A 56,533-nucleotide genomic window follows, 5' to 3' on the forward strand; every position below is an offset into this window, starting at 1 on the left:
AGTCGTTGAAGCCACTATTAAGAGTGGATCACTGGTCACAGCTCGTTTGGCGCTGGAGCAGGGGCGGGAGGTATTTGCTATACCGGGTGCGATTACCAACGAACTGGCAAGAGGCTGTCACCATCTCATTAAAGAGGGAGCTCAGTTGGTTGAAACGGTTTCCGAAATATTGGCGTCACTCTATCTACCGCTTACTACAGATCGTGTTGAGACGCCGCCCATTGAGTCTGAGGATCCCATAATCCGTGCACTGCATCAGCAGCCGTTAACTGCCGATCAGCTTGCAGCAAAGCTCAGTATTCCGATTGGGCAGCTTCAACGTCTGCTCGTGGAACTAGAAATCTCAGGAATTATTGGCCGAGAGGGAGCCCGTTACGTCGTTCTTCGGTAGAATAGCGTTTTTTCCAAAGTAAGATTCTGATTATGGTGAATGATTGGAGCATTAAACAGGCCGTAGAAGTGGTCCAGCAGGGTGGCGTAATTGCCTATCCTACAGAGGCGGTTTGGGGGTTAGGTTGTGACCCTTGGAACGAGCATGCCGTGAAACATCTGTTAGCGGTTAAACGCCGCCCTATGCATAAGGGCTTAATATTAGTGGCAGCCAATATTGGACAGGTTGAACCACTGCTGCAGAATCTGACAGCCGAGCAGCGTCAGGTTGTTGAGGCAAGCTGGCCTGGACCCAATACCTGGTTGATACCGGATACCGACGAGATGATCCCTGAGTGGGTTAAAGGCCAGCACAGCTCTGTTGCTGTTCGTGTCTCTGCACATCCCATCGTGCAGGCGCTCTGCAACCGTGCCGATATGCCGTTGGTATCAACCTCGGCTAACCCCTCATCTGCAGTACCTGCAAAGAGTAAGTTGAGAGTAAGTACTTACTTTGGAAATAGAATTAATTATCGTGTTCAGGGCGCATTAGGCGATTCGGATCGACCATCCGTGATTCGTGATGCACTGACTGGACAGACCCTACGAGTTTAGAGACGGAGATTGCGAATGAGCAAACCGAGCGTAGCAGAAGTAAAAGCCTTCTTAATGGATCTTCAGGATCGTATCTGTAATGAACTGGCAGCAGCCGATGGTGGCGCTGAGTTTGTTGAGGACTCTTGGGATCGACCCGAAGGCGGCGGTGGCCGAAGCCGAGTCATTACCAACGGTGCGGTGTTTGAAAAGGGCGGCGTTAACTTTTCGCATGTTCACGGTAATCAGATGCCTGCATCGGCAACTGCGCACCGTCCTGAGCTTCAAGGCCGTAACTTTGAAGCGATGGGTGTCAGCCTTGTGATGCACCCTAAAAATCCTAAAGTGCCGACCTCACATGCCAATGTTCGTTTCTTCATTGCGGAGAAAGAGGGCGAAGAGCCAGTTTGGTGGTTCGGTGGCGGATTTGATTTGACCCCTTACTACGGCAATGAAGAGGATTGTGTTTTTTGGCACCAAGTGGCTAAAGACGCTTGTGACCCTTTTGGGGACGATGTCTACCCACGCTATAAAAAGTGGTGTGATGACTACTTCTTCTTGAAGCATCGTGGTGAGCCTCGCGGTATCGGCGGCCTCTTCTTTGATGACCTGAATGAGTTGGGTTTTGATCAAAGTTTTGCGCTGATGCAGTCCATTGGTAATGCCTACACTAAAGCCTATGTACCGATTGTCGAGCGCCGTCGTGATGAGCGTTATGGTGAAGCCGAGCGTGATTTCCAATTACACCGTCGCGGCCGTTACGTTGAATTCAACCTAGTGTTTGACCGTGGCACTCTGTTTGGATTGCAGACCGGTGGCCGAACCGAATCGATTCTGATGTCGCTTCCACCGGAAGTGCGCTGGGACTACAACTGGGCGCCTGAACCCGGTACAGAAGAGGCGCGTTTGACTGATTACTACCTGCAATCTAGAGACTGGTTAGGCTTAGAAGCATGATCGATCAGTACCGAGTGACAGGCAATCCGATCAAACATAGCCTGTCACCCAGAATTCATAGCCACTTTGCTCAGACAACGGGTGAGTCTCTGAACTACACCGCTCAGCTGTTAGAGGCGGATACCTTTACGGACACGCTGAGGGTTCAACTGACCTCTGGAGAGATCAAGGGCTCTAATGTGACCCTGCCGTTTAAAGAGCTGGCTTGGCAGCTGGCACAGGAGCGCACGGCGCGCGCTGAGACAGCCGGTGCAGCCAATACTCTCTGGTTAAATGAGCAGGGCGAAATTTGTGCTGATAACACCGACGGCATTGGTCTGTTAACTGATCTAAAGAACAACTTGGGTTTGGAATTGGCGGGCAAACGCGTCTTGATACTGGGTGCAGGTGGTGCTGTGCGTGGTGTCATTCAGCCGATGTTAGAAGCTCAGGTTGCTAGCGTTGTGATAGCGAATCGCACGGTATCAAAAGCTCAGGTTATTGCCGATGTCTTTGCGGGCGCTCCCGTTTCTGCTTGCGGCTATGATGACATTACAGGGCCTGCTTTCGATCTGATCGTCAATGGCACCTCGGCCAGTATTGGTGGTGAGTTGCCCCCTGTGCCTGCTGAAGCGATCGATGCCAATAGTTGTGGTTATGACATGATGTATGGTGCTGAACAAACACCATTTTGTGCCTGGTGCGAACAGCATGGAGCACGTGCCATAGACGGTCTGGGTATGTTGGTTGAACAAGCGGCAGAGTCCTTCGCAATTTGGCGAGGGGTAAAACCCGAAACAGCCGAGATTCTTAATCAGCTCAGATCCGAACTGCAACACAAATAGCATTGACTTAGAGGGGGGAGCGCTTCAGTCTAAGGGTATCAATTCGCTGTATTGGATGCCCCGCATGGAAAAGCTAGCCCCGCTCTCAGTCGATCAACTCTACCGTACCTGCGATACCGATCTTCTCCCGTTTAAAACCACCGATAACCTAGAGGGCTTCGCCGGCTTCTTTGGTCAAGATCGTGCGCTTGAAGCGATGGAGTTTGGGGTAGGTATGAACCGCCCCGGCTACAATCTGTTTGTGATGGGTAACCCGCACACAGGGCGATTCTCTTTTGCGATGGAGAATCTGCGTGAGGCAGCCAAAAGCCAATCCAAGCCATACGATTGGTGTTACCTGAAGAACATCCAAGACACCCGTCATCCACAAGCGCTGCGCCTCCCAGCCGGTAAAGCCGTTAAGTTGCAGCACGATCTTAGTAAGCTTCTTAACCGTGTCGTCACTGAGCTGCCTGCTGCCTTTGAAAGTCCCGCCTATCAGCGTGAAAAATCTAAGATTGAACGTGACTTCAACCGTCTCTATGACAAAGCAGTAGAGACGGTCGAGAAGCAGGGGCGTGAATACTCCATCGCCGTTTATCGTGATGCGGGCACGATTGGATTTACGCCCGTAGCGGAAGGGCAAGCCATCGATGAGGCGGTCTTTTCGGCGCTTCCGGAAGAGATCCGTGACGCCTTTTCAACACACATATCCGAACTGGAAGAGCTGCTTAATGAGCAACTGACAGAGATGCCACGCTGGCGCCGTGAGGCCGCTGAAGCACTGCGTTACCTCGATCGTGACACCGCTCGTCACGCAATTAAACCCCTGTTTGAAGAGGTGCGAGGTGAATATTCAAACCTGAAGGGGGTGAACAGCTACCTTGAAGATGTAGAGCGTGATCTGATTCGTAACGCCGGTGAGATGATTGCGGAGGGGATTTTTGAGAACAAATCCGAGACGGCTCGTCGCGAATTCATGAACGAGAACTACGGTCTTAATCTGCTCGTGGATAATGAGAAGACCAAAGGTGCGCCAGTGGTCTATGAGGCGCACCCAAGTTATGAAAATCTGTTTGGGCGCATCGAGTACAACAGTGAAATGGGTGCTATGATCACCAACTACCGTCTGATTCGTCCGGGTGCACTGCATCGAGCCAATGGTGGTTACTTGATCATTGAAGCGGAAAAACTCTTTGAGCAACCCTTTGTCTATGGCGCCTTGAAGCGAGCGTTAAAAGCGCATGCGATTCGCATCGAAAACCCAGTCAGTGAGTATGCCGGTATCAGCACCGTAACGCTCTCACCTGAGGAGATCGATCTGGATGTGAAGATCGTCCTCATTGGCGCCCGTAACATCTACTACCTCTTACAAGAGCTCGATCATGACTTCGAAAAGATGTTCCGTGTTGTGGTCGATTTTGAAGAGGATGTCGAGCGCACACCGGCGACCATTCGCCAGTACGCCCGTCTAATGAGCACGCTGGCCAAAGAGGAGAAGCTAGCACCGTTAACTCGTGAAGCGGTAGCGCGACTGGTTGAGCACTCCTCTAGACTGGCGGGTGATCAAGATCTTCTATCGGCGCATATCGGTGAATTAGTCGATCTACTCTGTGAAGCGGACTACCGTCGCGCCAAATCGAATGACAAATACATCGATGCGGCACACGTCGACGCGGCACTGTCGTCCAAAGAGCGTCGAACCGGGCGCCTCTCTGAAAAGATCCAAGAGGGTATTACCAACGAGACTGTTCTGATCGACACGGATGGTGAAGCAATCGGTAAATCCAATGGTTTGACGGTACTGCAGGTTGGTGATGTTAGCTTTGGTTCGCCGGCACGCATTACCGCAACGGTTCACCCCGGTAGTCGTGGCATCGTCGATATTGAGCGTGAAGTCACGCTCGGCCAACCGATTCACTCAAAGGGTGTGTTAATTCTGTCCGGTTACTTGGGTCACCGTTACGCTAAAGAGTTCCCGTTAGCGATCTCGGCCAGCATAGCGATGGAGCAATCCTACGGTTATGTGGACGGTGATAGTGCCTCAATGGCGGAGATCTGTACCCTGATCTCAGCGTTAACGCACATACCGATCAAACAGCAGTTCGCGATGACCGGATCCATCAACCAATACGGTGAAGTTCAGGCGATTGGTGGTGTTAACGAGAAGATTGAAGGTTTCTATCACCTCTGTGAGTCTCGCGGTTTAACCGGTCGACAGGGTGTGATTATTCCCAAAGCGAACGTCCGCAACTTGATGCTGAAACAGGAAGTGGTGGATGCCGTGAAAGAGGGGCTCTTCTCAATCTACTCTGTCGCAACCGTTGATGAAGCACTCGAGCTGCTAATGGGTCGCAGCGCTGGCAAAGAGAAAGCCGACGGCGTATTCACCCAACGCTCTATTGGTGCTGAAGTTGTTAAACGCTTGCGTGAGTTGTCTAAAGCGAAGGCTTAGTCTCTGCCGTTTCTTAGAGTGGGGTCAGACCACAGGTCAGACCCCTGTTGGAGTCTTCTCGCAGAGGAGACGATGAGATATCGCCTCATTTCGCTTCGCTCAATAAAGCTCCAGCAAATTTTTAATTTGCCCAATCCTCGGCCAGATGCTCATTCTTCAGCTTCACATAGTTGGCAGCAGAGTAGCTGAAGTAGCTCATCTCTTTTTCGGTCAGGTCGCGAACTGCTTTGGCAGGGCGGCCCATGTAGAGCTTGCCACTCTCTAGACGCTTACCTGGCGGTACAAGCGCGCCGGCACCGACAACGACATCATCTTCAACGATTGCGCCATCCATTACCGTCGCTGACATACCAATCAGGACACGGTTGCCTATGGTGCAGCCGTGCAGCATCGCCATGTGACCGATGGTCACTTCATCGCCAATAATCAACGGATAGCCGTCAGGATTATAGCTGCTGGCATGAGTGATGTGCAGGATTGCCCCATCCTGAACATTGGTGCGAGCGCCGATACGAATATGGTTCATATCGCCACGGATCGCTGTCAGCGGCCAAACGGATGCGTCATCACCCAGCACCACATCCCCAATGACAACCGCACTGGGGTCAACAAAGACCTTATCACCTAGGGTTGGGGTGATACCTTTAAAAGGACGTAGTTTCATATCGCATTCCTTGAATAACTGATCCGCTCACCCCATTGTATAGTAAAGCGTATAGAGTTTTTGATCTCGGAGAGACCGATGAGTAACCCACTGTTAGAACCATCTTCACTGCCACAATTCAGTACCATCAAACCTGAGCATGTTGTTCCCGCCGTCGATGAGCTATTGCAGCGTAACCGTGAGCGTATTGCAAAGATGACTGAACAACCACTGATGGATTGGCAGAGTTTAGTGGGTGAACTGGAACAGCTAAATGATGAATTAGCTCAAGCCTGGTCTCCGGTCTCTCATCTCAACGCCGTGGCGAATACCGATGAGATGCGCGAAGCGTACAACGCCTGCCTACCTAAACTCTCTGAATACTTTACTGAGCTTGGCCAGAATAAAAAGCTCTATGAAGCGTACGAACAATTTAGTCAAAGTGCGGCCTTCTCTGAACTTTCAGATGCCCAAAAGAAAGTGATTACTAACTCACTTCGTGACTTCAGTCTAGCGGGTATTGGTCTGCCAGAAGAGAAACAAAAACGTTACGCCGAGCTGCAACTAAAACTCTCTGAGTTGACCACTAAATTCTCTGAGAACGTCTTGGATGCAACGCAGGGTTGGACCAAGCATGTTACCGATGAGACCGAGTTAGCTGGGTTGCCCGATCATGTCCTTGAAGCGGCTAAGCAGGCGGCTGAAAGTGAACAGTTAGAGGGCTGGGTGCTAACACTCGACTTCCCTGTTTATCATGCCGTGATGCTGCAGGCTGATAATCGTCAGCTGCGTGAAGAGTTCTATACGGCCTATGCGACTCGTGCTTCTGATCAGGGGCCAAAAGCGGGTGAGTGGGATAACACCGATCTCATTGAGCAGATCCTGACCCTGCGCCTTGAGTTGGCGAAGTTGCTTGGGTTTACCAATTACGCGGAATATTCACTGGCCACTAAAATGGCTCAATCTACCGATCAGGTGGTGAACTTCCTTGAGGACTTAGCAGCTAAAAGCCGTCCTCAAGCCGCTAAAGAGTTAGAAGAGCTGACCGCTTTTGCTCAATCAGAAGAGGGTATGAGCGATCTGCAAGCTTGGGATATCACCTACTATGCAGAGAAGCTGAAACAGCAACGCTTCAACATTTCCCAGCAAGAGCTGCGTCCCTACTTCCCACTCCCTAAAGTGTTGGATGGGCTGTTCGCAGTAACCGAGCGCCTCTTTGGTGTCAGCGTTACTGAACTGAAAGAGTTTGATACCTACCATGACGATGTTCGACTGTTTGAGTTGAAGCGTGATGGTCAGGTACTCGCAAACTGTTACCTAGATCCATTTGCTCGTGCCGGTAAACGTGGTGGTGCATGGATGGATGACTGTCGTGTTCGCCGTAACATCAATGGTGATATTCAACTGCCCGTGGCGTATCTAGTCTGTAACTTCACGGCGCCGTTAGAGGGCCAGCCTGCGCTACTAACCCATGATGAAGTAACGACACTGTTCCACGAGTTTGGCCACGGTCTGCATCACATGCTGACGCAAATGGAACATGCCGATATCAGTGGAATTAATGGCGTGGCCTGGGATGCTGTCGAACTGCCCAGTCAGTTCATGGAGAACTGGTGTTGGGAGCCAGAAGCTCTGGCACTGATCTCAGGCCACCATGAGACAGGTGAGCCTCTGCCAGAAGATATGCTGAATCGCATGCTCTCGGCTAAGCATTTCCAATCGGGCATGTTAATGGTGCGTCAGCTTGAGTTTTCGCTGTTCGATTTCATACTTCATCTTGATTTTGAGCCTGGTCAAACGTCAGTTCAGTCTGTTTTGAACCGTGTTCGTGAACAGGTGGCGGTATTGAATCCACCTGCATTCAACCGTTTCCAGCACAGCTTTAGCCACATCTTTGCAGGCGGCTATGCAGCCGGCTACTACAGCTATAAATGGGCTGAAGTTCTATCGGCCGACGCGTTCTCGCGTTTCGAAGAGGAGGGTATCTTTAATCAGGAGACTGGTGCATCCTTCCGAACTGAAATCCTTGAGAAGGGCGGCTCTAAAGAGCCAATGGAGCTATTTGTCGCGTTCCGTGGCCGTGAACCTGAAGTGGATGCTTTGCTTCGCCACTCAGGTATTGCCGCTTAATTAAGCGAAGGAGCTGCTATGAAACCAGTTAAACGCTTTGTCGCCGGTGTTGTCTGTCCACGCTGTGCCGCTATGGATAGTACACGAATGTATCGCGACGAAGAGCGTGAGTATCGTGAATGTGTTAAATGCGGGTTTGAAGACAGCATGCGCCTTGACGGCCGTCCAGAGCCCAAAGAGCTTGAGACCCGAGTCTCTAAAGAGGGTGTGGATCCGTTAAAGAATACGCCAGCAACGGAAGTAGAAGCTCAGCCGCTGCAGTTCTTTACTAACCCTAATTTGCAGAAAAAGGACCACTGACGTGAGCCAAGATGCTGATATCTGTGGCTGGGCACGTCAGTCTGAGATAGAGCATCGTTACCACGACCAAGAGTGGGGTTTACTGCGAACTGATGACCGAACACTGTTTGAGTTTATGGTTCTAGAGTCCGCACAAGCGGGTTTAAGCTGGCGCACCGTATTAAATAAACGGCAAGGCTACCGTCACCACTATCGTAATTTTGAACCCGAGCTCGTGGCTCAGTTTGGGGAGAAAGAGATAGAGGCGATGCTGGCTGATGCCAGAGTCATTCGTAATCGCGCCAAAATCGAAGCCTCTATTAATAATGCCAAGCAATTTTTGGCTATTTCGACGGAGTTCGGTGGTTTTGCGAAATACTTGTGGTCGTTTATGGAGAGTAAAGTGATCGTGAACAGACCCAAAACGCTAGCCGATATACCTGCAGAAACCGATCTCTCAAAGCAGATTGCGAAAGACCTTAAAAAACGCGGCATCCGTTTCTTCGGCTCAACCATCGTCTACGCCTACCTTCAGGCCACCGGCTTCGTCAACGATCACCTAGAGACCTGCCCCGCCTACCAGCGCTGCATCGACTTATGCCCCGGTGTCTGGCCTTCAGCCTGACACCACTTTATGGGTAGGTTAAACAGATATGTGAGGAAACTGCTGCTTTTGATGCAGAACTCTTAATATGTGAATACCTCGATCTGAGGTTTCATAAGCCACTATCAAAGAAAGTTCTGGCAATATCAATCGACGTCCGCGTACTCCCACTCGTTTAATACCCAATTTAGGATGATCTAAGAGGTTAGAAACCTGCTTGACGATTAAATCATCAGTTTTCTCAGCCACCTCGGGATTGTATTGGTAAAGATAGGCGAATATCTTCTCACGATCATTAAGCGATTCTTGCTCCCATAGAATCATGCTTTGTTAGCCGCACGGATTTTAGCTTTGCGCTTTTCCATCTCAATCTTGGCATCATTTCCAGTATAAAAAGTAGTACTGCCGGCATCGTATCGAGCAAAAGCTTCATTGATTTGATCGGCAAGCCAGCTTTCTTGACTAGCAACCTTTCTCTGCTCTTCAGCAAGTTGTTCGGTAAGTTCTCGGCATGCATCACTCAAAGTTCGGCCTTGGCTTGCAGCCATTTTCTGCGCAAGTTGTTTTGTCTCTTCATCAACGCGGAACTGAATTCGACTTTCCATAGAAACCTCGATATTTGTCATGACAAACGTCAGTACGAATAGGGTATCACTATTTCAGTTTGATACAACTTTTTAAAAAGAGTTCGGCCGTAGGAACGAATTGCCGCAGGCAAACAGTGACGCAGAGATAGTCGTGTCAGGCTGAAAGCCAGACACGGGGACTTTGTGGCGGGTCTTGTTGCAACGGTATCTGGCCTTCAGCCTGACACCACCTTCAAATGTTATTTAGGATTGGATTACGCCTTAAACCAAACCCCACGCTGGTTATAGCGGTGGAAAATCCAGAACCCCATCAATGCTCTGACCAAAAATGCCGCGGTGAATGATAACCATAGGCCGGTATTACCTAGATCTTGTGTTAGCCACCAGAGGGGTAAAAACGTGCCAAACACAGTGACGACCATGATCTGCAGCATCGCTTTAGATTGAGTCGTGCCGACAAGAACACCATCCTGGAAATAGCTCCATACAGCGATCAATGGAAGCACCCAGATAAAGATCAAATAGTCCTGTGCGACATCCAATACCGATTCAATGTCGGTCATCAGGCTCAGAATAGAGTGCCCACCCAACATAAACGTGAGTGTAAGCCCCAGCGCAAACAACAAGGACCAGAGAGCTGAACTCTTCATGGCGCGGTAGAAGTTGTATCGATCCTTGGCACCCGCATAGCGACCACAGATCGCCTCAGCAGCGTGGGCGAATCCATCGAGAGCGTGCGAGATCAGCATCAAGAAGTTCAACAGGAGAGCATTAGCCGACAGTATATCCGTTCCAAGTCGCGCACCTTGTGAGGTGAAGAAAGCAAACATAAAGAGCAGTGACGCGGTCCGAACAAATAGGTACTTATTCACGGTAAAAATCGCGCGATAGGCTGACAGTTGACGAAGTGAGTTTGGCAAAATTGCACCATCAATCAGGTTTAGATGGCGCTTCATCAGCAGTAACCCAAGAACCACACCGGTGTATTCAGCTATCAGTGTTGCACTGGCGACACCCTCTGCGCCCCAGCCGAAACCGAGCACAAACAGCAGATCTAACACCAGATTCGTCAGGTTGACGACGGTCATAATGATCAGGGGTGAGCGTGTATCTTGATTACCGACAAACCAGCCCACTAAGACGTAGTTGAACAGCGCCGCTGGAGCACCGTAGATTCGAATATCGGCATAGCTTCGAGCGGTGTCGTGGACATCGGAATCGGCACCCATCCACTCTAAACCCAAAGTGAGTATGGGGATTTGTGCTAGCCACATAAGGCTGCCGAGCCCCAGTGCGATGAGGGTTGCTTGCGCTAAAAAGGTCCTATTTGCATTGCCATCTTGGCGTCCCACAGCCTGTGCAATCAGCCCAGTGGTTCCCATTCGTAAGAATCCAAACGCCCAGTAGATGGTGGTAAACAGTGTGGCTCCAATTGCCACCGCCCCTAAATGCTTCGGATCATCCAAATGGCCGACAACGGCGCTATCGACAAGACCCAAAAGGGGAACAGTGATGTTGGATAGCAGCATCGGCCAGGCCAGCGCCCAAACACGCTGATGCATGCTCCAATCATTCAGTTGAATCATGCCCGTGCCCGGGGTGCGAAGAAGATCAATAAGAAGATCACCAGTGCGCAGACAACGACACTCGGGCCCGCTGGAGTGTCCGCAAACCAAGAGAGCGCAATGCCTCCAACAACCGCGATAGACCCAAGCATACTGGCAAAGATAGCCATCTGTTCAGGCGTGGCAGACATACGCCGCGCCGCTGCAGCCGGCATGATCAATAGAGAGGTAATGAGCAGCACACCAACCAGTTTCATCGCACCGGCAATCACCATGGCGATTAACAACATTAGGGCGAGTCTATAGCGAGCAACCTGTATCCCCTCTACTTGGGCCAGCTCCTCGTTAATCGTAATGGCGAGTAGTGGTTTCCAAAGCCAGTAGATCGCGGCTAAGACGGCTATGCCTCCCAACAGAATCCACTTAAGGTCTTCGGGAGTTATCGCTAATAGATCCCCAAACAGGTAGGCCTGAAGGTCTATGCGAACGTTATCCAGTAGTGATATGGCGACCAGACCCAGTGATAGCGCACTGTGCGCCATAATCCCCAACAACGTATCGGTGGCTATCCAGTGTTGGCGCTGCATTGCGACTAAACCAAGCGCCAGCGCTACACAGCAGAGCACGACGGCTAAGCTCAGGTTGATATCAAACAGAATACCCAGTGCGATGCCGAGTAGAGCTGAGTGAGCCAAGGTGTCACCGAAGTAGGCCATACGGCGCCACACAACAAATGCACCTAAAGGGCCGGCAACAATGGCGACTGCTATGCCGGCAATCAACGCATAGATGATGAAATCAAGCATGATCACCCCCACAGCAGTCACCTTCAACGACGTTACCATGCATATCGTGGCTATGGTTGTGATGGTGATTATAGAGCGCCAGCGTTGACGCGTGAGAAGCGCCAAACAACTCTATATAGGCAGGGTCTGCGCTGACGGCTTCTGGATGTCCCGAGCAGCAGACATGTTTGTTCAGACAGACGACGTGATCGGTCGATGACATAACCAGATGCAGGTCGTGTGAAATCATTAACACACCGCACTTTCGTTCTTTACGGATATCCGTGATCAGCCGATAGAGTTCGGTTTGACCATTAATATCGACACCTTGAACCGGCTCATCCAGCACCAATAGATCGGGGTTTCTTAACAGGGCCCTTGCGAGAAGAGTTCTCTGCATCTCACCGCCGGAAAGATCGTGAATCGAATAATCGATTAGGTGTTCAGCACCCACCGAAGCGAGTGCGGCCTCGATCTCATTTTGGTTATAGCCATGTGGAATCTGCAAAAAGCGTTTAACGGTTAAAGGTAGTGTCCGGTCGATCTGAATTTTTTGCGGCATATACCCGATGCGCAGGCCCGGTTTCGTCCAAACAGTGCCTTCGGTCGGTTTCACCAGTCCAAGTAACACCTTTACCAGTGATGACTTACCCGCGCCGTTGGGTCCGATCAGTGTGGTGATGCAGTCGTTATGCAGTGGCAGGTTCACATTGTTGAGCACCGATTTATTACCAAAGCGCAAACTGACCCCGTCCAATCTGGCCAGATCTGGATTACTCATGATTCACTCCCACGACAATCGCTGCAAAGACCTAACAGCTCGATATTCTCTTCCTCAAGCTGAAAGCCGTGCGTATTAGCTACTCGATTAAAGCTCTCTTGAAGCTCACTGGTCTCAATTTCGGCTGCGGTTTTACACTCTCTGCAGATCATAAATGCCGATGGATGTGGGTGTTCTGGATTTGAGCATCCAACAAAAGCGTTGAGTGATCCGATTTTGTGAATGAGCCCCAGCTGATGCAAAAAATCCAATGCCCGATAGACCGTCGGTGGCGCTGAGTTAAAGCCCGCGTCAGCCAGCGCGGGTAACAACTCATAGGCACCCAGTGGCTTATGGGAGCTCCAGACGAGTCGTAACACTAACTCGCGAATAGGAGTCAGACGCTGGCCACTCTCTTGGCAGATCGCCTTGGCGTTATCTAACGCACCACTGACGCAGTGATCGTGGTTGTGGTCTGAATTGAATGCGTCGTTGATTTCAAGCATGCTTTATCTCAATTATTGTTATATTATAACAATACATTTTCTGGTTTATAGGCATTGTACCCAATGACACACAAATTTACCGCTTCTGTTGCTACCTCTCTCTTACTAGCATCCACTCAAGCTCAAGCCGATACTGTGATGGCCAGTGTTAAACCGCTGAGCCTTATTACTGCCGAACTCTTAGTCAATGTTGCCGAGGTTGATACTCTTCTGCGAGACGGTGCCTCCCCGCATGACTTTGCCCTGCGTCCCTCCGATCGTAAGCGACTGAACAATACAGATTTATTGATTTGGGTCGGCCCTGACATAGAACCCTATCTAGAGAAAGTAATCGATGCTTCTAAGGTTGAGCATTTAGCGATGCTTGATGAGCATGCAGAGCATGGTGAAGATGATCATAGAGATCCTGATCATGAAGAGGAGCATCATCACGATGAACACGAAGGCCATGAACATGAAGAGGAACATCACGATGCTCATGATGAGCATGAAGGTCATGATCATGCCGGTCTGCACCCTTGGCTAGATATCGAGACCGTTGAGCACTTTGCGGAAGAGCTGTCGGTTGAACTTCAGCACCACTTTCCTGCTAAAGCCTCACAAATCAAAGAGAACGAGACCGCTTTCTTAGCGTCACTGAAACAGTTCGAAAGCCAAGCAAAAGAGCAATTAGAGCCCGTTCACCAAAAGGGCTTTCTGGTTTTCCATGACGCCTACGATGGCTTTGTGAATCACTTTGATCTTAACCAGGTTGGCTACTTCACAGTCAGCCCCGAACTTAAGCCAGGTGCCAAACATTTAGCCGAACTTCGTGAGACGTTGGAGCATAGTGGCGTTTCATGTGTCTTTAAAGAGCCACAGTATCGACCTGCTTTGATCGACTCGATTACACGAGGATTTGAAGTTCATGTCGGTGAACTGGACCCGTTGGCCTCCGATGTTGCTCTCGCGCAAGGAGCATACGTCAACTTCATGCAGGGCTTGGTCGATGAGTTCACGGAGTGTTTAGCTAAACGCTGATTTAATCTGCATACCCTGAACCGAATGCTTTAAAAGGCATCTTCAAACCAAGCTCAGGGACTTGCTGACCAATCCAGGCAGGAAAGGTATTACTGTTTGGGCCGGGAAAGAGAGTGTATTCGTTAGCCCAAGGGTAGCGTTTGGCTGCTTCGTCAATTTTAGGAATCAAGCGTTCTGCTTCAGCGCCGCGAATGTCCAAAATGAGCTCTGGTTTAGAGTTATACCAGTAGCGATCAGGGATATCCTGTTTGATTTGTAGGGCAGGCAATCCGCGTCCGGTGCGCCAACCGACAACGTCGTAAACGGTGTAGTGTTGTGCATTTTTCTGCTTGGTGGAGATCCATGTATGCACAGCAAAGTAGCCACGCACACCGAAAAGATCTGCTCCGTAGACCTGGATAACCGCCTCAGGGTGCTCACTGGGTAGCGGTGCGATTTCAGCACTATCGCGTTTGGCGGTTCGCCAATCTTGAGTACTACAACCGGCTAAAAAAGCCGCTATTAGAAGCGTCGCTAATGGTTTAACCATAAGTTTTAATGAGGTTTGGTCGTGTTTGGTTTTTGCATGGCCCAAGGTTTTCCATTACAGGTTTTACGGTTTGGGCAGTTAGGTAAACAGCCGCGGCAGGGAAGTGGTGCATTGTTGCTCATAAAAATCTCCTTTCAGACATCTACGCCCAACAAAGCAAATCAGGTCATTCACTATCGACTGCGCAGCCTAAAATCTGTGATTCCCAGTCATCATCAAGACGCGCTGCAATCATCTCAATGCGACTCTCGTCACACACATCGATTGGTAACTCTTTTAGGGATCCATCCGCCAAGTTGTAGCCAAATAGCCCCTCATTGGTGATAAACACCGCTTTCATCCGCTCAACCTCTAAGCCCGATAAGAAGAGATAGAGTTTGGATCGATCAAACTGGTATCGCTGATCAAATCGCCACCCAGCACTTAAGAATCCATCGCCTAGGTTTTCTGCTTTAAGAAAACCAATTTCAGGGAGAGGCTGTTCGCTTGCCAGAACTGATTGGTGCGAATGGTGATGGTGTGCATGAGCAGCCTTAGCATGGGTGCTGCCAGACAGCAGGCTAGGGTCGAGCTGACCCTGTTCGGTAAACGCGAGTGGTTTGCTTGGGGAAAAATGCTCGTCTATATACTGTGATAGACGCTCTTTATCTCCCTCATCGTAAAGATCTTGTTTATTACCAATAACGACATCGGCAATCGCAATTTGCTGATTAAAGGTCTCATGCGATGTATAGCGTTCATCTTTAAGCTGACGCGCATCAACCAGTGTGATGATTTTTTGAATCGAAAGAACATCCTGATAGTGTTCATTGGAGAGAACTTCTAGCACCTCTTTAGGGTGGCCCAAGCCAGTGGGCTCAATCAGAAGGCGATCGGGCTTCGCTTTTGCCAGTAACATGTTCAAGGCGATCTGCATCGGCAACCCTGCTGCACAGCACATACAACCGCCCGGTACTTCCCTTATGAATACTCCCTGTTCTTCTGAGTATTGGCCTTGCATCAAGCTGCCATCGATACCGATCTCGCCAAACTCATTAACTAAAATGGCCCAACGTTCATGTTTAGGTTTGTGCTGCAGCAGATGAACGATGGCAGAGGTCTTACCGGCCCCTAAAAACCCTGTAATGATATTGGTGGGGATAGCTTGAATTGCAGTATTTTCGTTTAGCATCGAGTAAATCATCTATTGATGGTGTGATTGAAGATAGTAATACCAAACCTATTGAATGTCTGTTGCGTAGAGAGGACAAACTGGGGAGATTAGAGATGTTTGGTTTATTTAAGAAAGATCCATTGAAGAAGTTAAAAAAAGAGTATGCAGAGCTAACAGAGCAGGCGATGCAGTTGCAGCGCAATGGGGATATTGCGGGTTACTCACAGTTAACGAGCAAAGCTGAGGCTACCTACAAGAAGATTCAAGAACTTGAGAGTCAGTAGTGGGTTTACCTATTGTGAAAGCTGGCTCAACTCTTCAGTTTTAAGCAGTGTTTCAAAAGCAGGCTTGGCGAATAAGAAACCTTGCTGGTAGTAGATTCCTAGTTCCTGCAATGTCTGCTTCTCTTCAACGGTTTCGACACCTTCCGCAATGATCTGAATACCAAGATCATCACACATCGTTTTCACAGACTTAATGATTGCAAAACGTGTCTTTGAGTGGTCAATTTCATGGATCAGCTGGATATCGAGCTTGATCAGATCAGGCTTAAATTCCGTCAGCATATTTAAACCTGAGTACCCAGAACCAAAATCGTCCATAGCTGTCTTAAAGTCCTGCTCCTTATAAAACTCAATCGTTCGTTTCAGGTGAGCAATATCGTCGACACGCTCAGTTTCGCTGAACTCAAAAATCAACCTTTTGGGATCAATCGAATAGACTTTTGCCGCTTCGAGTGTGGTGCGAATACACAGCTCAGGCTTATAGATAGCCCTGGGCATGAAGTTGATACTGAGGAGCGACTCATCGTCAAAACGCGACGCAATCTCAATGGCTTTAACGCGACAAGTCTGGTCAAAGCGATAGAGGTTCTGTTCATTGACCTGTTCAAAGACTGATCCGGCCCCCTCGCCGTTAAGCCCTCTTGCGAGTGCCTCTTGGGCAAAAATCGTCTGATGGCGGAGATCAACAATGGGTTGGAAGGCCATAGTGAAATCAAAGCCCAACACCTCACCATTTAGGCACTGCTTACAGCCCAATTTTGAGTAGTCGATCGGTGTTATGACCTTGTCACTTAGCATCTTGAATACCAAATCTGAGATTAGATTCAGCATAGTTCAGTCTGTTAATGCCTTCAAATAAAAACCTTATTAACCACTAATTTGTTGATAGATAGTTCGTGTATCAACAACAGCCTTGTGCTTTGCGGCCATTAGATAAAGCCCTGCCATTTTACGATGTAAAAACAGCACATCGGCCGGTGGGGTATGCCACGCATCTGGGTCTTTACTAACACTCATACCAATCTCATGGATGCGTTTAGCAATATCACTCTGAGCAAAATGATAAGGCGTTGCTGATCTGAGGGGTTCTGCGGCAATGGTAAAGATATCGATAACCGCTGCTTTGTTTGCCACATCGGTACCATTTTTGAAAAACCCAAGCACCTCCAATGCCGCTTCAAGGCCTGCTCGGTTTTGATCAATGGCCTGGTCTATGGCCTGTTTGTAACGATCGACAAACTGAGGGTTAAATGACCTTACGGCACCAAAATCGAACAGAATCAATTTGCCGGTGTCTGGGCAAACATGAAAATTAGCCGGATTGGGGTCAGTCTGCATTAAGTTCATCTGCAGGAGTTCAGTAAAGAATAGTTCCAGCATCAGCCCCATGATGCGGCTGGCATCCTCTGGGTGATCTTTTAGCCACTCTTCAATGCCCACGCCCTCTACAAAGCTCATCGTCATGATGTTAGTTTCCGAAAGCTCAGCGAAGTAAGTTGGCATTATAAGATTTTTACTGATGCTAAAATTACTGATCTTGCCGGAAAAATCAGTCAAATGCCTTGATTCTGCGTAGTAATCAGCCTCTAAGTGAAGCTGGCGCCTTGCTTCATCAACCAATTCATCTATATCCAGCCCTTTGGGCAGTAAACCGCTTAGCCTGAGCAGTGAAATGACGTTATCTATGTCGCTGTCGATGCTCTGTGCCACACCGGGGTATTGGATTTTAATTGCTAATTCATTGTTATCCAGAGTTCGTGCTTTGTGGACCTGCCCAATAGAAGCGGCGGCAATGGGGTCGAACGAAAAATAGTTAAACTGATCCATCCAATCAGTGCCCCAGCTCGACTCAAGCGTATGTATGAGCTGAGTCTTAGGCATGATGACGCCTTGCGACTGTAGCCTAGCTAGGACAGCTGCCAGCTCAGGCGGGAGTAGGGTTCCAGCATCCATCGAGAGCAGTTGACCCAATTTCATCGCTGCGCCACGCATCCGAGCCAGTTTATCGGCAACATCACCCATATTTTTAGGTGTTAAAACCAGCTCATTCAAAGAGGGTGCTTCACCTTTTATCCAGCGTTTAGAGCCCTCTGTTAAGACGTTTCCAGCAAGTTTTGTAGCTAATCCGCCCATGCTTAATAGGCGTGATGCTCTGCTTTTGGGGACGGGGGAGGCAGTGGTTAAGGTTTTCTCATTCATGAAGTGGCGTACGTGAACGATAAACCTTCAGATCGAAACCTTTAATCAGGTTTGAGTAACGGTGGCCTAGAACGGCCACCAAGATGATTTAAGACGGTCGCGACAACCTTGCAGCTGACTGCCATACATTCGCGCATTGGCATCGACCTTTTTAGCAACACCAATTAACCAGGCTTTTTTATTGAAGGTCTGTTTCTTCCAGCCGCCGTGGCCTTCGTGATATGCAAGGTATTGGTTGTAGGCGTCCCATTTAGAGATACCCAAAGTGCGTTGTGAGATGCCGGCGTACCAACCCATAAAGTCGACAGCGTCGGCATAGTTCTCTCGGCTTGCCCAGAATCGGCCCGTTTTACTTTTGTACCAATCCCAAGTGGAGTCCTTTGCTTGTGCATACCCGTAAGCTGAAGAGATCCGCCACCACATTGGCACCCCTAAAAAGGTATCTCGTGGCGGTGCTGCATCGTGCTTAAAGCTCGACTCCTGGCGCATAATCGCCAACTGAACCTGCATCGGAAGCCCCCACTTCTCTTCCGCCGCCATCGACGCTTTGTACCAGTCAGGCTTCTCATTAAAAATGTAACAGGCGTTCTCAACATTGCGCGGAGGCGAGGTTGCGCAGCCAGCTAGCAACAGCACAGAAAACAGAGCAATAAAACGTGTCATAACAACTCTTAATTTAAACATTTGACTAGGAGAGGCTAGCACATCTTGGTTTTGCTAGCAGCGGTAATGCCGTGATGCGGCCTTTCTAATCTGTAAATGGGTGACTCATTGTTTTATAGGAATTTGCGACTACGCTTAAATTATTAGCAAATTGGAGATTGTTATGATCATTCGCACAGTTTTAGCCTCGCTTCTCTCTATCTCATTATTGTCAACATCCTCGCCGGCGACTGCAGAAAAAGGGAAAGAAAAGCCTGAACACCACCAAGAGAAAGCCAAGAAAAATAAAGCACACAAAACAGGTGCCGCCAAGCAGGAGGCTGTCGATCAGCTTGTTAAGGAGTTAGGGCTAAAAAATCGTGGCCAGCTTCATAGGTTATTGGGCGGATTAAACTCAACTGATATCACCACCATCACAGCCAGTGATATCCCGACAAGCAAACTCAAACAAAGAGTCATGGATGGTGATCAATCTGAAGAGACAGTCGACCAAATTCGAAAACTAAACAGAGCTGCCAAGACCTTGCTGGGGAAAGAGCCAGCAACGCCAGAAGACATCGCTCAATCAGTGGCTGACGTTCTTGAGTTGTTGAGTGATTAGTAGCTTGGCCAACAAGAGTACTGTTATCGCTCAGAAACAAAAAAGGCCTGCAACATCTGCAAGCCTTAAAGAATGGTGCCTCGAGGCGGAATCGAACCACCGACACGAGGATTTTCAATCCTCTGCTCTACCAACTGAGCTATCGAGGCAACTCATTGGAGGCGCGTATTAAACCGAGATCTGCTTTGGGTGTCAACAGTCTGATTTAAAAAATCTTTATTTAGTGGGTACGTAGCCTTCGGCTTTCTCGAAATCTTCTCCAGCGAAGAACTTTTGCATTTCGCCTTGTAAGAATTTGCGCGATTCTGCATCCATCATGTTGAGGTGCTTTTCATTGATCAACATGGTTTGGTGATCGGTCCACTCTTGCCATGCTTTTTTAGAGATGTTGTCGAACACATCTTGGCCGATTGGGCCGGGGTAGGGTGCGCGCTCTAGGCCTTCTAGTTCTTCTTGGTACTTACGACAAAATACAGTGCGTGACATTTAACTCTCCTTGTGTGCGGCGCTGAGTGTATCAATCAGTGTCTTAACAGGCGCCGCTAAGCCAACTTCGCTAGGTTGTACGCTGTTATACCAGAGTGTGGTTCGCTCTTCCATGACGTGTTCGACTTGCAGGTAGTCTGCATTGATGACGACGGGTGTGATCTCTAGGTGGTAGTGCGAGAAGGTGTGTCTAAACGGCTCTAGGATCTCAAGTTTCTCTTGATCAATCGCCCAGTGCATCTCTATATCCCGTAGGTCTGTGACTTCTGGAAAACTCCACAGTCCACCCCATATGCCAGCCGCAGGCCGTTGCTCGAGAAGGAACTTTTCACCCTCTTTTATCAACAACATAAAGGTCTGTTTTGTGGGCTTCTCTTTTTTGGGTTTTGATCCAGGAAAATCTGTAACGCGATCTGCTTTTAGAGCTAAACAACCGTCGCTAATTGGGCAATCTGCACAACGGGGTTTGGAGCGAGTGCAGAGTGTCGCACCAAGATCCATCATCGCTTGGGTGTAGTCGGCATTGCGGCTATTCGGGGTCAATGAATCGGCATGATCCCAAAGCCGATTAGCGACTTGGGTATTGCCGGGCCAACCTTCGACAGCAAAGTATCGTGCTAAGACGCGTTTTACATTGCCATCCAGAATGGCTGCTTTGGTGCCATAAGCAATGGAACTGATCGCGGCAGCGGTTGATCGTCCTACACCTGGAAGTTGCTCGAGCAGGTGAGGGTCTTGCGGGAAGTGACCTTTAAACTCATTAACGACCATGTTGGCTGCTTTGTGCAGGTTTCTGGCGCGGGCGTAGTAACCCAGACCGGTCCAGTGATGCAAAACTTCATCAATCGGTGCTTTGGCTAAGGCTTCGACTGTGGGGAAACGCTCCATAAAGGCGTTGTAGTAAGGAATCACAGTCGCTACTTGGGTCTGCTGCAACATGATTTCAGAGATCCAAGTGTTGTATGCGCTTTTTGTCTGCTGCCAAGGGAGGTGTTTGCGACCGTGTTGATCAAACCATTTCAACACGATCGCAGAGAAGTGACTGTTATCCATTCGGTCTCTTTATTAATTACCGAACAGCCCTTTAATCAGAGATCCGGCGTCTTGGCTTTTCAGCTGTTCGCCCAATTTATCTTTAAGAGAGTCTTGTAGCTTCTCTTTGGCTTGCTGTTCGAGTGCTTCTTTTTTCTTGTCGATCTCTGCTTGCAGCTTCTCGCCAGCTACTTTCTTCAGCATGTCACCAACAAAGCGGGTATCCAGTTTGCAGAGTTTAACAGGGTCGGTGTCGAATGTGCCTCTGCAATTGACGGGGATACGGGTGCCACGCAGTGCTGGATTGATGCCACAGCTCTTCTGGAAGAGGTCCTCTTTTATGGTAAGCCCAAGGGTGTAATCCAGTGACTGTTTGGGCAGGTTAACGGTCCCGTTGGCATCTAGGTTGGCGGCATCGACACTAGCTAGAAGTTCAGGATTGGTCACAACGCCATTTTTAATAATGAAATCGCTGCTCAGGTTAGCAATCGGGGTGGTTTTGTCGACCTGGTCAGGGTTGAAGCCGAACGAAGTGATGTTCTCGATCTTTTGGCAAAGCTCTTGTGCCATATCGATCCCTTTGATTACCCCTTCGTCAGCGGTCAGTGTCATTTTGCCGTTGAGGTTTTCGATGAATGCCTTAACGGATGTCCCCTTAGTGCTCAGCGTTCCTGCTAGGTCGACTTTGGCCGAGAGTATGGGATCTTCCATAGCCAGTGCCATCAGTTGTTCAGCGGCAATGTCTTTAAACCTTGGATTGAACGTTAAGGTTGGCGCTTTGTTATCTGCTCGAATCTCGGCAGTGGCATTTAAAGAGCCACCAAAGGCTTTAGCATCTAACTGATCGACGGTCAGCACGCCCCCTTTGGTTTTGGCGCTGAGTTTTATGTCAGAAATGGTCTGCTTTTTCACGATAAGGGTATCGAGCGATAGCTGGTAAGAAGAGTTATCAGCAATGGGCAGTGATATCTCTATAGGATCTGTTGGCCAGCCTTTTTCGGCAGAGACACTATTTGCTTCAGTGTCGCTTGAAGGTAGGTAGCGATCCAAATCGATGCGGTCCCCTGCTAAATTCACTTGCATGGCAAGGCTGTTCAGGTCGACGGTCGCTGACCCTTTAAAGCGACTTTCATCAAATCGTAGATCGATGTTTGAAAGAGTCAGAATCTGCTTCTCGGTATCGAATTGCAGGGCGGTTGTCAGATCGATGGCTAGATCGAGGTTGCCTTGATCTTGATTGGGCATAGAGAGCATCAGCCCTCTGATTTGAATGCTGTCCGCTTCAATTTTGCCGCCCAACAGTGCTGAGATACTAATAACGGCTCGTGCGTTTTCGAGGGTGGCCTGTTGTTTAGAGTCGTTCGTTTGTGCAGAGATATCGCTCAGCTCCACCGCAAGCGTAGGGTAGAGCGACCAGCCGATCGGGCCATTTATTGCCAGTTCAATGCCAGCTTTTTCTTTGGCTTGCTGCTCGATTTCGGCTTTGTATTCGTTGGGATCAAACAGGTAGGCCATGTAGCCTGCCAGTGCACCAACCATTAAAACAGCCAGCAAAAGTAGAGCGACGATTATTCGAATAGCGACTTTCATAGTGTGTTCCAAATTAGGGATTTACATTCAGTGTAGTCGAAAATTAAAAAAAGCCAGTTAACCTGCCGTTTCCAGCGCGATTTCGCTATAATTGCGCTTTGCGCATGACTAGCGGAGAGAAACATGGCTGCACGCACAGCAAACGTATCACGCGATACGCTAGAAACTCAGATCAGTGTTGAGATCAATTTGGACGGTACCGGCGAGTTTAAAGCCGATACTGGCGTCCCTTTTCTTGAGCACATGATGGACCAAATTTCGCGCCACGGTTTGATTGACATCAACGTCAAAGCGAATGGTGACACACACATCGATGATCACCACACGGTCGAAGATATCGGCATTACACTGGGCCAAGCGTTTAAGCAGGCAGTTGGTGATAAAAAAGGCATTCGTCGTTACGGCCACGCCTACGTGCCACTTGATGAGGCTTTGTCACGTGTTGTAATCGACTTTTCGGGTCGTCCAGGTTTAGAGATGCACGTCGATTTCGTTCGTGGTTCTGTGGGTGGTTTTGATGTCGATCTGTTTGGCGAATTCTTCCACGGATTTGTGAATCACGCTGGCGTAACGCTGCACATTGATAACCTGCGCGGTAAGAATACTCACCACCAAGCGGAGACTGTTTTCAAAGCCTTTGGCCGTGCTCTACGTATGGCATTGGAGTTTGACGATCGTGCTGCCGGCATGATGCCTTCAACTAAAGGGTGTCTATAAGTTATGAGCACGATTGCCGTTATTGATTACGGTATGGGTAACCTGCACTCGGTTGCCAAAGCGCTTGAACTGGTTTCCAACGACGGCACTCAGGTCGTGTTGACGGCTGATCCACAGAAGGTACGCGATGCGGATCGTGTCCTTCTGCCAGGTGTTGGCGCTATTCGCGATTGTGTAGCAGAGATGCGCCGTCTTGGTGTGGATCAAGAGGTGAGCGAAGCGATCAGCTCTGGAAAGCCCTTCCTAGGTATCTGTGTGGGTTACCAAGCACTGACTAACTTCTCTGAAGAGAATGGCGGTGTGGAGTGTTTAGGCGAGTTTGAAGGCCGTGTTAACTTCTTTGGTAAAGATCTTAAAGACGACAATGGCGACAAGCTCAAAGTGCCGCACATGGGTTGGAATCAGGTTCAGCAGAGTATTGATCACCCACTTTGGCAGGGCATAGAAAACGACACACGTTTCTACTTTGTGCACAGCTACTACGTTAAGTTGGCGGAACAAGCATTGGTTGCCGGTACCGCAAATTACGGTGTCGACTTTGATGTGGCTTTGGCAAAAGACAATGTCTTTGCTACGCAGTTCCACCCAGAGAAGAGCTCGAAAGCGGGCCTTCAGCTTCTAAAGAATTTTGTAAATTGGAACGGCCAAGTTTAAGTCGTTCACCCATAGGAAAAGCTTCAATGTTAATTATCCCTGCGATTGATCTTAAAGACGGTAAATGTGTGCGCCTGCGTCAGGGCCGTATGGATGACTCAACCGTATTCTCTGACAACCCCGTTGATATGGCGGCAAAGTGGGTCGATGCGGGATGTCGACGTTTGCACCTTGTCGATTTGAATGGCGCGTTCGCAGGCGAGCCAGTCAATGGTGGTATCGTTCGTGAGATCGCTAAAGCATACCCTGATCTACCGATTCAGATCGGTGGCGGTATCCGTTCTGCAGAGACCATTGAAGCCTACCTAGATGCCGGCGTCTCTTACGTGATTATCGGTACTAAAGCGGTTAAAGAGCCTGAGTTTGTTACCGAGATGTGTAAAGCCTTCCCAGGCAAAATAATTGTGGGTCTTGATGCGCAAGATGGCCGCGTTGCGATTGATGGTTGGGCGGAAGTGACTGACGTCATGGCGGTTGATCTGGCTAAACGTTTCCGTGATGACGGTGTCTCTTCAATTGTCTACACCGATATCGCTCGTGACGGCATGATGCAGGGCGTTAACGTAGAGGCTACCGTTGATCTGGCGGTACAGGGCGGTATTCCTGTTGTCGCTTCAGGCGGTGTCACGAACATCGACGATATCCGTGCATTGGCGGAAGTGGCTGACCAAGGCATTTTGGGTGCGATTACTGGCCGAGCTATTTATGAAGGCACACTGGATGTGGCTGAAGCACAGGCTCTTAGCGATCAGCTGACGGCTAAGTAAGGATTTATAGATGGCACTAGCGAAGCGCATTATCCCTTGTCTGGACGTCGAAAACGGACGCGTCGTTAAAGGCGTTAAGTTCCTCGATATTCGTGATGCTGGTGATCCAGTTGAGGTCGCCCGTCGATACGACGAACAGGGGGCTGATGAGATCACCTTTTTGGATATCACAGCCAGCCATGAAGGCCGTGACACGATGGTGCATACGGTTGAGCGTATGGCGTCGCAAGTGTTTATCCCGTTGACCGTTGGCGGTGGTGTTCGTACCTGTGATGATATTCGTACGTTATTGAATGCTGGCGCTGATAAGGTCTCTATTAATACGGCGGCCGTATTTAACCCCGAGTTTGTCAAAGAGGCCGCGGATCGTTTTGGTAGCCAGTGTATTGTTGTGGCGATTGATGCGAAACGAGTCTCTGCTCCAGATGAAGAAGGCCGCTGGGAGATCTTTACCCACGGTGGTCGCAAGCCTACCGGCCTAGATGCTGTTGAATGGGCGCAAAAGATGGAAGAGCTTGGTGCGGGTGAGATTCTACTGACCTCCATGGACCAAGACGGTGTGAAAAGTGGTTATGACTTAGGCGTGACTCGCGCAGTGTCTGAAGCGGTGACCATTCCTGTCATCGCATCAGGTGGCGTTGGTAACCTAGATCATTTGGTTGATGGCTGTATTGAAGGCAAAGCCGACGCAGTGCTGGCCGCCTCTATTTTCCACTTTAACGAATACACAGTACCCGAAGCGAAAGCGTATATGCGCGAGCGCGGTATTGAAGTACGTCTTTAATCAATGGCAAAGGTAGGCATCGATGCTAGATCCCAATGAACTAGAAACTGAGATTCGTAACCTTGAGCACTGGCAGCAGGTTGCCTTCTCTGCTGCGCTGACCGAGCGTATGTTCAATAACTTCGCGCTGTTCTCCAAGTTGATGGAGTTTGGTGATTTAGATCGCATGCGCACAGTGCTTGATGGCGTATGGGGTGAACTGGCCCAAAACGGTAGCAAGCTAAACTACGACGTTCAGCTCGGCCATGTAGACGATAACCTGGTGGATCTCGATGAGTTTGACACCTTTGGTGCCATTCCTGCCCGCGATGCCATGCTGGCGCTCTACTCAACGCTGATGTGTAAGCTAGAGAAAGAGGCGAGCGACGCAGTTGCGGTATCAAACCTCTCTTACGAAACCGTATCGGCTTACATTGAGTTTGCTGAAGCGGACGATCAGATGTCAGATGAAGAGCTGATCCGCATGATCAACTCACACGATATGATGCTGGATGAAGATGCGTTTCAGAGCGAAGTTCTGGAACAGCTAAACGGCGCTAAACAGAATGCTGCAACCATTGCAGCACTGCGTGAACTTGGTGAAAACCAAGGCATCTCAAACATAGGGATCAGCGACGAAGAGTAATGCTTAGACTGGGTCTTATTCTTCTGATTGTTCCAAGCCTCGCACTGATGGGGGCTTACATGTACGAGCAGCACTTGATCGAGAGCTGCACGGCGACCGGTGGTTTCTACGACTATACTCTCTCAGAGTGTGATCCACAGACAGAACAACCTTTTATTCCTTTTATGGTGCGCTACCCACTGTTGGTGAACGGCGGCATGCTGCTGAGTGTGTTGGGTCTGCTGTTAACCATCGTTGGCCTCTATAAACCCAATAAGCGAGACGTTGCGTGATTAAAAAGATCATCTGGGCTCTTATTTTAATGTCAGGCATCGGCTTCTACCTCTGGGTAGAGTTTGCCGGTGATGATTGGCTCGAAGCGTTCAATTCAGAGCGACAACAGGCTGCTGCCGAGTTCTTTGCTAAGGGTGAAGAGCAGGGTAGGGTAAAAACGGACGCAGCTTGTTTTGATGATGCTATTGGTCAGATTGCTGAGTGCTTAAGCATCTCGTGTACGGTCGATGCCGGTCAGTATCTACGCGGTTGTTGGGGCGTTGCCGAACGTGCAGAGAGCTTCTGTGATGGGGTGCCTGAGTTCCAAGAAGAGAAGACTGAAGATGAGAAAGAGTGGGCTCGTTTTGCCTGCTACGATCTGAACAGTCGCGGCGATGGCTGCCGTCTTCTGATGCGTCAAAAGCAGCAGCACTGCGCAACACAATAAGGACAATTGAATGAACTACTATTTAGCAGCGATGGAGCCCTTCCTATTCTGGGGTGGCTTGGGCATCTACATCATCTCTCTGGCCATGTATGGAACTCGCAGTGGCGATTGGAAAGCGATCATTCGCTTTTGGGAGCCGCTACTCAAACTTAACCCAACCGAGTTTCGTATCAACCGCATCGGTCTGAGCGGCATGATTCTGGCGGTTGTGATTCGAGTCTACCTAAACTTCCTAGCGTAATTCACCATGCGCACGAACTCGCCTTTCTCAGGGTTGGCCTATCTAGGCCGCGGTTTCAAAATGCTGTCGGAGCCCGGTCTTCGCGCCTTTGTATTGGTACCTTTGATGATCAATACAGTCATCTTTGTTGGGGCGATCTATCTTCTGGTGACCAACTTCTCTGCTTGGGTTGATGCTCTAATCGCGCTCTGGTTACCCGATTGGGGGTGGTTGGATTATCTAATCTACTTCTTATGGCCTATCTTCGCACTGGTCTTGGTGCTGATGGTCTATTACGGCTTCTCGGTTGTTGCGAACTTTATAGCCGCGCCATTCAACGGTATCCTTTCAGAACGGGTTGAGCAGCGTCTGCGAGGCGATGCGATCAGCAATGAACTCAGCCTATTGCAGATGATTCCCGGCACCCTCGCGCGTGAGTTAGCTAAGTTGGCGTACTTTATTCCAAGGGTTTTGCTCTTGTTGATTCTAGGCTTTATACCGCTCATCAACCTAGCGACCCCAGTGCTTTGGTTCATCTTCAGTGCGTGGATGATGGCGATTCAGTACATCGACTACCCGATGGATAATAACGGTCTGACTTTCAAGCGAATGAAGGGGTTATTGAAAGAGCGCCGTTGGTCTGCGTTAAGTCTAGGCTCGGTGATTCAGCTTGGTATGTTGGTGCCGCTATTGAATCTGATTTTGATGCCGGCGGCCGTGATTGGTGCGACGATCTTTTGGGTGGAAGAGTATGAAGCTGATGGTGAGCAGGGGCGTTTAAAGTAAGCGCTGCTAAATCTTAACCACTCGACTTTCAGGGAAGGTCACACTAAATCGGCTGCCTTCACCCGGTTTACTAGTAACTCCCAACTTAGCATTGTGCCGAACCAACACGTGTTTCACTATGGCCAGTCCAAGTCCTGTACCACCACTGTCGCGGGATCGCCCTTCATCCACTCTGTAGAAGCGTTCAGTGATTCTTGGAATGTGCTCTGCTGGTATACCGACACCGGTATCGGTCACCGAAAACAGTACACTGGTGTCGACGGATTTCAGTTTTATATCAATTACTCCGTTAGCCGGAGTATATCGGACCGCATTGAACACGAGGTTGGATAGAGCGCTGCGTACCTCGCCCTCATTACCAAGAATCTCAAAGCCTTGGTCCATTTCGAGTGAGATTTGATGCTGTTTTGGCCCTGACACCTCTTTTGCTTCTTCTGTGATCCTTTCTAGCATTTCTCTAATGAAAATGGGCTTTCGGCTCTTATTTTCTGAGCTGGTTTCCAAGCGAGAAAGGGTTAGAAGGTCAGCAATCAGAGCAGCCATACGACTGCTCTGAGACTGCATAGAGTGGATCGCTTTTTGTATTGGTTTGGGCAGCTCTTGCTCTTGTAATGTCTCCAGATACCCATGAATAACTGTGATTGGAGTTCTCAGTTCGTGTGACGCATTGGCTAAGAAGGTATGACGCATAAGGCCAATTTTTTCGCTCTCAGAGATATCCCTAACAATGAGAACTTTGTCACCTTCACCAAAGGATTCTACACGGTACTCAAGCACTCTTTTCTGGTCTGCTGAGTCTGCTTTGAATGAAGCGATATGAGACGATTGAGAGTAAAATTCTAAGAAATTAGGTTCAGAAAAGACCTCCTGTACCCTTTTATGTTTCTGCTCAATGGTTATCTCTAATATCTCTTCAGCGGCATTATTCCACCACTCAATATTGTCTTGATTATCAATGATGACGATGGCGTCTTTCATGGCAGAGGTGGCTGCTTGAAACTGATCCATATCGGCATGGATCTCATCGTATTCTGCTTCCGTCTTATTCCGATAGTTGGCTATCGAGCGAACAATACGCCCCTGTTCAAAGGGTAATTTAGGATCTGGCGAGCTGAGATTTTGGTCTAGCCAAGTGACTAACTTTGCGTTCAGCAGCGAACTCAATATCGACCAAAGCAAAGAGCCAAATAATGCACCCAGTATTAGGTTGTGACTTGTAAAAAAACCGAGAACTGCACCAGCAAGAGTAAAGCTGAGAAGGCCAAGTAGTTGGCGTGCTATCGATTCGGTCACAAATCTATCCTAGAGTTTGGTTGAAAAACGGTATCCTGTACCACGAACTGTTTGGATTAAATTACCAAGGTCTGGCCCTAGTGCTTTGCGAAGACGTCGAATGTGCACATCCACTGTTCGCTCCTCCACATAGACATTCCCGCCCCAAACCATATCTAATAATTGGCCCCGGGAATAGGCTCTATCTTGATGTGTCATAAACAGATGAAGCAGTTTGAACTCTGTTGGACCTAGATTGAGCGACTGGCCGGAAGCATCCGAAACCCGATGTGAGACTGGATCTAAAATAATCCCACCGATTGAGATGGCGCCCTCATCACTCTCGGGAAGGCTTCTTCTAAGAACCGCTTTTAAGCGAGCGATCAGCTCTTTGGGTGAAAAAGGCTTAGTAATGTAATCATCTATACCCGCTTCAAGGCCCTGAATTTTATTGTCTTCATCAGCTTTCGCCGTCAGCATGATGATCGGTAGGTCTTTGGTGGTAGGGTCGCTGCGAAGGCGTTTGGCTAGCTCTATTCCGCTGGTACCAGGCATCATCCAATCGAGCAGCATCATGTCAGGCTTTTCATCAATGACCATGGCATGGGCTGTTTTTGCATCACAGGCCTCTAGTGTCTCAAAGCCGGCGAGCTCTAGTGCCATTACAATCATTTCACGAATAGCGGATTCATCATCAACGATCAGTATGCGTCTGGAACGACTCATGGTAACTCTCTCATCTGTTTCATTGACCTCATTAAATGATGCTTTCGTTACAAAAAGATGACAATGACGTTTTACAGTGCGTAATCAGCAGCTAATCCCACCAAAACAACTAGTTCAGCATAGTGATTATTTAAAAATGCTTTGAAACAGGGCATGCGTTCACGATCTTTTATCAGCCAGTGCTGGTAGATAAAGAACCCTACAGCACCTATCAGTCCAAGATAGAAATAGATTCCAAGGGATTCCAGTATTCCAATCCAAACCAGTACAGCAAGAGCAGCAATCTGTAGGCCGGCTATAGCCATGCGATCGTATTGGCCAAAAAATACAGCTGTCGATTTGATGCCTATCTTTAAATCATCATCCCGATCGACCATGGCGTACATGGTGTCATAAGCGACCGTCCATAAAATTTTAGCAAGGAAGACTAACCAGCCGACTAATGGCACTTCGCCTAAGGTTGCAGCAAAGGCCATCGGAATTCCCCAACCAAACGCCATACCCAAAACGACTTGGGGGAAGTGGGTGTAGCGCTTCATAAAGGGGTAGCTGAAGGCTAATAACAGAGCGATGGGCGATAGCAAGATCGCGGCTTTGTTCGTGAATAGCACTAAGATAAACGCGATCAGCATTAATCCGACGAACAAGCCAATGGCTTCTTTGCTAGTAATGCGGCCCGTTGGTAGCGGCCTTTCGGAGGTGCGTTTTACATGGCCATCCACTTTGCGGTCTGCAAAGTCGTTAATGACGCAGCCGGCTGAACGAGTCACCCATACCCCAAAGGTAAAGATAAACAGTAGATCCCAACTGGGTAAGCCACCTGCGGCGATCCATAAAGCCCAGAGAGTTGGCCATAACAAGAGATAGGTGCCAATCGGTTTGTCTGCTCGCATCAATTGCCATGCGGCATGGAGTTTATCTGCAGTGATCACAAGTGACTCAAGTATCTTTAAATTAAGGTGGTAGTATGAAGTGAGGGAGTGCTTAAAACAACAAAGCCACCTGAAGGTGGCTTTGTTAGAAGCAGAGTCGCAAGCTTACTCTCGAACGATCTTTTTGATCTCTTTAGTCTTCATGTGACGAACATCGGTACCGCTGACTTGGTAGATGACTTGCTCAGCCAAATTGCAGGCATGGTCACCGATTCGTTCTAGTGCACGAAGGATCCAGATTATATTTAGCACACCACTGATAGAGCGTGAGTCTTCCATCATGAAAGTGATTAAAGCTCGCATGGTCGACTGGTATTCACGATCAACATGTTTATCACTCTTGACCACTTTGTACGCTAATTCGATGTCACGATTTTCAAAAGCGATTAATACTGAGTTGAGCATGTCTGTGACCATCTCACCAATGTGGCTGACCTCATGAAGACTTTTGCTACTCGATTCATTATTTGACAGATCGATGGCCTGTTTGGCAACGCGAGAGGCTTCATCTCCGATACGCTCCAGATCAACAATGGCACGGTTGATTGACAGAACCAGCCTTAAATCAACGGCTGCTGGCTGGCGAAGCGCAATGATCTGTTCACACGCTTTATCTATCTGATTTTCGAAGCGATTGGTCTCTCGATCCAGCTCACGAGTTGATTCAGCCAGTGAGATATCTTGATTGAGCAGTGCATGCAAAGAGTCAGTGACTTGCTGCTTAACGGTTCTGCCCATCTCTAAAAATTCGGAACGAAGCCTCTCAAGCTCTTCGTTGAACTTATTTGATGTGTGTTGCGAATAGATCTCGCCACTGTCGCGCATTACAAACCCTCTTTTTAGGTCAACTAGGTCTAATTACCTTTAGTATTTCAAAAGAATGTTAGAGATTTGTGACAGTTTCGTGTCGATTTGGTTAAAGGAAAATATATCTCTAAAGGGTAGGCTTACCTTGCGATAAAACTTATGATTATCAAAGAAATAAGCTTTTTAGGCTGTTGAGATAAGCCCAATGGACACGCAATGCAGTTAATTGAAAAAGAGTTAAGTTGGTTATCGTTCAATGAACGCGTACTGCAGGAAGCTGCGGATGTAAACGTACCCATCATTGAGCGTGTCCGTTTTTTGGGTATTTACTCCAGCAATTTAGATGAGTTTTTCAGAGTTCGGGTTGCAGACTTGCACCGTCGCCTACGTCTTGAGCAACTAGGCAAGGTCGAACCCAAAGGGATGTCGGCTGAAAACCTGTTACATCTAGTGAATGAGAAGGTACAAACTCTCGCAGATCGTTTTAATGACATCCACATTGATGTCATCAAGGGACTCGCCCGTCGCAATATCTTTCTGATCAATAACGATCAGTTGAACGAGAAAGAGGGTGGCTGGTTACGGAAATACTTCCGAGATGAGGTCCTGCACCACATCACACCCATCTTAGTGAATGAGAACACCAAGCTTGCTAGCGTCATGAATGACGAAGATGCGTACCTGATGTGTGCCCTAAAAAAAGGGACTTCAGTTCAGTATGCACTTCTTGAAATTCCTTCTGATAAAACCAACCGATTTATCCAACTGCCTCGAATCAAAGGTCAGCGGCGAAAGCCAATCATCGTGCTCGATAACGCCATTCGCTATTGCGTTGACGATATCTTTGATGGTTTTATCGATTTTGACTCGACCGAAATGTTTGCCGTTAAGGTGACGCGAGATGCGGATTATGACTTAGAGCGTGATGTTGAGTTATCCCTACTAGAGAAAATGTCTCAAGGCATCAAACAGCGTGATACGAATAGGCCTGTGCGACTGGTCTATGACGAAATGATGCCTGATTACATGTTTGACTTCATGTGTGAGAATTTGGGGCTACAACCCGATGCGGAAACCACTGCGAGCGGACGTTATCGAAACTTTAAAGACTTTATTAATTTTCCAAATGTTGGTCCTCGCTATCTAGAGAACGAAAAGCTCTCGGCTCTGAATAGTCATCAATTTGATAGTGCATCGAATGTATTCGAAGCGATCTCTAAAGAGGACATTCTGCTCCACTACCCCTACTATAAATTTCGTTATTTGACTGATTTTGTGCGTGCGGCGTCGTTCGATCCCGCTGTTAAGCAGATACAGGTAACGGTTTATCGAGTAGCGAACAATAGTCAGATTCTCAAATCACTGATCGAGGCTGTTAAGAACGGTAAAAAAGTGATTGTCATTGTCGAGCTCAGTGCACGATTTGATGAAGAGGCGAATATTGAATGGGCACGTGAACTTACTGAGGCAGGGGTTGTTGTTGAGTTTGGTGTTGCCTCACTTAAGTGTCATGCAAAAATAATTCACGTCGTCCGAGAAGAGGAGGGTGAAGAGGTTGCTTATGGTTACATCAGTACCGGTAACTTGAACGAGAAAACTGCTCGAATTTACACTGATTTTGGTCTGTTTACTAAACGACCTGAGATTACAGAAGAGCTCGATAAAGTCTTTGATTTTATTATCAATCCTTACAAAAATTTCAAGTTCAAACATCTTCAAGTTAGTCCAAATTACAGCCGTGACCCAATCAATCAATTGATTGATGATGAGATTGAAGCGGCACGCAATGGCAACCGTGCCGAGATCTTTTTGAAAGTGAATAATCTAGTCGACGAAGGACTCTCTAATAAACTTTATGAAGCGAGCCAGGCGGGAGTCAAAATACGTCTAATTGTTCGCGGAATGTGTAACATTTTAGCCGGTATACCAGGCGTGAGTGACAATATCAAAATCATCAGTATTGTCGATCGCTATCTTGAGCATGCTCGTGTGTCACTGTTTTATGCTGGTGGTAAACGAAAGATGTTTTTAACTTCTGCTGACTGGATGACTCGCAACATCGACCACCGAATTGAAGTCGGTTGCCCAATTTTGGATAAAAATGTTCGTAAGCTCATTAAGGACCAGCTCGACCTACAATGGCGAGATAACACTAAGGCTAGAGCCTTAGACCCGGAGCAGGCCAATCATTATGTAACTCGTGGCAATCGTAAGAAAATACGCTCACAGATGGCGATTTACGACTACTTAAAACAGCTGGAGCGCTCTCGTGAACGACAAGCATAACTCTGAATCTGAATCACGACACTTTGCAGCGATTGATCTAGGTTCTAATAGTTTTCACATGTTGGTCGTGCGTCAACTTCACGATGATGTGCAGCCCCTTTTTAAACACAAAGAGCGTGTTCGCTTGGCTGAGGGTTTAGACGCTAAAAATAACCTCTCTGAAGAGGCTATCGAACGAGGAGTCGCAGTACTCAAGACATTTGCTGAACAACTAACGCCCTTTCCAAACTGTACTGTGCGCGTGGTCGGTACACACACCTTGCGAATTGCTAAGAATCGCAGTGAATTTCTTGCCTCTGCTAGACAAGTCTTTCCATACCCCATCGAGATTATCAGTGGTCAAGAAGAGGCTCGCCTGGTTCATTTGGGTGTTTCAAGTTCAGAGCACTTAGCGGGTAACACCTTGGTCATTGATATTGGTGGCGGGTCCACTGAGGTTGCACTCGGTCGTGAGAATAGCTTGGAATTAGGTCGCTCTCATACTATGGGTTCGGTGAGTTTTACCGAGGCCTTCTTCAGTAAAGGCGTTGATAAGGCCTCTTATAAAAAAGCGAAGCTCTATGCGCAACAGCAGCTGGAACGCTTTTCTGCCCTCTTTGCATCCATCGGTTGGAATCAAGTCCGGTGTACTTCAGGTTCAGCACAAGCGATAGCGACAGCCAGTGAAAACTTGGGCTATGATCCGAAAGAGATTTCCGCTAAATCGATAAAAGCCTTACGTAAATTAGTCGTCAAAAATGAGTTATCCAGTAAAGTTGTAAAAGGCATTAGTGAGCAACGATTGCAGATTTTCGCTGGTGGTTTGGCGATTCTAGATGCCGTTTTCTCTAGCCTCGAGATTGAGCAAGCCAAGTTTTCCTCTGGTGCGTTACGTGAAGGTTTGCTGGGAGAGTTTACGGCGTCATCGGGTGATCAGCAGGATACTAGAACGCGTGCGATTCGCTCATTGATGGCACGTTACCACGTTGATACCAAGCATGCGGAGCGAGTCAGTGATACCGCAACGAAACTTTGGCGGCAGTTAGCTCCAGAATTACGACTTCCGGTTTTTACTCGTCGTTACCTGCAATATGCGGCACTGACACATGAGGTAGGACTCAACCTAAATTCAAGTGGTTTGCAGAAGCATTCAGCCTATATTTTAGAGCATTCAAACCTAGCCGGTTTTAGTTTCGACCAGCAAAAGCTGGTCGCGCTAATGGTTCGATTGCATCGTAAAAAGATTAAAAAGTCCCTAGTGACCAACCTTGGCATGCTATCCAAAAAACATGCCATCGCGTTGATTCTGATTTTACGTATCTCTGTTATCTGGCACCTAAGTCGAAGCAGCGAGTACCCTGAAGTACCTAAAATTGAATTCGATGGCGAACGACTCACCCTCTCATTAGATGCAGAGGTCAGTGATGAATATCCACTCCTGATTGCGGATCTGGAGCGGGAAGAGTCTTTCTGTAAACAGTACGGCATCGATATGCGAATTGAATTTCTGCTCTAACCAAAACGGCCTGTAATGTAATCCTGCGTTAGCTGGTGTGATGGGTTGGTGAAGATCTGTTCAGTATTACCCACCTCAATCAGATCACCCAGGTGGAAGTAGGCTGTACGATCAGAGACACGCGCTGCCTGTTGCATTGAGTGCGTGACGATAACGATGGTGTACTGACTTTTAAGCTCTTCGATCAACTCTTCAACCTTTGCTGTCGCAATAGGGTCCAGTGCGGAACAAGGCTCATCCATAAGAATGACCTCTGGGCTTACCGCAATAGCGCGTGCGATGCATAGACGCTGCTGTTGACCGCCCGATAGGCCTGTACCCGGTTGATCTAGACGATCTTTAACTTCGTTCCAAAGGCCCGCTTTCTCTAGTGCTGACTCTACGATGTCGTCCAATTCACTTTTGCTTTTCGTTAAGCCATGAATACGAGGACCGTAAGCAATGTTGTCGTAGATCGATTTAGGGAATGGGTTTGGCTTTTGGAAAACCATGCCGACACGCGCACGAAGTGGTACAACGTCCACGGATGGCGCGTAAATATCCTGGCCATCCAATGCGATAGTACCCTCTACTCGACAGATATCGATGGTATCGTTCATACGGTTCAAGGTACGAAGGAAGGTTGATTTACCACAGCCGGATGGGCCGATGAAAGCAATGACTTCCTGCTCACCAATATCGATGGTGACATCATTGATGGCATGTTTGTCGCCGTAGTAAACGTCAACATTACGAGCAGTCATGCGCGGGTTTTCAACAAACACATTACCCGTCGTTTTGATATTACTGTTTTCCATCTTCTTGTCCGTTGAATTGTTTAAGTCTTTAGATTCGTTCATTTTTTCGCTTACCAACGACGCTCTAGCTTCTTACGAAGCAAGATTGCAGCAGCATTCATCGTGATAAGGAAGGCCAGTAGTACGATGATTGCAGCACTGGTTTTCTGAATAAACATTCGCTCTGCAAAGTCAGCCCACATAAAGATTTGAACCGGTAGTACTGTCGCAGGGTCGGTAAAGCCACCAGGAATATCAACAATGAAGGCGACCATACCAATCATCAACAGTGGTGCGGTCTCACCTAGAGCTTGCGCCATACCAATGATGGTACCCGTCAGCATACCCGGCATCGCCAATGGGATGACATGGTGGAAAATGGTCTGCATTTTCGACGCGCCAATACCCAGTGCGGCATCACGAATACTCGGCGGTACTGCACGAATCGCCGCGCGCGAGGAGATGATAATCGTCGGCAGAGTCATCAGTGCCAGTACGATACCGCCCACTAGCGGAATAGATCGTGGCATACCAAAGGTGACGATGAAGATCGCCAAGCCCATGATACCGAACACCACTGAAGGCACTGCCGCTAGGTTGTTGATATTGATCTCAATGATCTCAGTCCAGCGGTTTTTCGGAGCAATCTCTTCAAGATAGACGGCTGCTGCAACCCCAAGAGGGAAGGCGATGCTGACACAGATAGCCAGGGTTAGGAGCGATCCAAAAAGCGCTCCTTTGATGCCTGCCATCTCTGCATCACGCGATGCAGAACCGAAGAACAGGTAGTCACTTAACTCGTAGCTGATTAAACCGGCTTCTTGCCACTTATCTACGATCTCAATGGTGAAGTCGTTGATTCGACGATCCTTTTCTGGGGTCTCACGTTTAATGAATCCACGCAGGAACGAGTCGATATCATCATCCACAGCAAACTTAATCGTTTGGGTTGTCCCCATCAGTTCAGGGTTCGCCTTTACGAAATCGATCAGGCGCTGTGAGCCACCCGAAGAGACCATCTTACGAAGGGCCTTCTTGGTTTTTCGGCCTCCCTCTTCACCAATAGAGGCCAGTGAGGCTTCCAAAATAATTTTGTCGGCATCGCCCGAGAAAAGCGAGGCATCTGACATATCACCTTGTGGGTCAAGACGCGCTTTGTCCAATACCACATCCAGCTGAACGTAGTGCTGGAACATACCTGGCAAGCCTTTCGTTAAGATGCCCGAGAACAGAATGACTAGGAATGTTAACGCTAAGCCAACAGCCGATAAGCCCATCAGACGAAAGCGCTTCTCTTTCTTGCGACGTTGTTTAAGTGACGCTTCAACGCGCGCAGTCGCCTCTTGAGGTGAGAGGCCTTTGAATGCCTTGTTAGTCATATTGTTCCCTGTACTTCTTAACAATTTGAAGGGCGAAGAAGTTTAGACCCAAGGTCAAAATAATCAGCATCGTAGATAGCGCAAATGCTGATAGTGTTTTCGCCGACTCAAACTCTTGGTCACCGACCAGAATTGTAACGATCTGAGATGTCACCGTTGTGACAGCATCGAGAGGGTTGAACGAAAGGTTAGCCGCTAGGCCCGCAGCCATTACTACGATCATGGTCTCACCGACTGCACGAGACACCGCAAGAATGACGGCCGCAACAATACCCGGTAGGGCCGCAGGAAGAACTACTTGGCGAGTCGTCTCGCTTTTTGTTGAGCCCAGTCCGTAAGCTGCATCACGAAGTGATTGAGGTACAGCGTTAATCACGTCATCTGAAAGTGATGAGACGAATGGAATGATCATAACGCCCATGACGAGACCTGCCGCGAGTGCTGATTCAGACGCAACAGTAAGACCTAATGATTCCCCCAACCCTTTGATAGCAGGTGCAACAGTTAAGGCTGCGAAGAAGCCATAAACCACAGTGGGTACGCCGGCAAGAATCTCAAGAAGCGGTTTAACAGTAGAGCGTACTTTGGGTGATGCATACTCTGCTAGATAGACCGCACTGGCTAGACCGACAGGCACTGCAACGATGATCGCGATAGATGAGATTAATAAGGTGCCGGCAAACATCGGAAGCATACCGTATTTAGCTTCACCTCCACCCGATCCAGCGCGCTCTGCGCCTTCGAATTGAGGGTTCCACTCGGTACCAAAGATGAAATCAGTTGGCGGTACCAGTTGGAAGAATCGAATGGTTTCAAACAGTACAGACAGTACGATACCAATGGTTGTTAGTATCGCGATAGTCGATGCTGCAATCAGACCGTATGAGATCAGCTTTTCTACACCGTTACGTGCACGAAAATCGGAATCGATCTGACGGTAAGCGATTAGACCACACACAGTTGCTAGGCCTAATACCACGGCTGATTTCAGCATCGTAGAGGTTGCAGCCCAGCCAATCCAAGCATCTCCTGCTTGCAGAACCCATGCTTCAGGTTCACCAAAACGGATGCCTGCGACTATGTTTTCTACCTTGGCGAGCGCCACAATGGCTTGTGAGCCACCGGCAGCAAGGATTTCAGGAGGATAGAAATCACGCACCCAGCTCTGGAACAGCTGAATATCGATGATAGACCAGAGAATCAATACAACAACCGCTGGGAAGAAGGCTAAAGAGCCAGCCCAAAGGCCATAGTAGTTCGGAAGTGAGTGGAATACCTGCCCATTTGATCGAGCGATAAGAACCGTCCTTTTAGCTATGAAGTAAAAGGCGAGACTGATGACTGTTAAAATAATTAGCAACGAAGTCAGTGTCATTTCAGTATCTCAAATGCTGCAAAATCCGGCCTGTAATACAGGCCGGAGTAATTTCAATCTAGGATTGGGTTACTTAAGAGCATCAGCAGTAAGAACTGGCAGTGCTGTCATGCGAGCAGCCATCTCTTCACGTTCTGCAGTTGGCATTGGGATCATGCCTGCGTCCGCTAGGATGCCATCTTCGTCCCAGTGTTTAGTCCACTCAGTTATGTACTCAGCAATGCCTGGTACAACACCAACGTGCTGGTGTTTAACGTACATGAACAGTGCGCGTGATGCTTTGTAAGAACCGTCAGCAATCGCTTCGAATGTTGGTGCTACGCCATCCAGTTTCGCACCCTGTAGAGTGTCAGAGTTCTGATCAAGGTAAGAGAAACCGAAAATACCGAAAGTTTCTGAGTCTTCTTGCAGCTTTTGAACGATCAGGTTGTCCTGCTCGCCAGCTTCGATGTACGCACCGTCAGTACGCATCGCACGACAAGACTTTGCTTTTTTGCCTGCTGCTTTTAGTGCTGCTTTCATCTCGTCGTCTTTTTTACAGAACGCTTTTTCGTTGATGATTTCAGCGAATGATGCACGAGTACCAGAAGTCGTTGGTGGACCGTAGACACGGATTGCAACATTTGGAAGCGCTGGGTTAACGTCTTTCCAAGTTTTGAATGGGTTATCAACTAGCTCACCGTTAACGGCCACTTTAGCTGTTAAGGCTTTACCAAGGTCTGAGCGAGAGATCTCTAGTTGAGCAGCGTCTTTAGAGTTAGCAAATACGATACCGTCGTAGCCGACTTTGATCTCAGTGATCTTCACGCCGTTTGCATCACAGTACTCTAGTTCGCCACTCTTCATGCGTGAAGAAGCGTTACCGATATCGATGAACTCAGTACCGATGCCGTCACAAACGCCTTTTTTACCAACAGAAGAACCGCCTGATTCAACAACAGGTGTGTTGAACGCTGGGTTACGACCTAGACGCTCAGCAACGATTGTTGCGAATGGAAGAACGGTAGATGAACCAGCGATGCTCACGTTATCTCGGGCCATTGCTGGAGTGCTCATTAGAGCGGTTAAAGTAGCAGCTGTTGTTGCGAGTCGTAGGAACATTTCAAACTCCTTAGTTTCTAAATCAGTCGGTAGGCTGTCGCTTACCTCTTTGATAACTATTAGGCGCTTGCTTTGTTACAACTCTGTGAAGCGTTTATGACAATTTAATGATAAATATAAGACGCAAAAAAGCCCCACGAAGGGGCTTTTTGATGGATAGTTTGGCGTTTATTAGACCATGATTCCACGGATTACGTAGAACAGAATCGCCGCCAATGTACCTGATGCTGGAACTGTAATAACCCATGCAGCGGCAATTTTGTAAACAGCTGAACGCTTAACCAGCTCCTGTTTGTACGCTTTCTTAAGCTGCTTGCGCTCTTTTTTGCTTAGTTCTGCAGAGGCTGTTTTCTTCTTAAGTTGCTTAAGCATTTTAGCTTTGTCATCGATTGATGCACTTTCAAACTTAGCAAGAAACTCTTCCACTTCCTCTTGATCAGCACCTTGGTGGTGCGATTTGATCTCGTTGATCATGCGAGCGTGGCTTGATTTCAAGTATTCACGAAGGAAGCCCACACCGAATACACCGCCCACAGCAATGTGAGTTGAAGAGACTGGAAGACCTAGCTGAGAAGCGATGATAACCGTGATCGCTGCCGCCATAGCGATAGAGAATGCACGTGTCTGATCCAACTCAGTAATCTCAGAACCAACGGTTTTGATCAGTTTTGGACCAAATAGTGCTAGACCCAACGCGATACCTAGAGCACCGATCATCATGACCCAAAGTGGGATCGCTGCTTTCGTTGAAATGCCGTGGTTAACGATCGCATCGTTGATCGCCGCTAGTGGACCAATGGCGTTTGCAACGTCGTTTGCACCGTGTGCGAAACTTAGTAGTGCTGCAGCGAAGATTAGAGGAATGGTGAACAGTTGGTTAACACCCGCTTTATCGTTATCCAGGCGGTCAGCTGCTTTAGCTACCAGACCTTTAACAATGAAGTAAATAACTACCGCAATGGCTAGACCGATCAGTAGAGCTGTCACAAAATCGAGTTTGATCAGCTTCTTAACGCCTTTAAGTGCTAGGTAGGTCGAGAATGCCCAAGCCATCAACATGATCAGCAGAGGTACCATCTTCTTAGCTGCAACACGCATGTCCGACTTATAAGTAATGGTGCGTTTGATTAGGTATAGGAAACCAGCTGCAATCAGGCCGCCAAGTACAGGTGAGATCACCCAGCTTGCTGCGATCGCGCCCATCTTGTCCCAGTTAGCAATACCAAAACCGCCTGCAGCGATACCAGCACCCAATACACCACCAACAATAGAGTGAGTAGTAGAGACAGGAGCACCAAGAGCTGTTGCTAGGTTAAGCCATAACGCACCCGCTAGAAGTGCGGCTAACATCAACCAAATAAAGGTATCAGCATCACCAATCACTTCTGGGTTGATGATCCCTTTTTTGATTGTGCTGACAACGTCACCGCCGGCGATTAAAGCACCCGATGCTTCAAAGATAGCCGCGATAATGATAGCGCCTGTTAGGGTAAGCGCCTTTGAACCTACTGCTGGGCCCACGTTATTGGCTACGTCGTTAGCACCAATGTTCATTGCCATGTAACCACCGATCATTGCGGCAATGACAAGGATGTAACTTCCTGGGATATCCCCAACTTGTGCTGAGATAAAGAGAACAATACCTACTAGGAAGAGCAGGGCGTAACCGATGCGCATAACATCGCCACGGTTAGATGCTGTCGCTTTATCCAGCTTATTCATATCTTTAATTTCCAAGAGAAGCTCCTCTTGCTTGGTTCATTGATTTACCACTACTTAAAGTAGTCGCTAATTTAAGTTGACGCCATTTAAATACACTTTTGTTACAAGAATGTTACACAGGTGTAATTTTTCTTTAAACAAACTGAAATGTTTTATTCACAGCGTTGTTAGATTAGCAAAACCAACGACTAGCCATTTGGTGCCTTCATAGTCGAAGTTCACTTGTACTCGGGCCTTCGGGCCGGACCCCTCAAAGTTTATGACCATGCCGTCACCAAATTTAGGGTGATTGACTCTCTGGCCTAAACTGAGCTGAGTATCGGGTACTTCGCTGGCAAAAGCGGATTGTGGTGTGAAGCTGACCTCCATATCCGAGCCACTCGAAAGCGGTCGGCGAACGCTAGCATTCAGGCGCACCTCTTCTATCAACTCCAATGGAATCTCCTGAATGAAGCGTGAAGGGCGGTTGTAGTTGTCTTGGCCATGAAGTCGGCGGGACTCAGCATAGGTCATGTAGAGTTTCTGCATGGCACGCGTAATGCCTACATAACAGAGGCGGCGCTCCTCTTCTAAACGTCCGGGCTCTTCGGCCGACATGCTGTGTGGGAACAAGCCTTCTTCCATACCGCATAGGAAGACCAGCGGGAACTCCAAGCCTTTCGCTGAGTGCAGAGTCATCAGTTGTACGCTGTCGGTATTGGGATCCGCCTGTGATTCACCGGCATCCAGTGCAGCTTGATCAAGGAAGGCAGCCAGCACGGAAGGGAACTCAGGGTTCTCCTCTTGGGACCACTGTTGCTCAAACTGACGTGCAGCAGTCACTAGCTCTTCCAAGTTTTCGATGCGCGACTGTGCTTTTTCACCTTTCTCTTTTTCATGGTGAGCAATCAGTCCAGAGAAGCGAATAGTATGTTCTGTGCGCTCTTGCAGTGATGCCTCTTCAGTATCAACCGTCAACTGATTGACCAGATCTAAGAAGGCCTGCAGTGCATTGCCGGCACGTGCAGGTAGTTTCTTATGCTCGATAATCTCGTTCGAGGCTCGCCACATTGATATGCCTTGGCTTCGCGCGTAATCGCGTACCTCTTCAATGGTGCGGGTGCCGATGCCTCGGGTTGGCACGTTAATGACGCGCTCCATCGCCGTATCGTCATCGCGGTTGGCTATTAGGCGCAGGTAGGCGAGGGCATTTTTAATCTCTAAACGCTCATAGAATCGTTGGCCGCCATAGATGCGATAGGGAATTGCGGCACGGATCAGCATCTCCTCAAGCACACGGGATTGTGCGTTGGAACGGTAGAGAATGGCGCTCTCGTCACGACGATTACCATCCGATACCCACTGTGCGATGCGATCGACAATGAATCGCGCTTCATCCTGTTCATTAAAGGCTGCGTAAAGGCTGATAGGATCGCCTTGATTGCCCTCGGTCCACAGCTCCTTACCCAGTCGTCCAAAGTTGTTGCGAATGACGGCATTGGCCGCAGACAGAATGTTGTCTGTCGAGCGGTAGTTCTGCTCTAACTTGATGGTCTTAAGCCCACCAAAGTGTGCCTCAAGGTTTTGAATGTTCTCAATACGTGCGCCACGCCAGCCGTAAATCGACTGATCGTCATCGCCCACGGCCATCAGTTTGTGTTCACCCTGACAGAGCAGGCGCAACCAAGCGTACTGAATGGCGTTGGTGTCTTGGAACTCGTCTACTAAGACGTAACGGAAGCGCTCTTTGTAGTGCTGCAGCAGTTGTGGGTTCTTATCACGCAGCAGTTCAAGGCAGCGCAGCAGGAGTTCACCAAAATCGATCATGCCGCCGCGATCACAGGCTTGTTCATACGCCTCATAGACACGTATTAAGGTGTCTTGTACCAGGTCACCGGTGCGCTCTAGATGTTTACTGCGTAGCCCTTCATCTTTCTGTGCATTGATGTACCACTGAATCTGTTTCGGCGGCCAGCGTGAATCGTCTAATCCCATCTCCTTAGAGATGCGTTTAACCAAACGTAACTGGTCATCGGAGTCCATGATCTGGAAGTTCTCACGCAGCCCGGCCTCTTGCCAGTGCGAGCGAAGCAGTCGGTGCGCCAAGCCGTGGAAAGTACCGACCCACATGCCATGCACATTGACGTTGAGCAGGCTCTCGATACGTCCACGCATCTCTTTAGCCGCTTTATTGGTAAAGGTAACCGCCAATATCGAATAGGGTGAAATCTGCTCGGCTTCTATCAACCAAGCGATTCGGTGAACCAAGACACGCGTCTTGCCTGATCCTGCACCGGCCAGCACCAGAAGGTTGCTGATATCCGCGGTAACCGCTTCACGCTGCGCATCGTTGAGGGAGTCGATAATGTGAGTTACATCCATAGTGCCGCACTGCTCAAAAAGAGAAATTACTGAATGGGCGTACAGTATACGCATAATTATTATGGGAGTCTTGGCATTCCTACGCAGCAAACTTACACTGGGATGACATATCCACCTTTATTGAGTAGTGAATGCCCTTATCTGCTGACCATACGACTGCCCGTTTGGCTGAGTATCAAGCCAACCCTGATACCGGGCCTAAGCTGCTCTTTTTCAGTGGTGGCACTGCGTTGAATGGCTTTTCGCAGATTCTCAAACGCTATACCCATAACTCTATTCATTTAGTGACTCCCTATGACTCTGGCGGCAGCTCCGCTGTGTTGCGAAACGCATTTGATATGCCTGCTGTTGGCGATTTGCGCTCCCGCATGATGGCGTTAGCTGACGCTTCACTCGCCGGTCACCCTGAAGTGATCGAGCTGTTTGCGTACCGCCTGCCGACTGATGAGTCGCAGTTGCTATTGCGTGCAAGGGTCGAGGCGATGCAACAACGCAACGACAAGCGCGTCCAGTCCATCCCCGAGCCTGTCCAGAGCATTATTTGTGATTTTTTAAACTACTTTCTTGAGTCAGCTCCCAAGGATTTTGACTTCAGGCGAGCCAGTATTGGTAATCTGATATTGGCGGGGGGCTACCTGAGCCATAATCGATCATTAGATCCTATTGCTCTGCTGTTTAGTCGTCTGGTTCATGTTAGAGGCCAAGTACGCACTGTTACGGACGAGTGCGGTGAACTGAAAGTGACGACAGAGAGTGGGCGAGAGATCATCGGGCAGCATCGGATGACAGGAAAAGAGTCCCAGCCATTAAATGAGCGTATCGCCTCACTTGATCTGCATTTGCCGCAGGGCACGGAATCGCATTTGGCTGATCAAGAGAGAGGTTGGATCAATTCAGCAGATCTGGTCGTCTTCCCGCCCGGTAGTTTTTATAGCAGTATTCTGGCTAACCTACTCCCCAAAGGGGTGGGTAAAGCGATTATGGATAACCCTGCCAGCAAAGTGTATGTCCCCAATTTAGGTAATGATCCTGAGCAGTTTGGTATGACGTTGCAGGAGCAGATTGAGCAGTTGGAACGATTTGTTGCCCGAGATGCAGGCGGTGTTTTTCAGAGTGGATTGGAGCGCTGTATCGATATTCTGTTGACCGATTCCACACTGTTGAGTGGCATTGATGCAGAGTTTTTAAACTGGCTTGATAAGCGTGGCATTCAGCTTTTGGATGTTGATCTGGCTAATCCTGAACGCACAGATCGCTACGACGAGATTAAGTTGGCGGAAGCTTTATTATCACTGGCATAGATAGATGGGTCAGACCAGAGGTCAGACCCACCGGTTCCTCACAGGTGTCTGACCTCCGGTCTGACACCACTATCTTTTAAATGTAGAAATTCGTTCCTACAGCTGACTCGGCGATTTAATTCGGTGCATCAGCACCTGTTTAAACTCATCAGGGTCTTTCAGTGTCTTATCGCTGCCTTTGCCTTGCTGGGCATCAACCCAAGGCTCAAGGCGTGATAGCCAAAAACGCATCGCGGCCGTACGAGTCAGCTGCGGCCAAACCTCATGCTCTTCTGCACTAAAGGGGCGAATCGCTGAATAGGCTTTTAACAGCGCTTGCTCTCTCACCGGATCAATCTGCAGATTCTCATCCAGACACCAATCATTGGCGACAATCGCAAGGTCATAGAGCCAGTAGGCGGTTGCCGCATTGTAGATATCCAGAATTGCCGTCAGCTTATCCTCATGGAACAGCGCGTTGTCATGGAAAAGATCGCCATGGGTAATGCCCATCGGCAGGTTGGTGTAGGTGTCGCGTAGCTCATCAAACCGAGCGACCTCTTCGGATAGCAGATCACGAGACTCTGAATCGATAAAAGGCGCGAGTCGTTCACTCTCTCTGCGCCACCAAAATACCCCACGGTGTGCCTGACGCTTTAGATAAAAATCCTTAGAGGCTTGGTGGTAGTGTGCAAGGGCTGTGCCGATTTGAGCACAATGGTTCGCAGTCAGTAATTCTCTTTTTAGATGTGCACCGGGGTAGCGAGGCTGAATAATGGCCGGTTTTTTTGAGATCTGTTTCAGACCAATACCGTTGCGATCTTCGATGGCATAAGAGACGGGAACATTACGTTTCGCTAGCCAGCTGCCCAGTTCAACAAAGAAAGGTGCCTCATCTCTGTCAAGCTCTTCAAAGAGAGTGAGTACATACTCCGCCTGTTGGCCACTCTTTTCAGTCGTTAAGAAAAAGTTGGTGTTTTCGATGCCACCGTCAATACCTTTCAGTGCCACGGCCTGGCCAAGATCAAAATCAGCGAGCAGTTTGTCGAGGTCGGTGTCAGACACCTGGGTATATACAGCCATGGTCGGTTCTCAATGATCTGGGGCTATCTGCTGCTAAAGCTTGGGTGCAGCAGCGCTTTTGTCTATGATTGTGTGCCTTGCTTAAAAATACAATAGATATCTTATTATGACCGACACAAAAGCCCCTGTAGTTCTCGTTGATGGCTCCTCTTATCTGTTCCGTGCCTTTTTTGCATCACAACAGGCTGATTTAAGAACATCCGACGGACGACCAAGCGGTGCGGTACGACTGGTCACCTCAATGATGCGCAGTCTGCTTAAGAGTTATCCAAACTCTCCAGTGGCGGTCATCTTTGATGCGAAGGGTAAGACTTTTCGTGATGAGATCTATCCGGAATACAAAGCACAGCGTCCACCGATGCCCGATGATCTGCGTGAGCAAATAGAGCCGGTACACAACATCATCAAAGCGATGGGGCTGCCTCTGTTGGTGGAAGAGGGCGTCGAAGCGGATGATGTGATTGGTACACTGGCGCGCCAAGCCGAAGCGCACAATTTAGAGGTGGTGATCTCAACGGGCGATAAAGATATGGCGCAGTTGGTCGATGATAAGGTCACCCTAATCAACACCATGACTGACACGAAGATGGATCGTGACGGTGTGGTTGAAAAGTTTGGCATTCCCCCTGAACTGATCATCGACTATCTGGCGCTGATGGGCGATAAGGTCGACAATATTCCGGGTGTGCCAGGCGTGGGCGAGAAGACGGCCCTGGCGCTTCTGCAGGGTATTGGCGGTATCAGTGACCTCTACCAAAATCTCGATAAGATTGCCGATCTAACCTTCCGTGGTTCTAAAACCATGGCCAAGAAGCTTGAAGAGCATCGCGAAGCGGCAGAGCTCTCCTATCTATTAGCTACGATTAAAACGGATGTTGAGCTGTCGATCTCTCTGTCGGATGTGCACCTCCCGCAACCGGATAACGCTTCGTTGATTGAGTTGTTTAAGGATTACGAGTTCCGCTCTTGGGTGGCGCTATTAGAAGGCCCCGATGGGCAAGCGGTTGAAGGCTCTGCGCCTTCAAACGAGCCCGTTGCTCCTAAGCCCAGTGTTGAGCGCCACTACGAAACCATTTTGGATCAGGCGACGGCCTCTGCGTGGTTTGCCAAACTGCGTGCTGCGGGCACCTTTGCCTTTGATACTGAGACGACCAGCCTAAACTACATGCAAGCGCAGTTGGTCGGTGTCTCATTCTGTTGTGAAGCGGGCAAGGCGGCATACTTGCCACTGGGCCATGATTACGTCGGCGTGCCGGAGCAGGTTAATTTTGATTGGGCGCTAGCGGAGCTTAAAACGCTGCTCGAGGATGCCTCCCTTAAGAAAGTGGGTCAGCACATTAAGTACGACATGAATGTGCTGGCGCGATATGGCATCAATGTTCAGGGCGTATCAGCGGATACCATGCTGGAATCCTATGTGCTGAACAGTACCGCGACACGCCATGATATGGACAGTTTGGCTAAGTTCTATCTAGATGAGAGTACCATCAGCTTTGAATCCTTGGCCGGTAAAGGCAAGAAACAACTGACCTTTAATCAGATCGAGATAGAGCAGGCCGCCCCTTATGCCGCTGAAGATGCCGATATTACGTGGCGTCTGCATGAGAACTTGCAGCAAGCTCTAAATGAAGTGCCTTCGGTGAAACCGATTCTAGACGAGATCGAGATTCCACTGATTCCGGTTCTGTCACGCATTGAACGCAACGGTGCGCTGATTAAATCGGTACTGCTGGCGCAACAGAGTGCTGAGATCGAGCAGCGCCTTAAGGTGTTAGAGAACGACGCGTTTGAAGCGGCGGGCGAGCCCTTCAATCTATCCTCACCTAAACAACTGCAGACCATTCTGTTTGAAAAGCAGGGGCTGCCGGTGATTAAGAAGACTCCGAAAGGCGCCCCGTCGACGGCAGAAGAGGTGCTGCAAGAGTTGGCGCTGGAGTACCCACTGCCCAAGCTGATTATTGAGCACCGCGGTCTAACCAAATTGAAATCGACCTACACGGACAAGCTGCCGACGATGGTTGATCCCAATACGGGTCGTCTGCATACCTCATACCATCAAGCGGTGACGGCTACAGGACGTCTCTCTTCGACTGACCCGAACCTGCAGAACATTCCGGTTAGAACGGCCGAAGGTCGACGCATCCGACACGCCTTTGTCGCTCCAGAGGGCTACCGCATGGTGGCGGCCGACTATTCACAGATCGAACTGCGCATTATGGCGCACCTCTCTGGCGATGCGGGATTGGTCAATGCCTTTGCCAATGGCGATGACATTCACAAAGCGACGGCTGCCGAGGTCTTTAAGGTCTCACCGGATGAGGTCAGCACCGATCAGCGCCGCAGTGCCAAAGCGATCAACTTCGGCTTGATCTACGGTATGTCTGCGTTTGGTTTGGCCAAGCAGTTGGGTACGTCGCGTAAAGAGGCGCAGACCTACATTGAGCACTATTTCGAAACCTACCCAGGTGTCCAAAACTACATGGAGAGCACCCGCGACATGGCGCGCGAGCAGGGGTACGTTGAGACCATCTTTGGTCGCCGTCTCTACTTGCCAGAGATCAACGCCCGTAACCCAATGTTGCGCCAAGGGGCTGAACGGACTGCGATCAATGCTCCGATGCAGGGTACCGCCGCCGATATCATTAAGTGCGCTATGTTGGCGGTAGATGCTTGGCTAACAGAAAGCGGCTTTGATGCCAGAATGATCATGCAGGTGCACGATGAATTGGTCTTTGAAGTGGCTGAAGATCAGGTTGATGCATTTAATGCTGAGATTAAACGTCTAATGGAGTCGGCCGCTGAATTGAGTGTGCCGCTGTTGGTCGAAGTGGGTGTCGGGGATAACTGGGAGCAAGCGCACTAAGCTTGCCCCCATTCACACAATTAGCTCTATTCTGCGTCGAACGGCTCTGGCAATAGCCAGCTGTCTAAACGGTTACGTAGCTGATCAACGCCCGTTTTCTTCAGTGCTGAAAAGACCTGTACGCTGACTTTGTCGGCCAGACGCTCTTTGGTCTCTTTCTTAATTTTCAACAACGTAGCCTGAGCTGGGCCGCGTTTTAGCTTGTCGGCTTTGGTGAGCAGAATGTGCAGTGGCACGCCCGTAGATTCACACCAGTCGATCATCATCTCATCGAACTCTTTCATCGGATGGCGGATATCCATCACCAGTACCACCCCGCGCAGACATTGACGGCGCTGTAGGTAGTCATCGAGATGCTTTTGCCAGTGCTCTTTCATTGCGATCGGCACTTTCGCATAGCCATAACCAGGAAGGTCGACAATGCGCACACCTTCGACATTCAGATCGAAAAAGTTGATCAGCTGGGTGCGACCTGGTGTTTTTGAGGTGCGCGCTAAACTGTTTTGATTGGTTAGCGAGTTAATGGCACTCGACTTGCCGGCATTGGAGCGCCCAGCGAAAGCAACTTCTGCACCGACATCCTCTGGACACTGACTGAGTTTTGCTGCGCTTATAAGAAAACGTGCTGTGTTGTAATGAATTTGTTCTAACTCTTCAGTCATATCTGGCCTTTAGTACTATATAAGTACGGGGTTTATCGGTTTTCGTTATAGATGATTAGGTTTATAATGCACCGCAATTTTAGCGCTGTCGTCAACTCGTAACCACCAAAAGTGAAAAAAACGAGCGCGTTGAACGGATTCGACGAAGCCAGCACCACTGGTTTCAAACTTTTCAAAGATGAAATGTGGGTAGAGAGCCATGAAAAAAGTATTACTCGGAATGTTGATCAGCGTTGGTCTGGTTAGCGGATCGAATGCGGCAGATGTCGCTCAATTAACGGCTGTATGTGCTGGCTGTCACGGTGCTGATGGTAACAGTATGGTGGGTAACTTTCCTAAGATTGCCGGCCAAGGCCAGCCATACCTGCTAAAGCAGCTTAAAGAGATCAAGTCAGGTGCACGTGCTATTCCTGAAATGACCGGTCTTCTTGATGCGATGAGCGATGATGAGCTTGCTGCGATTGCCGCTCACTACGCGGGTAAAACGATGGTTGGTGGTCAGGCAGATCCAGCACTGGTTGAGCTTGGTCAGAAGATCTACCGCGCAGGTAACCCAGAGAGTGGCGTTGCAGCGTGTACTGCCTGTCACGGTCCTGCAGGTAAAGGCATTACCTCTGCAGGCTACCCAGCTCTAGCGGGTCAGCACGCTCAATACACTGAGAGCACGCTTAAGAAGTTCTACTCAGGTGAGCGTAACAACGATCCAAACGCGATGATGCGTACGATCGCTGCGAACATGAAAGAGAACGAAATGAAAGCGGTAGCCGCTTACATCCAGGGTCTATACGAGTAATCGTAGACTTCTATAAAGAGGCAGCTTCGGCTGCCTTTTTTGATTTCAGCTTCAATTCAGCCATGACCATTACTTTAGTTATTAAAGATAAATTCCAAGGAACTAAATCATGTTAAGACGTTCATTCAATCTGTTTGCTGTTGCCGTTTTGTCGCTTGGCGCCACACTTGCTCATGCGACAGAGTGGAAAGCGGGTGAGCACTACACCGTTCTTAAGCAGCCTGTACCGACAGCGGATGCGAGCAAAATCGAGGTGGTTGAGGCCTTTGGTTACTCTTGTCCGCACTGTAATGCCTTTGAGCCGATGCTTCACGCTTGGAGCCAGAAGCTTGCAGACGATGTGACGTTTGAAAATATGCCGGTTGTGTTTGGCCGCAGTTGGGAGCCGCTCGCTCGTGCATATTACGTAGGTAAGCTATTGGGCGTTAAAGATAAGGTTCACCAAGCGATGTTTGATGCGATTCATGTTGAACGTCGTCGTTTCCGCAGCCCAGAAGATATCGCTGAAGTATTTGAAGAGCATGGCGTGTCGAAACAGGACTTCCTTAAGACCTACAACTCCTTTGCGGTTGGCATGCAGTTGAAGCAGAGTGATGCGCGTGTCCGTGGATACCAGATTCAGGGTGTACCCAGCATCATCGTTAACGGTAAATACTTAGTCACCTCTACTCTAACGGGCTCACACGCCAACATGTTGAAAGTGGCAGAACACCTAATCGAGAAAGAGCGCAACGCTCAATAAAGGCACAATAACCTTCTAACAACTGCTCCTTTTGGAGCAGTTGTTTTTTTATACTCCTCTAAGGTGGCATAATAGCCGCTTCATTATCGATCAGTGCTGGCGGCCGTTTCGTGCAAAGCATTCTTAGAATCATCAAAATTTATTGGGTTATCGCCCGTTTTCGTCTTGATACCTTCATCAACACGACCCGCTTGCCTTGGTACCTTCGCCTTGTGGTTACGCTTTTGCCTTGGCGTCTCTTCTTCCGTGCCAACGGCAGCTCTGAGGCGCGTTTACGCGGCGCATTGATCGCTTTAGGCCCTGTATTTATAAAGTTTGGACAGACTCTATCAACCCGACGTGACTTACTACCGCCAGATCTCGCCAATGAATTGGCACTTCTGCAGGATCGAGTGCCTCCATTCGCAGGCGCACAAGCGCGACAATTGATAGAGAAACAACTGGGTGCCAGTGTTGATGAGCTTTTTGCAGAGTTCGATGCCGAACCCTTAGCCTCGGCATCCGTTGCCCAAGTTCATCCAGCCCGACTGAAAGATGGCCGTGCTGTCGTTGTTAAAGTGATTCGCCCTGGCATTGAACGTGTCATACGCCAGGATGTTGCGCTGCTCTATGTCATGGCACGCATGGTGCAGAATCTTTGGTCCGAGGGTAAGCGCCTGCGCCCCGTTGAGGTGGTTGAAGAGTACGAACAGACCATTTTTGATGAGCTCGATCTGCGCAAAGAGGCGGCCAATGCGACTCAGCTAAGACGTAACTTTGCCGACTCAGATATTCTTTATGTGCCCGAGGTTTATTGGGACTTTACGCGTCAAAGCGTCATGGTGATGGAGCGTATATCCGGTATTCCTGTGGCGGATGTCGACGCTTTGCAAGCTCAGGGTACCAATATGGAGAAGCTGGCTGAACGTGGCGTAGAGATCTTCTTTACCCAAGTCTTCCGTGACAGTTTTTTCCATGCTGATATGCACCCAGGTAACATCTTTGTGTCGCGTGAAAACCCTGACGACCCACAATACATTGCCGTTGATTTTGGTATTGTGGGATCGCTTTCACCTGAAGATCAGAGCTACCTGGCGCGTAATATTTTAGCCTTCTTCCAGCGCGACTACCGTTTGGTGGCACAGCTACACATCGACTCCGGTTGGGTGCCTGCTGATACCAATGTTCACGCTTTTGAAACCGCGATTCGCAGTGTCTGCGAGCCGATTTTTGAAAAGCCATTGAAGGATATCTCATTTGGAATGGTGCTGTTAGGGCTGTTCCAGACGGCGCGTCGCTTTAATATGGTTGTGCAACCTCAGCTGATTCTTCTGCAAAAAACTTTGCTCAATATTGAAGGGCTGGGTCGGCAGCTCTATCCAGAATTGGATCTTTGGAAAACGGGTAAACCCTATCTAGAGAACTGGATGAAAGAGCGTATGGGTGTCAAAGCGATGATTAAGAACATTAAGCAGCAGGCACCGGATTGGATTGAGAAGTTACCGCAAATTCCACAGCTGGTATTTGATAACTTGCAACAAAACCGTCAAGCGGGTGAGTTAGAGTACCAACGCATGCTGGCTTTGCAGCAAGCGCAAGAGCAGCGATCGCGCAATACACGCCGCACCCTGCTGCTGGCAGCTACTTTAGCAGCAGCGACAGCATTGGCAGAGCCAACCGTATTGGCTTGGGTAGAATCCCTTCCCGGTTATGCTTGGCTGCCAGCCGGTTTGGCTTGGCTGCTTGTGTGGCGGGCATAGGAAAGAGAGATGTCTTGGTTAGATGAAATTAAGTGGGACGATCGTGGTTTAGTACCGGCGATCGCTCAAGATTACAAAACCGGTGAAAACCTAATGGTCGCTTGGATGAACCGCGAGTCATTAGAGTTGAGTGTGGCCGAAGGGCGTGCCATTTATTGGTCGCGTTCGCGTCAAAAGCTTTGGCGTAAAGGTGAAGAGTCGGGTAATGTTCAGCAGCTGCACGCGATCCGTTTGGACTGTGATGCAGATGTCATTCAGTTGAGCGTTGAACAAATTGGCGAAGTGGCTTGTCATACAGGTCGCCGCAGCTGTTTTTACCGTAAGCTCAACAGTGAGACCGGCGAATGGCAAGTTGAAACGGACGTGCTGAAGGATCCAGCGCTGCTGTATGCGAAAGAGGATACCAAAGGTGAATAACGTTATTGGCGAACTGTCCGCTATTCTTGAAGAACGTAAAGGGGCGTCAGCTGACTCGAGTTATGTAGCCAGTCTTTACTCTAAAGGGTTAAATAAAATCTTAGAGAAAGTGGGTGAAGAGGCGACTGAAACCATCCTTGCGGCTAAAGATGCAGAAAAGAGTGGTGACAATTCGGAGCTAATCTACGAAACTGCTGATCTTTGGTTCCATACCATGGTGGCGTTAAAGCACTTAGATGTGTCACCGGAACAGGTTTTAGAGGAGCTGGCACGACGTTTTGGTCTGTCAGGCCTTGAAGAAAAAGCAAATCGCACCAAATAATAGGTGTATAACAAACTAAAACAGAACAACAACGCGTTAGGAGAACTGTAATGGGTTTTGGTGGTATCAGCATTTGGCAATTGGTTATCGTACTCGGCATTATCATTCTGCTGTTCGGTACTAAGAAACTTCGTAACCTGGGTGGTGACGTAGGTTCAGCTGTAAAAGGCTTCAAAAAAGCAATGTCTGATGAAGGCGCAAAAGAAGAGCCTAAATCAATCGCTCAAGAGAGTGATGCAGAGTTTAAAGCTGCAGACGCTGAAAAAACTGAAGATAAAACCGAATCTAAGTCTTAATTTAAGATGTTTGATATCGGTTTTGCCGAGCTGCTCATTGTTGGTGTAGTAGGTCTGGTCGTACTTGGTCCAGAGAAACTGCCGACAGCAGCTCGCACGGTTGGCCTATGGGTAGGTCGTATTCGCCGCTCTATTGGCTCGATTCAACGCGAGATCAATGAAGAGTTGCGCGTTGACGAGCTAAAACGCACCACGGCGATGAGCAAAGATCAGCTAGAGAAAGAGCTTGGTGATGTTACCGAATCTTTCCAGCGTCCTTTTGGTGAGGATTCGCCTGCAGAAAAAGCAGCACCTGACGCCCCCAAAACCGACTTTGACCCAACTTCATTTACCAGTGACCCTTCCGTTCACGAAGCTTACAAGCCAACCGCCGTAGCCGAAGAGAACGCTCAAGAAGAGAGCGCTGCCCAAGTCGCTGAATCAGATGTTGCCGAGCCGGTAACTGCTGAACCAGCTGAGCAGCTAGCGGACAATACAGAGCAGAATGAGCCAAACAAACACAGCTGATAAAGAGCAGCCATTAATTGCCCACCTAATCGAGTTACGCCAGCGCGTCATGCGCATCGTGTTGTTCGTGTTGGTGATTTTTGCGGGGCTTTTCTACTTCGCGAATGATCTTTATGCCTACCTATCGGCACCGCTGACTGCGCTGCTGCCTGAAGGGACCAGCATGATCGCGACGGACGTTACGTCGCCGTTCTTTGCGCCCTTTAAATTGGCATTGGTGTTAGCGGTATTCATCGGTATCCCTTACATTCTGCATCAGATCTGGAGCTTCATCGCACCGGGTCTATACGAAAATGAGAAGCACCTTGCCGTGCCTCTTCTGATCTCATCGATCTTCCTCTTCTACGCCGGTATTGCCTTTGCCTACTTCGTGGTCTTCCCACTGGTATTTGGCTTCTTTACCAGCGTAGGTCCAGAGAACGTTGCGGTGATGACGGACATCAGCAGCTATTTGAACTTCGTTCTAAAACTGTTCTTCGCTTTCGGTGTGGTCTTCGAGATCCCTATCGCAACGCTGTTACTGATCTGGTCAGGCGCGACAACTGCACAGTCACTGGGTGAAAAACGTGCCTATGTGATCGTTGGCTGTTTTGTTGTCGGCATGCTGCTGACACCGCCAGATATCATCTCTCAATCACTACTCGCGCTGCCAATGTGGCTGCTGTTCGAAGTAGGTCTGATCATGGGCCGTATCTTTGTTCGCAACACGGATGAAGAGGAGTTTGAAGATGAGTTCGCCGCGGCCGAAGCCGAAGACGATGCAAACCGTTCAGACTCAGAAGAGACTGATAGCAGCGCTAAAAGCTAAGTTTTAACGCTGCTCAATGCCTCAGATCGACAACCCCCCTCGTAAACCCTTTGTTACGCGTGGTGCTAATGTAAAGCGCTGTGAACATTGCCGTCTGCCAATCACCGCCTGTATCTGTGAGTACCGATCTGAGGTTGAATCACAGGTTGAGTTTGTGGTGCTGATGCATCGCTACGAAACCTATAAACCCACCAATACCGGTAGGCTAATCGCCGACAGTATCGCTAAAACCCGCGTCATAGAGTGGCAAGGTCGCAAAGAGCCAGGTGACGAGTTAACAGCTTTACTGAACGATCCCTCTTATCAGCCTATCATTGTCTTCCCACCCGCAGAGGACTACCTCGAGCGAATGACAACGCCCGTTGAGGTCCAACAACGTTCGGGTAAGCCACTTTTAATTCTGCTGGATGGTACCTGGCGACAAGCGCGCAGGATCTTCCGCCACTCTGACTACCTACAACATCTACCAGTGATCAGTCTGGATGAAGTGCGCGAGTCGAGTTATGGATTGCGCAAAGCGATTCATGAAGGACAACTCTGCACCGCCGAAGTTGCCATCGCACTGCTTGAACAGTTAGGCGATGAACCTGCCTCGAACCACCTCAATGCCTATTTCAAACGCTTTAATCAGCACTACGTCGCTAGTCGTGGTCGATTAGCCAAGCGTGATCGTGACACAGGCGAACTAGTTTAAGTTCTTTTTTCGCCAAGCTCTTCGATGACCAACATAGATATAATTTATCAAGGCCATAAACATAATAAAATTTATTATGTATTTTTGTTATGTAACTATAACCATATCGACTGAAGATAAGTCGAAATTAAATTAACAATGGAGATAAACCATGGCTTTACGTATTAATGATACTGTCCCAAATCTTGATCTTGTCACTGATCAGGGTGAATTCAAGCTTCATGATTTCATTGGTGATAGCTGGACAA

Annotated in this window: 61 protein-coding genes and 1 tRNA gene (2 of these 62 only partly in view); 34 read left to right on the forward strand and 28 right to left on the reverse strand. The window is 48.8% G+C overall.

What is annotated here, in order from left to right:
• The 5 genes from dprA to XMD579_RS07445 form a co-directional block, all read left to right on the forward strand.
• On the forward strand, positions 1-391 hold the final stretch of the coding sequence (dprA, locus tag XMD579_RS07425; RefSeq protein WP_173482182.1) for a DNA-processing protein DprA. It extends 683 nt beyond the left edge of the window; only the last 391 of its 1,074 coding nucleotides appear in the window; its start codon lies beyond the left edge, outside the window; the stop codon is at positions 389-391.
• A 32-nt stretch (positions 392-423) separates the two neighbouring features.
• Positions 424-984 (forward strand): L-threonylcarbamoyladenylate synthase, encoded by a 561-nt coding sequence (locus XMD579_RS07430; RefSeq protein ID WP_173482183.1) that lies wholly within the window; start codon positions 424-426, stop codon positions 982-984.
• 15 nt (positions 985-999) lie between these two features.
• The gene (gene hemF / locus XMD579_RS07435) at positions 1,000-1,920 is read left to right on the forward strand and encodes an oxygen-dependent coproporphyrinogen oxidase (RefSeq protein ID WP_173494541.1); all 921 of its coding nucleotides are present in this window, start codon (positions 1,000-1,002) and stop codon (positions 1,918-1,920) included.
• On the forward strand, positions 1,917-2,744 hold the full coding sequence (aroE, locus tag XMD579_RS07440) for a shikimate dehydrogenase (protein WP_173482185.1): 828 nt from the start codon (positions 1,917-1,919) through the stop codon (positions 2,742-2,744). Before hemF ends, aroE begins: the two co-directional genes overlap by 4 nt.
• A 64-nt stretch (positions 2,745-2,808) precedes the next feature.
• Positions 2,809-5,178, forward strand: coding sequence for a Lon protease family protein (locus XMD579_RS07445; RefSeq protein ID WP_173483717.1), 2,370 nt, complete (start codon positions 2,809-2,811; stop codon positions 5,176-5,178).
• 121 nt (positions 5,179-5,299) lie between these two features.
• Here the strand turns inward: XMD579_RS07445 and XMD579_RS07450 are convergent, their stop codons facing one another.
• Positions 5,300-5,842 (reverse strand): gamma carbonic anhydrase family protein, encoded by a 543-nt coding sequence (locus XMD579_RS07450; protein WP_173483718.1) that lies wholly within the window; start codon positions 5,840-5,842, stop codon positions 5,300-5,302.
• Between the two features lie 78 nt (positions 5,843-5,920).
• Here XMD579_RS07450 and prlC point away from each other — a divergent pair, with 78 nt between their 5' ends.
• Genes prlC through XMD579_RS07465 form a run of 3 tightly spaced genes read left to right on the forward strand, consistent with a single transcriptional unit; the run spans position 5,921 to position 8,855 of the window.
• Complete coding sequence (prlC, locus tag XMD579_RS07455) at positions 5,921-7,951, forward strand: oligopeptidase A (protein ID WP_173506153.1); 2,031 nt, start codon at positions 5,921-5,923, stop codon at positions 7,949-7,951.
• An 18-nt stretch (positions 7,952-7,969) separates the two neighbouring features.
• Positions 7,970-8,251 carry a YheV family putative zinc ribbon protein gene (locus tag XMD579_RS07460; protein ID WP_173482188.1) on the forward strand — a complete coding sequence of 94 codons (282 nt, stop codon included), beginning with the start codon at positions 7,970-7,972 and terminating at the stop codon, positions 8,249-8,251.
• A gap of 1 nt (position 8,252) precedes the next feature.
• Positions 8,253-8,855 (forward strand): DNA-3-methyladenine glycosylase I, encoded by a 603-nt coding sequence (locus XMD579_RS07465; protein WP_371815198.1) that lies wholly within the window; start codon positions 8,253-8,255, stop codon positions 8,853-8,855.
• A gap of 18 nt (positions 8,856-8,873) precedes the next feature.
• Here the strand turns inward: XMD579_RS07465 and XMD579_RS07470 are convergent, their stop codons facing one another.
• The 6 genes from XMD579_RS07470 to XMD579_RS07495 all read right to left on the reverse strand — a co-directional run bounded on the left by XMD579_RS07470 (position 8,874) and on the right by XMD579_RS07495 (position 13,037).
• Positions 8,874-9,158, reverse strand: coding sequence for a type II toxin-antitoxin system RelE/ParE family toxin (locus XMD579_RS07470; protein ID WP_173482190.1), 285 nt, complete (start codon positions 9,156-9,158; stop codon positions 8,874-8,876).
• Entirely contained in the window at positions 9,155-9,439 is a 285-nt protein-coding gene (locus tag XMD579_RS07475; protein ID WP_173506154.1) for a damage-inducible protein J, read from the reverse strand. The genes XMD579_RS07470 and XMD579_RS07475 overlap by 4 nt, the downstream gene beginning before the upstream one ends.
• A 236-nt stretch (positions 9,440-9,675) precedes the next feature.
• Entirely contained in the window at positions 9,676-11,007 is a 1,332-nt protein-coding gene (locus XMD579_RS07480) for an MATE family efflux transporter (protein ID WP_173495364.1), read from the reverse strand.
• On the reverse strand, positions 11,004-11,792 hold the full coding sequence (znuB, locus tag XMD579_RS07485; RefSeq protein ID WP_173482193.1) for a zinc ABC transporter permease subunit ZnuB: 789 nt from the start codon (positions 11,790-11,792) through the stop codon (positions 11,004-11,006). Before znuB ends, XMD579_RS07480 begins: the two co-directional genes overlap by 4 nt.
• On the reverse strand, positions 11,785-12,552 hold the full coding sequence (gene znuC, locus XMD579_RS07490) for a zinc ABC transporter ATP-binding protein ZnuC (RefSeq protein ID WP_173499209.1): 768 nt from the start codon (positions 12,550-12,552) through the stop codon (positions 11,785-11,787). The genes znuB and znuC overlap by 8 nt, the downstream gene beginning before the upstream one ends.
• Positions 12,549-13,037 carry a Fur family transcriptional regulator gene (locus XMD579_RS07495; RefSeq protein WP_173483723.1) on the reverse strand — a complete coding sequence of 163 codons (489 nt, stop codon included), beginning with the start codon at positions 13,035-13,037 and terminating at the stop codon, positions 12,549-12,551. The genes znuC and XMD579_RS07495 overlap by 4 nt, the downstream gene beginning before the upstream one ends.
• A 63-nt stretch (positions 13,038-13,100) precedes the next feature.
• Here XMD579_RS07495 and znuA point away from each other — a divergent pair, with 63 nt between their 5' ends.
• Complete coding sequence (gene znuA, locus XMD579_RS07500) at positions 13,101-14,057, forward strand: zinc ABC transporter substrate-binding protein ZnuA (RefSeq protein ID WP_173483724.1); 957 nt, start codon at positions 13,101-13,103, stop codon at positions 14,055-14,057.
• Between the two features lies 1 nt (position 14,058).
• On the opposite strand, the gene XMD579_RS07505 is transcribed toward znuA, so the two are convergent.
• Positions 14,059-14,586 (reverse strand): DUF3750 domain-containing protein, encoded by a 528-nt coding sequence (locus tag XMD579_RS07505; protein WP_173482197.1) that lies wholly within the window; start codon positions 14,584-14,586, stop codon positions 14,059-14,061.
• Between the two features lie 166 nt (positions 14,587-14,752).
• Positions 14,753-15,757 carry a GTP-binding protein gene (locus tag XMD579_RS07510; RefSeq protein WP_173495363.1) on the reverse strand — a complete coding sequence of 335 codons (1,005 nt, stop codon included), beginning with the start codon at positions 15,755-15,757 and terminating at the stop codon, positions 14,753-14,755.
• Between the two features lie 95 nt (positions 15,758-15,852).
• Here XMD579_RS07510 and XMD579_RS07515 point away from each other — a divergent pair, with 95 nt between their 5' ends.
• Positions 15,853-16,023, forward strand: a complete 171-nt coding sequence (locus XMD579_RS07515) for a DUF6435 family protein (protein ID WP_173484668.1) — start codon at positions 15,853-15,855, stop codon at positions 16,021-16,023.
• 9 nt (positions 16,024-16,032) lie between these two features.
• On the opposite strand, the gene XMD579_RS07520 is transcribed toward XMD579_RS07515, so the two are convergent.
• The 3 genes from XMD579_RS07520 to XMD579_RS07530 all read right to left on the reverse strand — a co-directional run bounded on the left by XMD579_RS07520 (position 16,033) and on the right by XMD579_RS07530 (position 18,885).
• Positions 16,033-16,854, reverse strand: a complete 822-nt coding sequence (locus tag XMD579_RS07520) for an EAL domain-containing protein (RefSeq protein WP_254443776.1) — start codon at positions 16,852-16,854, stop codon at positions 16,033-16,035.
• 36 nt (positions 16,855-16,890) lie between these two features.
• Entirely contained in the window at positions 16,891-18,222 is a 1,332-nt protein-coding gene (locus tag XMD579_RS07525; RefSeq protein WP_173483726.1) for an AarF/ABC1/UbiB kinase family protein, read from the reverse strand.
• Positions 18,223-18,288: 66 nt separating this feature from the next.
• A complete protein-coding gene (locus tag XMD579_RS07530; protein ID WP_173482202.1) occupies positions 18,289-18,885 on the reverse strand; it encodes a transglycosylase SLT domain-containing protein in 597 nt (198 codons plus the stop codon).
• A 163-nt stretch (positions 18,886-19,048) separates the two neighbouring features.
• Here XMD579_RS07530 and XMD579_RS07535 point away from each other — a divergent pair, with 163 nt between their 5' ends.
• Complete coding sequence (locus tag XMD579_RS07535; protein WP_173506155.1) at positions 19,049-19,486, forward strand: hypothetical protein; 438 nt, start codon at positions 19,049-19,051, stop codon at positions 19,484-19,486.
• A 73-nt stretch (positions 19,487-19,559) separates the two neighbouring features.
• On the opposite strand, the gene XMD579_RS07540 is transcribed toward XMD579_RS07535, so the two are convergent.
• From XMD579_RS07540 to XMD579_RS07555, 4 genes are all read right to left on the reverse strand, one after another.
• Positions 19,560-19,635: transfer RNA gene (locus XMD579_RS07540), tRNA-Phe, on the reverse strand.
• Between the two features lie 67 nt (positions 19,636-19,702).
• Positions 19,703-19,972, reverse strand: coding sequence for an oxidative damage protection protein (locus XMD579_RS07545; RefSeq protein WP_173481822.1), 270 nt, complete (start codon positions 19,970-19,972; stop codon positions 19,703-19,705).
• Positions 19,973-21,025, reverse strand: coding sequence for an A/G-specific adenine glycosylase (gene mutY / locus XMD579_RS07550; protein WP_173481823.1), 1,053 nt, complete (start codon positions 21,023-21,025; stop codon positions 19,973-19,975).
• A 12-nt stretch (positions 21,026-21,037) separates the two neighbouring features.
• Positions 21,038-22,594 (reverse strand): AsmA family protein, encoded by a 1,557-nt coding sequence (locus XMD579_RS07555; protein WP_173506156.1) that lies wholly within the window; start codon positions 22,592-22,594, stop codon positions 21,038-21,040.
• Positions 22,595-22,717: 123 nt separating this feature from the next.
• On the opposite strand from XMD579_RS07555, the gene hisB reads away from it, so the two are divergent.
• Genes hisB through cysZ form a run of 9 tightly spaced genes read left to right on the forward strand, consistent with a single transcriptional unit; the run spans position 22,718 to position 27,847 of the window.
• The gene (gene hisB / locus XMD579_RS07560) at positions 22,718-23,311 is read left to right on the forward strand and encodes an imidazoleglycerol-phosphate dehydratase HisB (protein ID WP_173481825.1); all 594 of its coding nucleotides are present in this window, start codon (positions 22,718-22,720) and stop codon (positions 23,309-23,311) included.
• 3 nt (positions 23,312-23,314) lie between these two features.
• Positions 23,315-23,965, forward strand: a complete 651-nt coding sequence (gene hisH, locus XMD579_RS07565) for an imidazole glycerol phosphate synthase subunit HisH (protein ID WP_173506157.1) — start codon at positions 23,315-23,317, stop codon at positions 23,963-23,965.
• 26 nt (positions 23,966-23,991) lie between these two features.
• Complete coding sequence (hisA, locus tag XMD579_RS07570) at positions 23,992-24,732, forward strand: 1-(5-phosphoribosyl)-5-[(5-phosphoribosylamino)methylideneamino]imidazole-4-carboxamide isomerase (RefSeq protein ID WP_173482643.1); 741 nt, start codon at positions 23,992-23,994, stop codon at positions 24,730-24,732.
• Positions 24,733-24,742: 10 nt separating this feature from the next.
• Positions 24,743-25,516, forward strand: coding sequence for an imidazole glycerol phosphate synthase subunit HisF (gene hisF, locus XMD579_RS07575; protein ID WP_173481828.1), 774 nt, complete (start codon positions 24,743-24,745; stop codon positions 25,514-25,516).
• 22 nt (positions 25,517-25,538) lie between these two features.
• On the forward strand, positions 25,539-26,141 hold the full coding sequence (locus tag XMD579_RS07580) for a DUF416 family protein (protein ID WP_173482642.1): 603 nt from the start codon (positions 25,539-25,541) through the stop codon (positions 26,139-26,141).
• Positions 26,141-26,413, forward strand: coding sequence for a hypothetical protein (locus XMD579_RS07585; protein ID WP_173482641.1), 273 nt, complete (start codon positions 26,141-26,143; stop codon positions 26,411-26,413). The genes XMD579_RS07580 and XMD579_RS07585 overlap by 1 nt, the downstream gene beginning before the upstream one ends.
• A complete protein-coding gene (locus tag XMD579_RS07590) occupies positions 26,410-26,841 on the forward strand; it encodes a hypothetical protein (RefSeq protein ID WP_173484186.1) in 432 nt (143 codons plus the stop codon). Before XMD579_RS07585 ends, XMD579_RS07590 begins: the two co-directional genes overlap by 4 nt.
• A gap of 10 nt (positions 26,842-26,851) precedes the next feature.
• The gene (locus tag XMD579_RS07595) at positions 26,852-27,082 is read left to right on the forward strand and encodes a hypothetical protein (RefSeq protein ID WP_173481832.1); all 231 of its coding nucleotides are present in this window, start codon (positions 26,852-26,854) and stop codon (positions 27,080-27,082) included.
• A 6-nt stretch (positions 27,083-27,088) separates the two neighbouring features.
• Positions 27,089-27,847: a sulfate transporter CysZ gene (gene cysZ, locus XMD579_RS07600; RefSeq protein ID WP_173506158.1), complete on the forward strand. Its 759-nt coding sequence runs from the start codon at positions 27,089-27,091 to the stop codon at positions 27,845-27,847.
• A gap of 6 nt (positions 27,848-27,853) precedes the next feature.
• On the opposite strand, the gene phoR is transcribed toward cysZ, so the two are convergent.
• From phoR to phoU, 4 genes are all read right to left on the reverse strand, one after another.
• Positions 27,854-29,140, reverse strand: a complete 1,287-nt coding sequence (gene phoR, locus XMD579_RS07605) for a phosphate regulon sensor histidine kinase PhoR (protein WP_173506159.1) — start codon at positions 29,138-29,140, stop codon at positions 27,854-27,856.
• A 9-nt stretch (positions 29,141-29,149) separates the two neighbouring features.
• The gene (phoB, locus tag XMD579_RS07610; RefSeq protein ID WP_173481835.1) at positions 29,150-29,845 is read right to left on the reverse strand and encodes a phosphate regulon transcriptional regulator PhoB; all 696 of its coding nucleotides are present in this window, start codon (positions 29,843-29,845) and stop codon (positions 29,150-29,152) included.
• A gap of 71 nt (positions 29,846-29,916) precedes the next feature.
• Complete coding sequence (ubiA, locus tag XMD579_RS07615) at positions 29,917-30,777, reverse strand: 4-hydroxybenzoate octaprenyltransferase (protein WP_371731468.1); 861 nt, start codon at positions 30,775-30,777, stop codon at positions 29,917-29,919.
• 105 nt (positions 30,778-30,882) lie between these two features.
• Positions 30,883-31,602: a phosphate signaling complex protein PhoU gene (gene phoU, locus XMD579_RS07620; RefSeq protein WP_173481836.1), complete on the reverse strand. Its 720-nt coding sequence runs from the start codon at positions 31,600-31,602 to the stop codon at positions 30,883-30,885.
• 198 nt (positions 31,603-31,800) lie between these two features.
• Between phoU and ppk1 the strand changes: the two genes are divergently transcribed.
• Positions 31,801-33,870 carry a polyphosphate kinase 1 gene (gene ppk1, locus XMD579_RS07625; RefSeq protein WP_173481837.1) on the forward strand — a complete coding sequence of 690 codons (2,070 nt, stop codon included), beginning with the start codon at positions 31,801-31,803 and terminating at the stop codon, positions 33,868-33,870.
• Positions 33,854-35,365, forward strand: coding sequence for an exopolyphosphatase (locus tag XMD579_RS07630; protein WP_173481838.1), 1,512 nt, complete (start codon positions 33,854-33,856; stop codon positions 35,363-35,365). Before ppk1 ends, XMD579_RS07630 begins: the two co-directional genes overlap by 17 nt.
• Here the strand turns inward: XMD579_RS07630 and pstB are convergent.
• From pstB to uvrD, 6 genes are all read right to left on the reverse strand, one after another.
• Entirely contained in the window at positions 35,362-36,162 is an 801-nt protein-coding gene (pstB, locus tag XMD579_RS07635) for a phosphate ABC transporter ATP-binding protein PstB (RefSeq protein ID WP_254442847.1), read from the reverse strand. The genes XMD579_RS07630 and pstB overlap by 4 nt on opposite strands.
• A 50-nt stretch (positions 36,163-36,212) precedes the next feature.
• Entirely contained in the window at positions 36,213-37,520 is a 1,308-nt protein-coding gene (gene pstA, locus XMD579_RS07640; RefSeq protein ID WP_173484185.1) for a phosphate ABC transporter permease PstA, read from the reverse strand.
• Complete coding sequence (pstC, locus tag XMD579_RS07645; RefSeq protein ID WP_173484184.1) at positions 37,513-38,895, reverse strand: phosphate ABC transporter permease subunit PstC; 1,383 nt, start codon at positions 38,893-38,895, stop codon at positions 37,513-37,515. Before pstC ends, pstA begins: the two co-directional genes overlap by 8 nt.
• 69 nt (positions 38,896-38,964) lie before the next feature.
• Positions 38,965-39,996: a substrate-binding domain-containing protein gene (locus XMD579_RS07650; RefSeq protein WP_173484183.1), complete on the reverse strand. Its 1,032-nt coding sequence runs from the start codon at positions 39,994-39,996 to the stop codon at positions 38,965-38,967.
• A gap of 171 nt (positions 39,997-40,167) precedes the next feature.
• Positions 40,168-41,733 (reverse strand): inorganic phosphate transporter, encoded by a 1,566-nt coding sequence (locus XMD579_RS07655; protein ID WP_173506160.1) that lies wholly within the window; start codon positions 41,731-41,733, stop codon positions 40,168-40,170.
• A 141-nt stretch (positions 41,734-41,874) separates the two neighbouring features.
• Positions 41,875-44,079, reverse strand: coding sequence for a DNA helicase II (gene uvrD / locus XMD579_RS07660; protein WP_173481844.1), 2,205 nt, complete (start codon positions 44,077-44,079; stop codon positions 41,875-41,877).
• Positions 44,080-44,210: 131 nt separating this feature from the next.
• On the opposite strand from uvrD, the gene XMD579_RS07665 reads away from it, so the two are divergent.
• Positions 44,211-45,380 carry a GAK system CofD-like protein gene (locus XMD579_RS07665; protein WP_173506161.1) on the forward strand — a complete coding sequence of 390 codons (1,170 nt, stop codon included), beginning with the start codon at positions 44,211-44,213 and terminating at the stop codon, positions 45,378-45,380.
• A gap of 96 nt (positions 45,381-45,476) precedes the next feature.
• Here XMD579_RS07665 and XMD579_RS07670 read toward each other — a convergent pair whose 3' ends face one another.
• Positions 45,477-46,442: a homoserine kinase gene (locus XMD579_RS07670; protein ID WP_173506162.1), complete on the reverse strand. Its 966-nt coding sequence runs from the start codon at positions 46,440-46,442 to the stop codon at positions 45,477-45,479.
• A 106-nt stretch (positions 46,443-46,548) separates the two neighbouring features.
• Here XMD579_RS07670 and polA point away from each other — a divergent pair, with 106 nt between their 5' ends.
• A complete protein-coding gene (polA, locus tag XMD579_RS07675; RefSeq protein WP_173506163.1) occupies positions 46,549-49,305 on the forward strand; it encodes a DNA polymerase I in 2,757 nt (918 codons plus the stop codon).
• Positions 49,306-49,331: 26 nt separating this feature from the next.
• On the opposite strand, the gene yihA is transcribed toward polA, so the two are convergent.
• Positions 49,332-49,967: a ribosome biogenesis GTP-binding protein YihA/YsxC gene (gene yihA / locus XMD579_RS07680; RefSeq protein ID WP_173481848.1), complete on the reverse strand. Its 636-nt coding sequence runs from the start codon at positions 49,965-49,967 to the stop codon at positions 49,332-49,334.
• Positions 49,968-50,166: 199 nt separating this feature from the next.
• Between yihA and XMD579_RS07685 the strand changes: the two genes are divergently transcribed.
• From XMD579_RS07685 to XMD579_RS07730, 10 genes are all read left to right on the forward strand, one after another.
• On the forward strand, positions 50,167-50,760 hold the full coding sequence (locus XMD579_RS07685) for a cytochrome c (protein WP_173481849.1): 594 nt from the start codon (positions 50,167-50,169) through the stop codon (positions 50,758-50,760).
• Between the two features lie 109 nt (positions 50,761-50,869).
• Positions 50,870-51,502, forward strand: coding sequence for a thiol:disulfide interchange protein DsbA/DsbL (locus XMD579_RS07690; protein WP_173481850.1), 633 nt, complete (start codon positions 50,870-50,872; stop codon positions 51,500-51,502).
• Positions 51,503-51,612: 110 nt separating this feature from the next.
• Positions 51,613-53,241, forward strand: a complete 1,629-nt coding sequence (ubiB, locus tag XMD579_RS07695; protein WP_173506164.1) for a ubiquinone biosynthesis regulatory protein kinase UbiB — start codon at positions 51,613-51,615, stop codon at positions 53,239-53,241.
• Between the two features lie 9 nt (positions 53,242-53,250).
• Entirely contained in the window at positions 53,251-53,658 is a 408-nt protein-coding gene (gene hisI, locus XMD579_RS07700) for a phosphoribosyl-AMP cyclohydrolase (RefSeq protein WP_173481852.1), read from the forward strand.
• Positions 53,651-53,980 (forward strand): phosphoribosyl-ATP diphosphatase, encoded by a 330-nt coding sequence (locus XMD579_RS07705; RefSeq protein WP_173481853.1) that lies wholly within the window; start codon positions 53,651-53,653, stop codon positions 53,978-53,980. Before hisI ends, XMD579_RS07705 begins: the two co-directional genes overlap by 8 nt.
• Positions 53,981-54,030: 50 nt before the next feature.
• Positions 54,031-54,276, forward strand: coding sequence for a twin-arginine translocase TatA/TatE family subunit (gene tatA, locus XMD579_RS07710; RefSeq protein WP_173481854.1), 246 nt, complete (start codon positions 54,031-54,033; stop codon positions 54,274-54,276).
• Between the two features lie 6 nt (positions 54,277-54,282).
• Positions 54,283-54,783: a Sec-independent protein translocase protein TatB gene (gene tatB, locus XMD579_RS11530; protein ID WP_173481855.1), complete on the forward strand. Its 501-nt coding sequence runs from the start codon at positions 54,283-54,285 to the stop codon at positions 54,781-54,783.
• Positions 54,761-55,591 carry a twin-arginine translocase subunit TatC gene (tatC, locus tag XMD579_RS07720; RefSeq protein WP_173481856.1) on the forward strand — a complete coding sequence of 277 codons (831 nt, stop codon included), beginning with the start codon at positions 54,761-54,763 and terminating at the stop codon, positions 55,589-55,591. Before tatB ends, tatC begins: the two co-directional genes overlap by 23 nt.
• A gap of 16 nt (positions 55,592-55,607) precedes the next feature.
• Entirely contained in the window at positions 55,608-56,285 is a 678-nt protein-coding gene (locus XMD579_RS07725; protein ID WP_173481857.1) for a tRNA-uridine aminocarboxypropyltransferase, read from the forward strand.
• 151 nt (positions 56,286-56,436) lie between these two features.
• On the forward strand, positions 56,437-56,533 hold the start of the coding sequence (locus XMD579_RS07730) for a peroxiredoxin (protein WP_173481858.1). It continues 557 nt past the right edge of the window; 97 of the gene's 654 nt are visible here — the first part of the coding sequence; its start codon is at positions 56,437-56,439; its stop codon lies off the right edge, out of view.

It is taken from the genome of Marinobacterium sp. xm-d-579, from assembly GCF_013282935.1.
GTDB lineage: Bacteria > Pseudomonadota > Gammaproteobacteria > Pseudomonadales > Balneatricaceae > Marinobacterium_E.

Coding starts and splice junctions, on each gene's coding strand:
- XMD579_RS07495 (WP_173483723.1), bottom strand. CDS start 13,037: ATGCTTGAAATCAACGACGCATTCAATTCAGACCACAACCACGATCAC.
- phoB (WP_173481835.1), bottom strand. CDS start 29,845: ATGAGTCGTTCCAGACGCATACTGATCGTTGATGATGAATCCGCTATT.
- cysZ (WP_173506158.1), top strand. CDS start 27,089: ATGCGCACGAACTCGCCTTTCTCAGGGTTGGCCTATCTAGGCCGCGGT.
- znuB (WP_173482193.1), bottom strand. CDS start 11,792: ATGCTTGATTTCATCATCTATGCGTTGATTGCCGGCATAGCAGTCGCC.
- pstA (WP_173484185.1), bottom strand. CDS start 37,520: ATGACTAACAAGGCATTCAAAGGCCTCTCACCTCAAGAGGCGACTGCG.
- XMD579_RS07515 (WP_173484668.1), top strand. CDS start 15,853: ATGTTTGGTTTATTTAAGAAAGATCCATTGAAGAAGTTAAAAAAAGAG.
- XMD579_RS07480 (WP_173495364.1), bottom strand. CDS start 11,007: ATGATTCAACTGAATGATTGGAGCATGCATCAGCGTGTTTGGGCGCTG.
- uvrD (WP_173481844.1), bottom strand. CDS start 44,079: ATGGATGTAACTCACATTATCGACTCCCTCAACGATGCGCAGCGTGAA.
- XMD579_RS07525 (WP_173483726.1), bottom strand. CDS start 18,222: ATGAATGAGAAAACCTTAACCACTGCCTCCCCCGTCCCCAAAAGCAGA.
- XMD579_RS07470 (WP_173482190.1), bottom strand. CDS start 9,158: ATGATTCTATGGGAGCAAGAATCGCTTAATGATCGTGAGAAGATATTC.
- XMD579_RS07650 (WP_173484183.1), bottom strand. CDS start 39,996: ATGTTCCTACGACTCGCAACAACAGCTGCTACTTTAACCGCTCTAATG.
- prlC (WP_173506153.1), top strand. CDS start 5,921: ATGAGTAACCCACTGTTAGAACCATCTTCACTGCCACAATTCAGTACC.
- XMD579_RS07555 (WP_173506156.1), bottom strand. CDS start 22,594: ATGAAAGTCGCTATTCGAATAATCGTCGCTCTACTTTTGCTGGCTGTT.
- pstB (WP_254442847.1), bottom strand. CDS start 36,162: ATGGAAAACAGTAATATCAAAACGACGGGTAATGTGTTTGTTGAAAAC.
- XMD579_RS07430 (WP_173482183.1), top strand. CDS start 424: ATGGTGAATGATTGGAGCATTAAACAGGCCGTAGAAGTGGTCCAGCAG.
- hisI (WP_173481852.1), top strand. CDS start 53,251: ATGTCTTGGTTAGATGAAATTAAGTGGGACGATCGTGGTTTAGTACCG.
- yihA (WP_173481848.1), bottom strand. CDS start 49,967: ATGACTGAAGAGTTAGAACAAATTCATTACAACACAGCACGTTTTCTT.
- pstC (WP_173484184.1), bottom strand. CDS start 38,895: ATGACACTGACTTCGTTGCTAATTATTTTAACAGTCATCAGTCTCGCC.
- XMD579_RS07445 (WP_173483717.1), top strand. CDS start 2,809: ATGGAAAAGCTAGCCCCGCTCTCAGTCGATCAACTCTACCGTACCTGC.
- XMD579_RS07725 (WP_173481857.1), top strand. CDS start 55,608: ATGCCTCAGATCGACAACCCCCCTCGTAAACCCTTTGTTACGCGTGGT.
- hisB (WP_173481825.1), top strand. CDS start 22,718: ATGGCTGCACGCACAGCAAACGTATCACGCGATACGCTAGAAACTCAG.
- hisH (WP_173506157.1), top strand. CDS start 23,315: ATGAGCACGATTGCCGTTATTGATTACGGTATGGGTAACCTGCACTCG.
- mutY (WP_173481823.1), bottom strand. CDS start 21,025: ATGGATAACAGTCACTTCTCTGCGATCGTGTTGAAATGGTTTGATCAA.
- XMD579_RS07520 (WP_254443776.1), bottom strand. CDS start 16,854: ATGCTGAATCTAATCTCAGATTTGGTATTCAAGATGCTAAGTGACAAG.
- hemF (WP_173494541.1), top strand. CDS start 1,000: ATGAGCAAACCGAGCGTAGCAGAAGTAAAAGCCTTCTTAATGGATCTT.
- polA (WP_173506163.1), top strand. CDS start 46,549: ATGACCGACACAAAAGCCCCTGTAGTTCTCGTTGATGGCTCCTCTTAT.
- hisF (WP_173481828.1), top strand. CDS start 24,743: ATGGCACTAGCGAAGCGCATTATCCCTTGTCTGGACGTCGAAAACGGA.
- phoU (WP_173481836.1), bottom strand. CDS start 31,602: ATGCGCGACAGTGGCGAGATCTATTCGCAACACACATCAAATAAGTTC.
- XMD579_RS07585 (WP_173482641.1), top strand. CDS start 26,141: ATGCTTAGACTGGGTCTTATTCTTCTGATTGTTCCAAGCCTCGCACTG.
- znuC (WP_173499209.1), bottom strand. CDS start 12,552: ATGAGTAATCCAGATCTGGCCAGATTGGACGGGGTCAGTTTGCGCTTT.
- tatC (WP_173481856.1), top strand. CDS start 54,761: ATGAGCCAAACAAACACAGCTGATAAAGAGCAGCCATTAATTGCCCAC.
- XMD579_RS07450 (WP_173483718.1), bottom strand. CDS start 5,842: ATGAAACTACGTCCTTTTAAAGGTATCACCCCAACCCTAGGTGATAAG.
- XMD579_RS07510 (WP_173495363.1), bottom strand. CDS start 15,757: ATGCTAAACGAAAATACTGCAATTCAAGCTATCCCCACCAATATCATT.
- XMD579_RS07460 (WP_173482188.1), top strand. CDS start 7,970: ATGAAACCAGTTAAACGCTTTGTCGCCGGTGTTGTCTGTCCACGCTGT.
- XMD579_RS07505 (WP_173482197.1), bottom strand. CDS start 14,586: ATGGTTAAACCATTAGCGACGCTTCTAATAGCGGCTTTTTTAGCCGGT.
- XMD579_RS07690 (WP_173481850.1), top strand. CDS start 50,870: ATGTTAAGACGTTCATTCAATCTGTTTGCTGTTGCCGTTTTGTCGCTT.
- XMD579_RS07535 (WP_173506155.1), top strand. CDS start 19,049: ATGATCATTCGCACAGTTTTAGCCTCGCTTCTCTCTATCTCATTATTG.
- tatB (WP_173481855.1), top strand. CDS start 54,283: ATGTTTGATATCGGTTTTGCCGAGCTGCTCATTGTTGGTGTAGTAGGT.
- XMD579_RS07595 (WP_173481832.1), top strand. CDS start 26,852: ATGAACTACTATTTAGCAGCGATGGAGCCCTTCCTATTCTGGGGTGGC.
- hisA (WP_173482643.1), top strand. CDS start 23,992: ATGTTAATTATCCCTGCGATTGATCTTAAAGACGGTAAATGTGTGCGC.
- XMD579_RS07665 (WP_173506161.1), top strand. CDS start 44,211: ATGCCCTTATCTGCTGACCATACGACTGCCCGTTTGGCTGAGTATCAA.
- tatA (WP_173481854.1), top strand. CDS start 54,031: ATGGGTTTTGGTGGTATCAGCATTTGGCAATTGGTTATCGTACTCGGC.
- XMD579_RS07475 (WP_173506154.1), bottom strand. CDS start 9,439: ATGGAAAGTCGAATTCAGTTCCGCGTTGATGAAGAGACAAAACAACTT.
- aroE (WP_173482185.1), top strand. CDS start 1,917: ATGATCGATCAGTACCGAGTGACAGGCAATCCGATCAAACATAGCCTG.
- XMD579_RS07580 (WP_173482642.1), top strand. CDS start 25,539: ATGCTAGATCCCAATGAACTAGAAACTGAGATTCGTAACCTTGAGCAC.
- XMD579_RS07670 (WP_173506162.1), bottom strand. CDS start 46,442: ATGGCTGTATATACCCAGGTGTCTGACACCGACCTCGACAAACTGCTC.
- XMD579_RS07545 (WP_173481822.1), bottom strand. CDS start 19,972: ATGTCACGCACTGTATTTTGTCGTAAGTACCAAGAAGAACTAGAAGGC.
- znuA (WP_173483724.1), top strand. CDS start 13,101: ATGACACACAAATTTACCGCTTCTGTTGCTACCTCTCTCTTACTAGCA.
- XMD579_RS07530 (WP_173482202.1), bottom strand. CDS start 18,885: ATGACACGTTTTATTGCTCTGTTTTCTGTGCTGTTGCTAGCTGGCTGC.
- XMD579_RS07685 (WP_173481849.1), top strand. CDS start 50,167: ATGAAAAAAGTATTACTCGGAATGTTGATCAGCGTTGGTCTGGTTAGC.
- ppk1 (WP_173481837.1), top strand. CDS start 31,801: ATGCAGTTAATTGAAAAAGAGTTAAGTTGGTTATCGTTCAATGAACGC.